Annotated in this window: 58 protein-coding genes and 2 pseudogenes (1 of these 60 only partly in view); 27 read left to right on the plus strand and 33 right to left on the minus strand. The window is 75.3% G+C overall.

All coding sequences use genetic code 11. The features are described 5' to 3' along the window. The 10 genes from ACI790_RS06210 to ACI790_RS06255 all read right to left on the minus strand — a co-directional run. A partial coding sequence (locus tag ACI790_RS06210) for a hypothetical protein (protein ID WP_456568920.1) occupies nt 1-196 on the minus strand: 196 nt, incomplete at its 3' end. 225 nt (nt 197-421) lie between these two features. Then, a complete protein-coding gene (locus ACI790_RS06215; RefSeq protein WP_456568921.1) occupies nt 422-1,528 on the minus strand; it encodes an SRPBCC domain-containing protein in 1,107 nt (368 codons plus the stop codon). 79 nt (nt 1,529-1,607) lie between these two features. Continuing rightward, nucleotides 1,608-2,465 (minus strand): FAD binding domain-containing protein, encoded by an 858-nt coding sequence (locus tag ACI790_RS06220; protein ID WP_456568922.1) that lies wholly within the window; start codon nt 2,463-2,465, stop codon nt 1,608-1,610. 28 nt (nt 2,466-2,493) lie between these two features. Then, entirely contained in the window at nt 2,494-4,968 is a 2,475-nt protein-coding gene (locus ACI790_RS06225; RefSeq protein ID WP_456568923.1) for a xanthine dehydrogenase family protein molybdopterin-binding subunit, read from the minus strand. After that, a complete protein-coding gene (locus tag ACI790_RS06230; RefSeq protein WP_456568924.1) occupies nt 4,965-5,513 on the minus strand; it encodes a (2Fe-2S)-binding protein in 549 nt (182 codons plus the stop codon). The genes ACI790_RS06225 and ACI790_RS06230 overlap by 4 nt, the downstream gene beginning before the upstream one ends. Before the next feature lie 213 nt (nt 5,514-5,726). Next, the gene (locus ACI790_RS06235) at nt 5,727-6,992 is read right to left on the minus strand and encodes an MFS transporter (protein ID WP_456568925.1); all 1,266 of its coding nucleotides are present in this window, start codon (nt 6,990-6,992) and stop codon (nt 5,727-5,729) included. Between the two features lie 48 nt (nt 6,993-7,040). Beyond that, the gene (locus tag ACI790_RS06240) at nt 7,041-8,357 is read right to left on the minus strand and encodes a GAF domain-containing protein (protein ID WP_456568926.1); all 1,317 of its coding nucleotides are present in this window, start codon (nt 8,355-8,357) and stop codon (nt 7,041-7,043) included. A gap of 89 nt (nt 8,358-8,446) precedes the next feature. After that, complete coding sequence (locus ACI790_RS06245; protein WP_456568927.1) at nt 8,447-9,748, minus strand: multidrug effflux MFS transporter; 1,302 nt, start codon at nt 9,746-9,748, stop codon at nt 8,447-8,449. 115 nt (nt 9,749-9,863) lie between these two features. Beyond that, the gene (gene mftF / locus ACI790_RS06250) at nt 9,864-11,264 is read right to left on the minus strand and encodes a mycofactocin biosynthesis glycosyltransferase MftF (protein WP_456568928.1); all 1,401 of its coding nucleotides are present in this window, start codon (nt 11,262-11,264) and stop codon (nt 9,864-9,866) included. Further along, nucleotides 11,261-11,815: a cysteine hydrolase family protein gene (locus ACI790_RS06255; protein WP_456568929.1), complete on the minus strand. Its 555-nt coding sequence runs from the start codon at nt 11,813-11,815 to the stop codon at nt 11,261-11,263. Before ACI790_RS06255 ends, mftF begins: the two co-directional genes overlap by 4 nt. A gap of 167 nt (nt 11,816-11,982) precedes the next feature. Here ACI790_RS06255 and ACI790_RS06260 point away from each other — a divergent pair, with 167 nt between their 5' ends. Next, entirely contained in the window at nt 11,983-12,981 is a 999-nt protein-coding gene (locus tag ACI790_RS06260; protein ID WP_456568930.1) for an iron-siderophore ABC transporter substrate-binding protein, read from the plus strand. 42 nt (nt 12,982-13,023) lie between these two features. Here ACI790_RS06260 and mftE read toward each other — a convergent pair whose 3' ends face one another. Continuing rightward, nucleotides 13,024-13,719, minus strand: coding sequence for a mycofactocin biosynthesis peptidyl-dipeptidase MftE (gene mftE, locus ACI790_RS06265; protein ID WP_456568931.1), 696 nt, complete (start codon nt 13,717-13,719; stop codon nt 13,024-13,026). Nucleotides 13,720-13,764: 45 nt separating this feature from the next. Between mftE and ACI790_RS06270 the strand changes: the two genes are divergently transcribed. Together ACI790_RS06270 and ACI790_RS06275 are read left to right on the plus strand one after the other, a co-directional pair. Further along, nucleotides 13,765-14,154 carry a YchJ family protein gene (locus ACI790_RS06270; protein WP_456568932.1) on the plus strand — a complete coding sequence of 130 codons (390 nt, stop codon included), beginning with the start codon at nt 13,765-13,767 and terminating at the stop codon, nt 14,152-14,154. Nucleotides 14,155-14,191: 37 nt separating this feature from the next. Further along, nucleotides 14,192-14,671 carry a pyridoxamine 5'-phosphate oxidase family protein gene (locus ACI790_RS06275; protein ID WP_456568933.1) on the plus strand — a complete coding sequence of 160 codons (480 nt, stop codon included), beginning with the start codon at nt 14,192-14,194 and terminating at the stop codon, nt 14,669-14,671. Between the two features lie 45 nt (nt 14,672-14,716). Here the strand turns inward: ACI790_RS06275 and mftC are convergent, their stop codons facing one another. Genes mftC through mftA form a run of 3 tightly spaced genes read right to left on the minus strand, consistent with a single transcriptional unit; the run spans nt 14,717 to nt 16,391 of the window. After that, nucleotides 14,717-15,952 carry a mycofactocin radical SAM maturase gene (mftC, locus tag ACI790_RS06280; protein WP_456568934.1) on the minus strand — a complete coding sequence of 412 codons (1,236 nt, stop codon included), beginning with the start codon at nt 15,950-15,952 and terminating at the stop codon, nt 14,717-14,719. After that, nucleotides 15,949-16,275, minus strand: coding sequence for a mycofactocin biosynthesis chaperone MftB (gene mftB, locus ACI790_RS06285; protein WP_456568935.1), 327 nt, complete (start codon nt 16,273-16,275; stop codon nt 15,949-15,951). The genes mftC and mftB overlap by 4 nt, the downstream gene beginning before the upstream one ends. Further along, complete coding sequence (gene mftA / locus ACI790_RS06290; protein ID WP_456568936.1) at nt 16,260-16,391, minus strand: mycofactocin precursor MftA; 132 nt, start codon at nt 16,389-16,391, stop codon at nt 16,260-16,262. Before mftA ends, mftB begins: the two co-directional genes overlap by 16 nt. A 127-nt stretch (nt 16,392-16,518) precedes the next feature. On the opposite strand from mftA, the gene ACI790_RS06295 reads away from it, so the two are divergent. Continuing rightward, complete coding sequence (locus tag ACI790_RS06295; protein ID WP_456568937.1) at nt 16,519-17,115, plus strand: acyl-CoA-like ligand-binding transcription factor; 597 nt, start codon at nt 16,519-16,521, stop codon at nt 17,113-17,115. Nucleotides 17,116-17,227: 112 nt separating this feature from the next. Next, nucleotides 17,228-18,463, plus strand: coding sequence for a pre-mycofactocin synthase MftD (mftD, locus tag ACI790_RS06300; protein WP_456568938.1), 1,236 nt, complete (start codon nt 17,228-17,230; stop codon nt 18,461-18,463). 40 nt (nt 18,464-18,503) lie between these two features. On the opposite strand, the gene ACI790_RS06305 is transcribed toward mftD, so the two are convergent. After that, on the minus strand, nt 18,504-19,946 hold the full coding sequence (locus tag ACI790_RS06305; protein ID WP_456568939.1) for a bifunctional 3-(3-hydroxy-phenyl)propionate/3-hydroxycinnamic acid hydroxylase: 1,443 nt from the start codon (nt 19,944-19,946) through the stop codon (nt 18,504-18,506). 147 nt (nt 19,947-20,093) lie between these two features. On the opposite strand from ACI790_RS06305, the gene ACI790_RS06310 reads away from it, so the two are divergent. The 3 genes from ACI790_RS06310 to ACI790_RS06320 all read left to right on the plus strand — a co-directional run bounded on the left by ACI790_RS06310 (nt 20,094) and on the right by ACI790_RS06320 (nt 23,198). Beyond that, nucleotides 20,094-21,221: an NDMA-dependent alcohol dehydrogenase gene (locus ACI790_RS06310; RefSeq protein ID WP_456568940.1), complete on the plus strand. Its 1,128-nt coding sequence runs from the start codon at nt 20,094-20,096 to the stop codon at nt 21,219-21,221. Nucleotides 21,222-21,294: 73 nt separating this feature from the next. Further along, entirely contained in the window at nt 21,295-22,185 is an 891-nt protein-coding gene (locus ACI790_RS06315) for an AAA family ATPase (protein ID WP_456568941.1), read from the plus strand. A 74-nt stretch (nt 22,186-22,259) separates the two neighbouring features. Then, nucleotides 22,260-23,198 carry a vWA domain-containing protein gene (locus tag ACI790_RS06320; protein WP_456568942.1) on the plus strand — a complete coding sequence of 313 codons (939 nt, stop codon included), beginning with the start codon at nt 22,260-22,262 and terminating at the stop codon, nt 23,196-23,198. 59 nt (nt 23,199-23,257) lie between these two features. On the opposite strand, the gene ACI790_RS06325 is transcribed toward ACI790_RS06320, so the two are convergent. From ACI790_RS06325 to ACI790_RS06340, 4 genes are read right to left on the minus strand one after another with little or no spacing between them, the layout of a single operon-like run. Further along, nucleotides 23,258-23,842, minus strand: coding sequence for an MOSC domain-containing protein (locus tag ACI790_RS06325; RefSeq protein WP_456568943.1), 585 nt, complete (start codon nt 23,840-23,842; stop codon nt 23,258-23,260). Next, nucleotides 23,839-24,960, minus strand: a complete 1,122-nt coding sequence (locus ACI790_RS06330) for an XdhC family protein (RefSeq protein WP_456568944.1) — start codon at nt 24,958-24,960, stop codon at nt 23,839-23,841. Before ACI790_RS06330 ends, ACI790_RS06325 begins: the two co-directional genes overlap by 4 nt. Further along, entirely contained in the window at nt 24,953-26,080 is a 1,128-nt protein-coding gene (locus ACI790_RS06335) for a vWA domain-containing protein (RefSeq protein WP_456568945.1), read from the minus strand. Before ACI790_RS06335 ends, ACI790_RS06330 begins: the two co-directional genes overlap by 8 nt. Beyond that, nucleotides 26,073-26,960 (minus strand): AAA family ATPase, encoded by an 888-nt coding sequence (locus ACI790_RS06340; protein WP_456568946.1) that lies wholly within the window; start codon nt 26,958-26,960, stop codon nt 26,073-26,075. The genes ACI790_RS06335 and ACI790_RS06340 overlap by 8 nt, the downstream gene beginning before the upstream one ends. A gap of 74 nt (nt 26,961-27,034) precedes the next feature. Here ACI790_RS06340 and ACI790_RS06345 point away from each other — a divergent pair, with 74 nt between their 5' ends. Then, a complete protein-coding gene (locus ACI790_RS06345) occupies nt 27,035-28,330 on the plus strand; it encodes a M18 family aminopeptidase (protein ID WP_456568947.1) in 1,296 nt (431 codons plus the stop codon). 91 nt (nt 28,331-28,421) lie between these two features. On the opposite strand, the gene ACI790_RS06350 is transcribed toward ACI790_RS06345, so the two are convergent. Next, a complete protein-coding gene (locus tag ACI790_RS06350) occupies nt 28,422-29,219 on the minus strand; it encodes a PRC and DUF2382 domain-containing protein (protein WP_456568948.1) in 798 nt (265 codons plus the stop codon). 360 nt (nt 29,220-29,579) lie between these two features. Between ACI790_RS06350 and ACI790_RS06355 the strand changes: the two genes are divergently transcribed. From ACI790_RS06355 to ACI790_RS06365, 3 genes are all read left to right on the plus strand, one after another. Continuing rightward, on the plus strand, nt 29,580-30,392 hold the full coding sequence (locus ACI790_RS06355; RefSeq protein WP_456568949.1) for a DUF3097 domain-containing protein: 813 nt from the start codon (nt 29,580-29,582) through the stop codon (nt 30,390-30,392). A 212-nt stretch (nt 30,393-30,604) separates the two neighbouring features. Next, complete coding sequence (locus tag ACI790_RS06360; protein WP_456568950.1) at nt 30,605-31,477, plus strand: hypothetical protein; 873 nt, start codon at nt 30,605-30,607, stop codon at nt 31,475-31,477. Then, entirely contained in the window at nt 31,474-31,857 is a 384-nt protein-coding gene (locus ACI790_RS06365; protein ID WP_347058530.1) for a GntR family transcriptional regulator, read from the plus strand. The genes ACI790_RS06360 and ACI790_RS06365 overlap by 4 nt, the downstream gene beginning before the upstream one ends. Before the next feature lie 92 nt (nt 31,858-31,949). On the opposite strand, the gene ACI790_RS06370 is transcribed toward ACI790_RS06365, so the two are convergent. Both ACI790_RS06370 and ACI790_RS06375 read right to left on the minus strand, forming a co-directional pair. After that, nucleotides 31,950-32,807: an aldo/keto reductase gene (locus ACI790_RS06370; RefSeq protein WP_456568951.1), complete on the minus strand. Its 858-nt coding sequence runs from the start codon at nt 32,805-32,807 to the stop codon at nt 31,950-31,952. Between the two features lie 56 nt (nt 32,808-32,863). Continuing rightward, nucleotides 32,864-34,114, minus strand: a complete 1,251-nt coding sequence (locus ACI790_RS06375) for an MFS transporter (RefSeq protein ID WP_456568952.1) — start codon at nt 34,112-34,114, stop codon at nt 32,864-32,866. A gap of 148 nt (nt 34,115-34,262) precedes the next feature. On the opposite strand from ACI790_RS06375, the gene moaA reads away from it, so the two are divergent. Genes moaA through ACI790_RS06405 form a run of 6 tightly spaced genes read left to right on the plus strand, consistent with a single transcriptional unit; the run spans nt 34,263 to nt 37,958 of the window. Next, nucleotides 34,263-35,318 (plus strand): GTP 3',8-cyclase MoaA, encoded by a 1,056-nt coding sequence (moaA, locus tag ACI790_RS06380; protein WP_456568953.1) that lies wholly within the window; start codon nt 34,263-34,265, stop codon nt 35,316-35,318. Nucleotides 35,319-35,323: 5 nt separating this feature from the next. Further along, nucleotides 35,324-35,593: a MoaD/ThiS family protein gene (locus tag ACI790_RS06385; RefSeq protein ID WP_456568954.1), complete on the plus strand. Its 270-nt coding sequence runs from the start codon at nt 35,324-35,326 to the stop codon at nt 35,591-35,593. A gap of 41 nt (nt 35,594-35,634) precedes the next feature. Next, on the plus strand, nt 35,635-35,829 hold the full coding sequence (locus ACI790_RS06390; protein ID WP_456568955.1) for a hypothetical protein: 195 nt from the start codon (nt 35,635-35,637) through the stop codon (nt 35,827-35,829). A 51-nt stretch (nt 35,830-35,880) separates the two neighbouring features. Then, nucleotides 35,881-36,390, plus strand: a complete 510-nt coding sequence (locus ACI790_RS06395; protein WP_456568956.1) for a GAF domain-containing protein — start codon at nt 35,881-35,883, stop codon at nt 36,388-36,390. A gap of 4 nt (nt 36,391-36,394) precedes the next feature. Next, complete coding sequence (locus ACI790_RS06400; protein WP_456568957.1) at nt 36,395-37,240, plus strand: SMP-30/gluconolactonase/LRE family protein; 846 nt, start codon at nt 36,395-36,397, stop codon at nt 37,238-37,240. 37 nt (nt 37,241-37,277) lie between these two features. Beyond that, nucleotides 37,278-37,958 carry a CPBP family intramembrane glutamic endopeptidase gene (locus tag ACI790_RS06405; protein ID WP_456568958.1) on the plus strand — a complete coding sequence of 227 codons (681 nt, stop codon included), beginning with the start codon at nt 37,278-37,280 and terminating at the stop codon, nt 37,956-37,958. A gap of 12 nt (nt 37,959-37,970) precedes the next feature. On the opposite strand, the pseudogene ACI790_RS06410 reads toward ACI790_RS06405, so the two are convergent. Beyond that, nucleotides 37,971-38,114: pseudogene (locus ACI790_RS06410) on the minus strand (alpha/beta-hydrolase family protein); the annotation flags it as partial. Between ACI790_RS06410 and ACI790_RS06415 the strand changes: the two are divergent. Next, a pseudogene (locus ACI790_RS06415) lies at nt 38,093-38,221 on the plus strand (hypothetical protein); the annotation flags it as partial. The pseudogenes ACI790_RS06410 and ACI790_RS06415 overlap by 22 nt on opposite strands. A gap of 6 nt (nt 38,222-38,227) precedes the next feature. On the opposite strand, the gene ACI790_RS06420 reads toward ACI790_RS06415, so the two are convergent. Genes ACI790_RS06420 through ACI790_RS06450 form a run of 7 tightly spaced genes read right to left on the minus strand, consistent with a single transcriptional unit; the run spans nt 38,228 to nt 43,141 of the window. Then, nucleotides 38,228-38,968: an alpha/beta-hydrolase N-terminal domain-containing protein gene (locus ACI790_RS06420; protein ID WP_456568959.1), complete on the minus strand. Its 741-nt coding sequence runs from the start codon at nt 38,966-38,968 to the stop codon at nt 38,228-38,230. Beyond that, nucleotides 38,965-39,435, minus strand: a complete 471-nt coding sequence (locus ACI790_RS06425; RefSeq protein WP_456568960.1) for a molybdenum cofactor biosynthesis protein MoaE — start codon at nt 39,433-39,435, stop codon at nt 38,965-38,967. The genes ACI790_RS06420 and ACI790_RS06425 overlap by 4 nt, the downstream gene beginning before the upstream one ends. A gap of 24 nt (nt 39,436-39,459) precedes the next feature. Then, nucleotides 39,460-40,029: a nucleotidyltransferase family protein gene (locus tag ACI790_RS06430; protein WP_456568961.1), complete on the minus strand. Its 570-nt coding sequence runs from the start codon at nt 40,027-40,029 to the stop codon at nt 39,460-39,462. A gap of 49 nt (nt 40,030-40,078) precedes the next feature. Beyond that, nucleotides 40,079-41,125, minus strand: coding sequence for an ABC transporter ATP-binding protein (locus tag ACI790_RS06435; RefSeq protein ID WP_456568962.1), 1,047 nt, complete (start codon nt 41,123-41,125; stop codon nt 40,079-40,081). Then, nucleotides 41,122-41,925, minus strand: coding sequence for an ABC transporter permease (locus tag ACI790_RS06440; protein ID WP_456568963.1), 804 nt, complete (start codon nt 41,923-41,925; stop codon nt 41,122-41,124). The genes ACI790_RS06435 and ACI790_RS06440 overlap by 4 nt, the downstream gene beginning before the upstream one ends. Further along, nucleotides 41,922-42,752 carry a molybdate ABC transporter substrate-binding protein gene (gene modA / locus ACI790_RS06445; RefSeq protein ID WP_456568964.1) on the minus strand — a complete coding sequence of 277 codons (831 nt, stop codon included), beginning with the start codon at nt 42,750-42,752 and terminating at the stop codon, nt 41,922-41,924. The genes ACI790_RS06440 and modA overlap by 4 nt, the downstream gene beginning before the upstream one ends. After that, on the minus strand, nt 42,749-43,141 hold the full coding sequence (locus tag ACI790_RS06450; RefSeq protein WP_456568965.1) for a TOBE domain-containing protein: 393 nt from the start codon (nt 43,139-43,141) through the stop codon (nt 42,749-42,751). The genes modA and ACI790_RS06450 overlap by 4 nt, the downstream gene beginning before the upstream one ends. A gap of 245 nt (nt 43,142-43,386) precedes the next feature. On the opposite strand from ACI790_RS06450, the gene ACI790_RS06455 reads away from it, so the two are divergent. Beyond that, nucleotides 43,387-43,650 (plus strand): hypothetical protein, encoded by a 264-nt coding sequence (locus ACI790_RS06455; protein WP_456568966.1) that lies wholly within the window; start codon nt 43,387-43,389, stop codon nt 43,648-43,650. Between the two features lie 4 nt (nt 43,651-43,654). After that, on the plus strand, nt 43,655-45,079 hold the full coding sequence (locus ACI790_RS06460; RefSeq protein WP_456568967.1) for a phospholipid carrier-dependent glycosyltransferase: 1,425 nt from the start codon (nt 43,655-43,657) through the stop codon (nt 45,077-45,079). Here the strand turns inward: ACI790_RS06460 and ACI790_RS06465 are convergent. Next, the gene (locus ACI790_RS06465; protein WP_456568968.1) at nt 45,017-46,261 is read right to left on the minus strand and encodes a glycosyltransferase 87 family protein; all 1,245 of its coding nucleotides are present in this window, start codon (nt 46,259-46,261) and stop codon (nt 45,017-45,019) included. The two genes, ACI790_RS06460 and ACI790_RS06465, sit on opposite strands and share 63 nt — an antisense overlap. A 128-nt stretch (nt 46,262-46,389) precedes the next feature. On the opposite strand from ACI790_RS06465, the gene ACI790_RS06470 reads away from it, so the two are divergent. The 5 genes from ACI790_RS06470 (at nt 46,390) to ACI790_RS06490 (ending at nt 53,155) form a co-directional block, all read left to right on the plus strand. Beyond that, a complete protein-coding gene (locus ACI790_RS06470; protein WP_456568969.1) occupies nt 46,390-47,616 on the plus strand; it encodes a DUF2786 domain-containing protein in 1,227 nt (408 codons plus the stop codon). An 84-nt stretch (nt 47,617-47,700) separates the two neighbouring features. After that, nucleotides 47,701-49,407, plus strand: coding sequence for a RecQ family ATP-dependent DNA helicase (locus ACI790_RS06475; RefSeq protein WP_456568970.1), 1,707 nt, complete (start codon nt 47,701-47,703; stop codon nt 49,405-49,407). Between the two features lie 107 nt (nt 49,408-49,514). Next, on the plus strand, nt 49,515-51,170 hold the full coding sequence (locus tag ACI790_RS06480; protein ID WP_456568971.1) for a carbamoyltransferase family protein: 1,656 nt from the start codon (nt 49,515-49,517) through the stop codon (nt 51,168-51,170). A 197-nt stretch (nt 51,171-51,367) separates the two neighbouring features. Next, nucleotides 51,368-51,772, plus strand: coding sequence for a DUF4383 domain-containing protein (locus ACI790_RS06485; RefSeq protein WP_456568972.1), 405 nt, complete (start codon nt 51,368-51,370; stop codon nt 51,770-51,772). A 171-nt stretch (nt 51,773-51,943) separates the two neighbouring features. Then, nucleotides 51,944-53,155 (plus strand): acyl-CoA dehydrogenase family protein, encoded by a 1,212-nt coding sequence (locus ACI790_RS06490; RefSeq protein ID WP_456568973.1) that lies wholly within the window; start codon nt 51,944-51,946, stop codon nt 53,153-53,155. Between the two features lie 63 nt (nt 53,156-53,218). Here the strand turns inward: ACI790_RS06490 and ACI790_RS06495 are convergent, their stop codons facing one another. Then, the gene (locus ACI790_RS06495) at nt 53,219-53,419 is read right to left on the minus strand and encodes a hypothetical protein (RefSeq protein WP_456568974.1); all 201 of its coding nucleotides are present in this window, start codon (nt 53,417-53,419) and stop codon (nt 53,219-53,221) included. A gap of 93 nt (nt 53,420-53,512) precedes the next feature. Continuing rightward, a complete protein-coding gene (locus ACI790_RS06500; protein ID WP_456568975.1) occupies nt 53,513-53,728 on the minus strand; it encodes a hypothetical protein in 216 nt (71 codons plus the stop codon). A 206-nt stretch (nt 53,729-53,934) separates the two neighbouring features. Between ACI790_RS06500 and ACI790_RS06505 the strand changes: the two genes are divergently transcribed. Further along, nucleotides 53,935-54,786, plus strand: the 5' portion of a protein-coding gene (locus tag ACI790_RS06505; RefSeq protein WP_456568976.1) for an acyl-ACP desaturase. Its footprint extends 99 nt past the window's final position; 852 of the gene's 951 nt are visible here — the first part of the coding sequence; the start codon lies at nt 53,935-53,937; its stop codon lies off the right edge, out of view.

The raw sequence follows: 54,786 nt of genomic DNA on the forward strand, positions 1-54,786 counted from the left end.
GCTCGCAGATCAGCTCGGCCCGGTAGGCGGCCAGCGCCGACTCCGCCTGCTGGATCCGCCGCAGCTCCAGCGCGATCTCGGCATCGGTGCGGGCCGCGACCGGCATCGCCTCACCCAGCCGGGTCGGCCGCACCGAGACCCCCGGCGGGGTCAGCTCGGCCGGCCACGGCGGCACGTCCAGGACATCGACCGTCAAGCCGACCCCGAACCCACCACCTTCGAACACATGAGCGAACCTACCGGTGGGGTCCGACAGTTTCCCGAGGTCAGGCCCCGATCAGGAGCTCCGGTGCCACCGCTACCGGTGACCCGCGGGACGCCACTGCCGGCAGATCCGACCGCCACCGGGTGCCTGCCTGGAGGGCGGACTCGAGGGTGGTGGTCACGGGCACCCACCGGACCGGCGGGCTTCGTGGCGGACTCAGCGGCGGCGGCGCCGGACGAGCAGCATGACGATCAGGACGACGGCGGCGACCCCCGCGGCCGGGCCCGCGTAGCGCGCCATCGCGGCGCCGCCGGCCACCTCGAGCAGGTCGATCGGCTCGGGCTCGGCCTGCGCCGGCCGGGCCGACGGCCCGGTGCGGGGGACGCTCCGCAACGGAGCACCGGTGGCGGGCCGGTTCGGCGGGGCGGTGGTGCCCTTCGGCGGCGCGCTCGGCGCCTTCCCGGCGGGCGCGGTGTCGGCGTGCTCCGCCTTGGCCGCGGTCACGTTCGCCGCGGTCTCCTTCGCCGGCGTCTCGGTGGTCGCCGTCTCCTTCCCGGCCGCGGCCGGCGGAGCGGTGGCGGGGCCGGACGCGGCCTCGGACGCAGCCGGCTTCGCCGCCGCCTTCTTCGCCGGGGCCGCCTGCTCCGCCGCGGCGTCCTCCGTCGAGGCCGAGACCTTGTCGGTGGCCGAGGCGGCGGCCTTCTTCGTCGCGGCCGCGGCCTTCTTCGCCGCCGTACCCTCGCCGGCGGCCTGCTCCGCCGACGCGGCGACCTCCTCGACGGCGCCGGTGGTGGTCGCCGCCGCCTTCGCCGCCGCCGCCTTCGGTGCCGCACCCTCGTCCGCCGCGGCGCTCGCCCGCTCGGCGTCGCCCTGCGCATCGCCCTCGCCGAGCTGGGCGGCCAGCTTGTCCGCGAACTGCCCGAGCAGCTTGTTGCCGACGTCGGTCATCACCCCGCGGCCGAACTGGGCCGGCCGGCCGGTGATGTTGAGGTCGGTGAGGACGTCGACCCGCGTGATCGACCCCTCGGCGGCCAGCTTCGCGGTGACCACGGCGGCCGCGGTCCCGTTGCCCCGCTGGTCCTTGCCGCGGGCGTCGATGACCGCCCGGTGCGCCGCCTCGTCCTTCTCGATGAAGGAGGCCTTGCCCTGGTAGGTCAGGTTGATCGGGCCGAGCTTGACCTTCACCCGGCCGGTGAAGTCGTCGCCGTCGACGGAGTCCAGCGCCGCGCCCGGCATGCAGGGCGCGATCCGCTCGATGTCGAGCAGCACCCGCCAGGCCTCGTCGACGGGCACCGGGACGGTGAACGAGTTCTCCAGCTGCACTGCAGGACCTCCTGGAAGGGAGCGACCGGGCGGCGGGACGCCGCGACGGACGGTTGTTCTGACCGGCGGGAGCTCGACGCTACAGCCCGGCGGCGGCGCTCACCGCCCGGCGCGTCAGCACCGTGGCCAGATGCTGCCGGTAATCGGCCTGCGCGTTGAGGTCGCTGCTCGGATCGGTCCCGGCAGCGGCGTGCTGGGCAGCGGCCGCCACCGCGTCGGGGGTCGCCTCCGCGCCGGCCAGCGCCTCCTCGACCTGCCGGGCCCGGAGCGGGGTCGGCCCCATGTTGGTCAGCCCGATCCGCGCCTCGACGATCCGGCCGTCCTCCCGGCGCACCGCGGCCGCCACCGCCACGATCGACCACGCCTGGGCCACCCGGTTGAACTTCTCGTAGTGCATCCCCCACGACCCGGCGAGCTTGGGCAGCCGCACCTCGACGAGCAGCTCCCCCTCCTCCACCGCGGTGGTCAGGTAGTCGACGAAGAACTCCGTGGCAGGCACGGTGCGCCGCCCGCCCGGGCCGACGATGACGAACTCGGCGTCGAGGGCCAGCGCCACCGCCGGCAGGTCGCCGGCCGGGTCAGCGTGCACCAGCGCGCCACCGAACGTGCCGCGGTGGCGCACCTGCCGGTCGGCCACGGTCGCCGTCGCCTCGGCGACCAGCGGCGCGTACTGCCGGATCAGCGGATCGGCGAGGACGTCGGAGTGCGTCGTCATCGCGCCGACGACGATCGCGTCGTCCTCCTCCCGCACGCCCCGCAGCTCGGCGACCCGGGCCAGGTCGACGACGGTCTCCGGCGCGGCCAGGCGCAGCCGCATCACCGGGATGAGCGACTGCCCACCGGCGAGGACCTTCACGTCCTCGCCGCCCTCGGCGATGGCCTGCAGCGCCTCGTCGACGGAGGTGGGGCGGGCGTAGGCGAACGGGGCGGGGATCATGGCTCGACTCCTTCGTCGCTCTCGCGGATCACAGGGCACCTCCGGTGGTGGACGGGGCGTCGGAGGAGTCGACGGCCTGGGCGTTGGTGCGGGCCGTGGCGCGCTCGCCGCCGTCGCCGCCGTCGTGGATGGCCCGCCAGACGCGTTCGGGGGTCAGCGGCATGCGGATGTCGGTGACCCCCAGGTGCCGGACGGCGTCGAGCGCGGCGTTGACCACCGCCGGCGTGCTGGCGATGCAGCCCGCCTCGCCCACGCCCTTGGCGCCGATCGGGTTGCCGGGCGCGCTGTGCACGGTGTTGCCGGTGTCGAAGTGCGGCAGGTCGGAGGCAGCCGGCACCAGGTAGTCGACGAAGGTGCCGGTGGTGAGGTTGCCGTCGGCGTCGTAGACGGCCTCCTCGTACAGCGCCTGCGCGATGCCCTGGGCCAGGCCGCCGTGCACCTGCCCCTCGACGATCAGCGGGTTCACGATCGTGCCGACGTCGTCGACGCAGGCGTACTTGCGGATCTTCACGAACCCGGTCTCGGTGTCGACCTCCATCGCGCACAGGTGCGTCCCGTGCGGGAAGGAGAAGTTCTCCGGGTCGAAGGTCGCCTCGGCGTCGATCGAGGGCTCGACGCCCTCGGGGTAGTTGTGCGCGGCGAAGATCGCCAGCGCGATCTCCTGGATGCCCAGGCCGGTGCCCGGCGTCCCGCGCACGGAGAACTTCCCGGCCTCGAAGTCGAGGTCGTCCTCGCTGGCCTCGAGCAGGTGCGCGGCGATCTTCCGCGCCTTGGCGATCACCTTGTCCGCCGCCTTGACCACGGCGGACCCGCCGACCACCAGGGACCGCGAGCCGTAGGTGTCCAGGCCGCGGGAGGAGATCGCGGTGTCGCCGTGCAGCACCTCGACGTCCTCGAACGGCACCCCGAGGGAGTCCGCGACCAGCTGGCTCCACGCCGTCTCGTGGCCCTGGCCGTGCGGCGTCGAGCCGGTGACCACCTCGACCTTGCCGGTGGGCAGCATGCGGATGGACGCGTGCTCCCACCCGCCGGCGCCGAAGGAGAGCGAGCCCAGCACCCGGGAGGGGGCCAGCCCGCACATCTCGGTGAAGGTGGAGATGCCGATGCCCAGCTGGACCCGGTCGCCGGACTCCCGCCGCCGCTGCTGCTCGGCGCGCAGCTCGTCGTAGCCGAGCAGCTCCAGCGCCTGCTGCGTCGCGGCCTCGTAGTCACCGCTGTCGTAGGCGAGCCCGGCCACCGTGGTGAACGGGAACTCGTCGGCGTTGATCCAGTTCTTGCGCCGCAGCTCCAGCGGGTCCATGCCCAGCTCGACGGCGAGCTCGTCCATGATCCGCTCGATGGCGAAGGTGGCCTCCGGGCGCCCGGCGCCGCGGTAGGCGTCGGTGGGCACCTTGTTGGTGAACACCCCGTCGCACTCGAAGCGGTAGGCCGGGAACTTGTAGATGCCCGGGTACATGAACGCGCCCAGCGCGGGGACGCCTGGCGTGATCAGCCGCAGGTAGGCGCCCATGTCGGCCAGCAGCCGCACGCGCAGGCCCTTGAGGTTCCCCTCGCGGTCGGCCGCGATGTCCACGTACTGGATCTGGTCCCGCCCGTGGTGGGCGGTCATCAGCGACTCGCTGCGGGTCTCGGTCCACTTGACCGGCTTGCCCAGCCGCCGCGCGATCAGGAGGCAGAGGATCTCCTCCGGGTTGACCTGCAGCTTCCCGCCGAACCCGCCGCCGACGTCGGGGGCGACGACGCGCAGCTTGTGCTCGGGGATGCCGGTGACCATCGCCGCCATCACCCGCAGGATGTGCGGGATCTGGGTGGCCGACCACATCGTGTAGTTGTCGCCCTGCGGCTGGACGACGACCGAGCGCGGCTCCATGAAGGCCGGGATCAGCCGCTGCTGGATCAGCCGCCGGCTGACGACGACGTCGGCCTCGGCGAACGCCTGGTCGGTGTCCGAGCCGGTGCCCATCTCGCCGGCGTCGAAGACGAAGTGGTAGCTGGTGTTGGACTCGGTGTGGTCGTGGACGAGGTCGGCGCCGTCGGCGACCGCGGCCTCCATGTCCAGCACCACGGGCAGCGGCTCGTAGTCGATGTCGGCGAGCTCGACGGCGTCCTGGGCCGCGGTCTTGCTGCGGGCCACGATCACCGCGACCGCCTCGCCGACGTGGTTGACCTGGTCGACGGCGATCGACGGGTGCCCGGGGTTGACCATCTCCGGCGTGACCGGCCAGGCGCAGGGCAGCGAGCCCTGCTCCTCGGCGAGGTCCCGGCCGGTGAAGACGGCGATGACGCCGGGGGCCTCCCGCACGGCGCTGACGTCGACGTTCGTGATCCGCGCGTGGGCCACGGGTGAGCGGACGACCGCCAGGTGCAGCATCCCGGGCAGCACCATGTTGTCGGTCCAGGTGGTCTTGCCGGTGATCAGCCGGGCGTCCTCCTTGCGGCGGCGCGCCTTGCCGATCTCCTTCTCGGGCGCCGGGGTGCCGGTGCGCTCCTCGACGGCGGTCATGCCTGCCCCACCACGTGCGGCGCGGCGGCGGTGTCGACCTCGGCCGGCGCGACGGAGCCGTTGCCGCCCCCGCGCATCTCGGCGGCCGCCTGCTGCACGGCGCGGACGATGTTCTGGTAGCCGGTGCAGCGGCAGAGGTTGCCCTCGATGCCCTCCCGCACCTCGTCCTCGCTGGGGTCGGGGTTCTCCTTCACCAGGTCGAGGGACGCCATGATCATGCCGGGGGTGCAGTAGCCGCACTGGAGCCCGTGCATCTCGTGGAACGCCTTCTGCATGGGGTGCAACGTGCCGTTGCCGCTGCCGGCGCCGGCGACGCCCTCGATGGTCGTCACCTCGGCACCGTCGGCCTGGACGGCCAGCACGGTGCAGCTCTTCACCGCCTCGCCGTCGAGGTGCACGGTGCAGGCGCCGCAGTTGCTGGTGTCGCAGCCGACCACGGTGCCGACCTTGCCGAGCTGCTCGCGCAGGTAGTGCACGAGAAGGGTCCGGGGCTCGACGTCGTCGTCGTACGACGCCCCGTCCACCCGCACGCTGATCCGGGTCATCCGTCCTCCGCCTCGTTGCAGGGGGTCGATGCGCCCACGGTCGACCGTGGACCTGCCGCGGAGTCTGACCCGAAAGGAGTGACTTAGGCCACGCTTATCTGCACGGGAGGTCGAAGGACGGCGTGATCAGCGCGGTGCACCGGCCGCCGGCGACGTTGCAGCGGCGTTGCACCACCCCTCCGCGGCGGCGGTTCGTGCACATCTCGCCGGTGGTCAGCGGACGGCGGCCGGCTCCTCCGTCGCGGGCGCGGCGACCGGGGCCGCCGGGGCGGGCCCGGCGGCGGCCCGCTCCCGGCGCAGCAGGACGGCGGAGACCGCGAGCGGGACCAGCCCGGCGGCCGCCAGCGCGGCGCCGACGGCGCTGGGCGCCCGGTAGCCGAGGCCCGCGGCGATGACCAGCCCGCCGACCCAGGCGCCGAGGGCGTTGGCCAGGTTGAGGGCCGAGTGGTTGAGCGCGGCCCCGAGCATCTGGGCCTCCCCCGCCGTCTCCATCAACCGCAGCTGCAGCAGGATCGCCAGGGTCGAGCCGCTGACCGAGACCAGGAAGACCCCGGCCACCAGGCCGGGCACCCAGGACGCCACCACGGCGACCGCGGCGAGCAGCACCATGAGCGCCACCAGCGCGCCGACCAGCGAGCGGAACAGGGACCAGTCGCCCAGCCGCCCGGCCAGCGCCGTCCCGATGATCCCGCCGATCCCGTAGACGAACAGGACCACCGGCAGGGTGCCCCGGGAGAGCTCCGCGACGTCGGTGACGACGGGGGCGATGTAGCTGTAGAGCGCGAACATGCCGCCGAAGCCGACGACGCCGACCGCCAGGGTGAGCAGCACCTGCGGCCGGCGCAGCGCGCTCAGCTCCCCGCGGACCGTGGCGTCGGCCCGGCCCGGTGACGGCGGGACGACGACGAGCACGGCCGCCACGGTGGCCACGGCCAGGACGACGACCAGCCAGTACGCCGAGCGCCAGCCGGCCGCCTGACCCAGCCAGGTCGCGGCCGGGACGCCGGCGACCAGCGCGACGGCCAGCCCGAGCATCACAGAGCTGACCGCGCGGCCCCGGAGCCGAGGCGCGACCAGCGACGCGGCGACCAGCGAGGCCACGCCGAAGTAGGCGCCGTGCGGCAGGCCGGCGAGGAACCGGGCGCCCAGCAGCGTCGGGTAGCCCGGCGCCAGGGCGGTGAGCACGTTGCCGACCAGCAAGGCGCCCATCAGACCGACCAGCAGGGCGCGCCGGGGCAGGCGGGCGCTCATCGCCGCGATCACCGGGGCGCCGACCACGACGCCGAGGGCGTAGGCCGAGATGACGTGGCCGGCCGAGGGGATGTCGACCCCCATGCCCTCGGCGATGTCGGGCAGCAGGCCCATGGTCACGAACTCGGTGGTGCCGATCGCGAACCCGCCGAGCGCCAGCGCCACGATGGCCACGACGACCCGGAGCGGGCTCGCGGGTGGTCGGTCGGCGAGGGGTGCGGCGGTCACTCAGCAGCGAAGTCGTGAGCCGCCCTCAGCATTCCCGTCCCGGGCGGGTCAGCGTGCGCGGCCGGCCAGGCGCAGCCGGTGCAGGTGGGCGGCGACCGCCGTCCGCCGCGGCGAGCCGGCCGGCAGGATCCCCAGCAGCGCGTGCCACACACCGGGGTCGTCCCGGCCCTCGGGGAGCTGGCCGAACCGGAGCAGCAGCTCGGGGCGGTGGCCGGTCAGCACGGCCCGCCGGAGCTGCGCGGCGAGGCGGTCGCGGGCCGAGCGGACGCCCGGCGCGTGCGAGCCGGGGAGCACCGGGCCCGCGTAGCGCTCGAGCGCGGCCGCGACGTCGCCGCGGGCGAGGAGCCGGCGGACCTGCTCGGCGTCGGTGCGCAGCCGGCCGACCAGGCGGTACGGGCGGGAGGCGAGGAGGTCGGCGCCGACCAGCCGGCGCAGCCGGGACAGCTCGGCCCGCACGGTGACGGTGGCGGCGTCGCCGGCGTGGCACTCCGCGGCGAGCTGGGCGGCGTTGCGGCCCTGGCCGGAGGCCGCCGCCTCGGCCAGCAGGAACAGCAGCTCGGAGTGCCGGACCGACAGCTCCAGGGGTCCGGCGGGCAGCGTGAGCCGGGCACGCTCCCGGCCGAGGACCTCCAGGCGTGCCTCGGCCGGCGCCGGCGGAGCCGCTGCCGGACCGGCGGTCAGCCGCTCGCGGTGCAGCCAGCGCAGCTCCGACTCGACGGCGGCGACGGTCGCGCGGACCAGGGTGAGCACGTGCGGGCTGGCCACGGTGTCGCCGCCGGTGACGTCGATGGCCCCCAGCACCGCGCCGGTCACCGGGTCGTGCACCGGCGCGGCCGCGCAGCTCCAGGCCTGCACCGGAAGCCGGAAGTGCTCGCTGCCGTAGATCTGCACCGCGGAGTCGACCGCCAGCGCCGTCCCGGGGGCGTTGGTGCCGGCCACGTCCTCCGACCAGCGGGCGCCCTCGACGAAGTTCACGCCCTCCGCCTGCGCCCGCAGCTGCCGGTCGCCCTCCACCCAGAGCATGCGCCCCGCGGCGTCGGTGACCGCCACGATCATCTTGTCCGCCTCGGCGTCCTGGACCAGCAGCCGGCGGATCACCGGCAGCACCGGGGCGAGGGGGTGGGCCGCCCGGTAGGCGAGCAGCTCCGCGTCGAGCAGCTCCACCGGCGGCAGCCCGCCGCCGGGGTCCACCCCGCTGCCGAGGGAGCGGCGCCAGGAGTCGCGGACGACGGAGCGGACGACGTCGTCGGGGGGCAGCTCGCTGCCGCTCACCAGAAGCTCGTGCGCGGCCCGCAGCCGCCGGGTGCGGGCGGCGGAGGGCGCCCCGTCCGGCAGCGCCAGCCACGGGTTGACGGCGGTGGTCACCGGGTGGCCCGCGGGAGGTGGCTCATGGCACGGCCATCGTGACCTGTCCGCGCCCGTTCCACCAGTGATCCGCTTCCCGGGCTGCGGTGTCACCCCGCCGGGACGGGCTCCTCCTGGACGGCGGGCAGCTGCCACGGCCGGACGACGGCGGCCAGGACGACGAGCGCCAGGGCCAGCGCGGTGACGACGACGATCCCGATCGCGACCGCGTCGTTGCCGAGCAGGCCGACGACCGGGGAGACCGCCGCGCCGACGCCGAACTGGATCGCGCCGAGCAGGGCCGCCGCGCTCCCGGCGGCCTCGCCGTGCCGGGACAGCGCCAGCGCCGGGGCGTTGGGCAGCGCGAGCCCGCAGGCGAACAGCACCGCCCACAGCGACCCGGTGACGCCGACCAGGCCTCCGGTCCCGGTGCCGGCCAGCACGACCAGCGCGGTACCGGCGAGCGCGCCGGCCACCGTCCCGGCGACGAGCAGCTGCTGGGGCGACCAGCGGCGCAGCAGCAGCGGGTTGAGCTGGGTGGCGGCGATCAGCCAGAAGGCGCCGGCGCCGAACAGCAGCCCGAACTGCTGCTCGTCCAGCCCGAAGTCACGCTGGTAGACGAACGAGGAGCCCGACACGTAGCTGAACAACCCGGCCATGGTGAGCCCGGCGACGAGGACCAGCCCGACGTAGGTGCGGTCGCGCAGCAGGCCGCGGTAGATCCGCAGTGTGCCGCCGACCCCGGCGCTGCGCCGCCGCTCCGGGGGCAGGGTCTCGCGCAGCGTCGCCCAGCCGACGACCAGGAGCAGCAGGCCGTAGCCGGCCAGCACCGCGAACACCCCGCGCCAGGTGGTGAACCGGAGGATCTCCCCGCCGATGGTGGGCGCCAGGACCGGCGCCGCGCCGAGCACGAGGAACAGCCGGGAGAGCATCGTCGCCGCGGCCCGCCCCTCGTACAGGTCGCGCACCACGGCGAGGGCGATGACCGCACCGGAGGCGGCGCCGACGCCCTGCAGCACCCGCAGCCCGCCGAGGACGGCGATGGTCGGCGCGACGAGCACGAGCAGCGAGGCGATCACGTGCAGCGCGGTGCCGGCGAGCAGCGGCCCGCGCCGGCCGTACGCGTCCGACAGCGGCCCGAGCACCAGCTGGCCGAGAGCCAGCCCGATCAGCGTGCCGGTGAGGGTCAGCTGGACCGTCGCCGAGGTGGTGAGCAGGTCGCTGGTGATGCTGGGCAGCGCCGGCAGGTACATGTCGATCGTCAGCGGTCCGAGCGCGACGAACGCGCCCAGCGTCAGGGCGGTGCGCGCGGCGCCCGGCCGCGCGGGTGCCCCGGCGGCCGCCGGCGCGGTCATCGGCTCCTGGCCGGCGGTCCGGTCCTGGGTGGCGGTCTGGTCCTGGGTGGCGGTCACGGTGTCCCCGTCGATCGATGTGGCGCGGGACCCACGCTGGTCGGACCGCAGTACGGCGACGACAAGGCGCGCGGCCCGGCGGGCATTCCGCCGTCCGGCGAATTCCCCCGACGGGTCAGCGGGGCGGGCGCACCGGCAGCAGGGCGCACGGATCCCGGGCGCGCAGCGCCCCGGCCCACAGCCCGGCTCCGTAGCCGAGGTCGTCCAGCCGCCGGGCCAGCCCGTGACGGACCGGTCCGATCCGGTCCCGGTGCGGCCACCAGGCGACCAGCGCATCCGCGGCGGCGGCGGCCAGCAGCCACCGCCGCGCCCGCCGCGACGCGACGGCGGCGACCGCGGCCACCGGCCAGTGGTGCCGGGTGGCGGCCCGGGCCAGCGACTGCCCCGATGCGGCCAGCCCCCGCACCGCCAGGCCCGCGGCGAGGCCGACGGGCACCGGCTCCCCCGGCAGGGCCAGGCGGCGGGCCAGCCGGACGCCGGTGGCCCCGAGCAGGGCGAGACCGGCCGGCCTCCCCCACCGGCCGCCGCCGAGCAGCAGCGCCCAGGTCAGCGCCGTCTCCGGAGCGATCACCAGCGGCGACACCGCGCCTCCGTGCCGGGCGGCGAGCAGCGCCGCCCCGGTGCCGTAGAAGGCCCGGCGGCGCAGCCAGTCGGCCAGGCGCGCGGGGTGCTGGTGCGCGACCTCCGCGGCCGGCTCGTAGCGCACCCGCCAGCCGGCTGCGGTCAGCCGCCAGACGAGGTCGACGTCCTCGGCGACCCGCAGGCCCTCGTCGAACCCGGCGCCCAGGGCCGCCCGGCGGACCAGCAGCGCGGCGCTCGGCACGTAGGACACCCCGGACAGCGGCCGGACCGCCGCCGGCCGCGGCCCCATGTCCAGGGCGCCGGCGACGTCCTCGTAGGCGCTCACCGGACCCCGGGGACCGCCGGGCAGCGGCCCGATCCGCGGGGCGACGACGGCCAGCCGCGGATCGGCCAGGTGCGGGCGCAGCCGGGCCAGCCAGCCGGGCCGGGGGACGCAGTCGGAGTCGAGGAACGCGACCAGGTCGGTGCCGGCCGCGGCCAGGCCGGCGTTCCGGGCGGCGGCGGGCCCCCGGGAGACCTCGGCGCGCAGCACGCGGACCCCGTCGGCGGCCACCGGCACCCTCGACCCGTCGTCCACCACGACCACCGGCAGACCGGCGGTGCCGGGGTCGGCGCGCAGCGCCGCGAGCAGCCGGGCCAGCGCCGCCGGCCGGTCCCGGACGGGGACGACGACGGTGACGCCCGCCCCGTCGGGGTCCGGCGTCAGGTCCGGGTGCGCCAGGCCGGCGTCGAGCAGCCGGGCGGCCAGCGCGGCGCTCGTCGCGTCCCGCACCTCGAGCCGGTCGCCGGGCAGCAGCGCGGCCGCGCGCGGGGCCAGGCGCAGCAGCCGCAGCGGCGAGCCGCCGAGCAGGGTGGCTCCGCCGTCCCGACGGCGGACACGGGGGTCGAGCCGGACGGCGAACCCGTCGGGCAACCGGTCGCCGGGCGGGATCACGCCCGCGCCAGGACCTCGTCGGTGGTGGCCAGCGACACCAGCGGCGCGTAGCCGGCCATCACCTGCAGGGCGCGCTGGTGCTCGTCGTCGCCGGCTCCGGCGCAGGCGTCGGTGACCACGCGCACGTGCACCCCGGCGTCGGCGGCCGGCAGCACGGTGGAGATGACGCAGCAGTCGGTGGCCACGCCGGCGACGGTGAGCGGGCCCTCCCCGACGACCGCGGCCAGCTCCGGGCCCCACTTGCCGAAGGTGGTGGCATCCACCACCGGGGCGCCGCCCGGGTCCTCGACCATCTGGTAGCAGGGCGCATCCGGTGGCTGCAGCGCGAAGTCGTACTGCGCGTAGTACTCCTTCCACCCGCCGGCCGGCTCGGCCGGCGCGAGGAAGCGGGTCCACACCACCCGGTCGCCGAAGGCCTCGACCAGCCGGCGGACCCGCGGCCGGATCTCCTCGAACCGCGGCGCCGTCCAGGGCGACGACTCGTCGCCGAAGACGTGCTGCAGGTCGACGACGACCAGCCAGCCCTCCTGGCCCGCGGTTGCCCCGCTCATCCCGTCCGCCCCCGTGCTCGCGATCGAAGTCCGGACCCGGCCCGGTTCCGCCCATGGACCCTAACCGCGGCGGCCGGACCGCGCGGACGGACGGCGGGGCGCCCGCCCGAGCCAGACCCCGGACCCATGTGGTTAGGTCACCCTTACCTGGTCCTCGAGGAGTTCGCATGCTCGTCCGTCCCGCCCTCCGCGGCGCCGCCACGCTCGCGGCCGCCGCCCTCGTCGTCACCGGCTGCGGCTCCGGCGACGAAGCCGCCCCCTCCGGTGGCGAGACGACCGGCACCCCGTCGTCGTCGGCGTTCCCGGCCACCGTGGAGACCGCCTTCGGCGACGTCACCGTCGAGGAGGAGCCGACCCGCGTCGTCGCGCTCGGCTGGGGCGACGCCGAGACGGCGCTCGCGCTCGGCGTGCAGCCGATCGGCGCCAGCGACTGGCTCGGTTTCGGCGGCGAGGGCGTCGGCCCGTGGGCCGAGGGGCGCTACGACGAGGCGCCCGAGATCATCGAGACGATCGAGCCGAGCTACGAGGCGATCGCCGCACTGGAGCCCGACCTGATCCTCGACACCAAGTCCGCCGCCACCGAGGACCGGTACGAGGCGCTGAGCGCCATCGCCCCGACCATCGGCCAGCCCGAGGGCGTCGGCCCGTACCAGACCGGCTGGGAGCGGCAGCTGGAGATGATCGGCCAGGCCCTCGGCAGGAGCGAGGAGGCCGAGGAGCTGCAGGCCGAGGTCGACCAGGCCTTCGCCGACGCCGCCGCCGAGCACCCCGAGTTCGAGGGCACCGAGGTCGCCGTCGGCGCCTTCACCTCCGAGGGCTTCGGCGCCTACGTGCGCGGCGACGCCCGCGTCGACTTCATGGAGCAGCTCGGCTTCGAGAACAAGGCCGCGATCGAGGAGCTGGCGACGGAGAACTTCTTCGTCCCGGTCAGCGAGGAGCAGCTCTCGCTGCTCGACGCCGAGCTCACGGTCGCCTTCCCGATCTTCGTCGAGGCGTCGGAGTTCACCTCCAGCCCGCTGTGGCAGACGCTGGACTCGGTGCAGGACGGCCGCGCCGTCGTCCTCGAGGACCCGGACCTGATCAGCGCCTTCTCCAGCGGCTCGCCGCTGGGCATCCAGTACGCGCTGGAGAACGCCGTGCCGCAGTTCGCCGAGGCGCTCGGCTGACCGGCGCACTCCGCCCTCCGGCGCGGCGGCTCCGGGGCACTCCTACCCCTGGAGCCGCCCCGCGTCGTCGATCCGCCAGGACCGCGCAGCGGCGGCCAGCCGGTCGACCAGCCCCTCGAGCAGCCGGGCACCCTCCGTCGCGCCGGCACCGGCCGGATCCCCCAGGACCCCGTTCGGGCTGACCGCCCGGACGCCCTCGGCCCGCAGCCGTGGGAGCAGCTCCCCGATCGGCGCAGTCTCGCCCGCCGCGGCCCGGTCCCGCCGCACCCCGTCCGGTTCCACGTGCAACATCAGCGACGTCTCGGTCCGGCCGGCGTGCGCGTCGGCGCCGGCGAAGGCGCACGGGAACCAGGCCACGTCCCGCCCCTCCGACCGCACCCGCGGCACCGCCGACCGCAGCGCGTCGAGGTTGCCGCCGTGGCCGTTCACGAGGAGCACCCGCCCCGCCCAGCGGCAGGCCGAGCGCCCGTACTCCACGAGCAGGCCGGTCAGCGCCTCGGTGCCGAGCGAGATCGTGCCGGGGAAGTCCTCGTGCTCGCCGCTGGCCCCGTACGCCAGCGCGGGGGCCAGCAGCGCACCGTCCAGCAGGTCGGCGGCCGCCTCGGCGGCCGCCGTGGCGAGGACGGTGTCCGTGGCCAGCGGCAGGTGCGGGCCGTGCTGCTCGACCGCGCCCAGCGGGACCACCAGCAGCGGCCGCTCGGGCAGCTCCGGCCACACGGCGCCGGCCAGGGAGGGCATCGCCGCAGCGTAGCCAGGACGGGACGGTTGGCAGACTCGCCGGGCATGAGCACCCGACCCACGCCCCGCCGGTGCCCGTGCGGAACCGGCCTGCCCTACGCCGAGTGCTGCGGGCCGCGGCACGACGGATCCGCCCCGGCGGCGACCGCCGAGCAGCTGATGCGCTCGCGCTACAGCGCCTTCGCCGTCGGCGACGCGGCCTACCTGCTGGCCAGCTGGCACTCCACCACCCGCCCGCCGTCGGTGGAGCTGGACCCGGGGGTGCGCTGGACCGGCCTCGACGTCCTCGCCACCACCGGCGGGGGGCTGCTCGCCGCGGAGGGCACGGTGAAGTTCCGGGCGCACTGGCGGTCCGGCGGGGAGTCCGGCGACCAGCACGAGGTCAGCCGGTTCGCGCGGGAGGACGGCGCCTGGCGCTACCTCGACGCGGGGTGAGGGTGTCGGGCCGCCCCCCGGTGGGCACGAGCCGGGCATGAGCGCAGAGGACACCCGCAAGGTCGCCGAGCTGATCAAGGGGGAGCGCTTCGGCTTCCTCACCACCATCGCACTGGACGGCAAGCTGACCAGCCGGCCGATGACGCTGCAGGAGGTCGAGTTCGACGGGGACCTGTGGTTCTTCGCCGAGCGCGGCTCGCACCCGGTGGCGCACGTCGCGGCGTCCCCGCAGGTCAACGTCGGCGTCGGCTCCGGCGGCACCTGGGTGTCGCTGACCGGGCACGCCCGCGTGGTGGAGGACACCGCCAAGAAGAAGGAGCTGTGGAACGGCGCCGTCGAGGCGTGGTTCCCGAACGGCCCCGAGGACCCCGACGTCGTGCTGATCAAGGTCGAGGGCGACTCGGCGGAGTACTGGGACAGCCCCGGCGGTCGCCTGGCCACGGCGTTCAGCTTCGTGAAGGCCAAGGCCACCGGTGAGCGCATCGACTCCGGCGACAACAAGAAGGTCGACCTCTAGTCGGAGGCCGCCCCGCGCCGGCCCCGGAGGGCCGGCGCGAGGGGATCAGCGCAGGTCCAGGCCCGCCAGGGGGGACTCGTCGCAGATCTTGGCGGGGGGCAGCGCGGGCATCCCGAGCAGCGTGGGCTGGCCGCGGACCGGGCCCGTGTGCGAGTGGTCCACGGAGCTCCGGGGGGCCACCAGCTCGACGTCGCGGGCGGCCAGCGCCGTCTCCCCGTAGCCCTGCACGCACTCGGGATCGGGGCCGTCCAGCGGCAGGCCGGTGAAGAACTTCGCCGCCATGCAGCCGCCCCGGCAGGCGTCGAAGTGCGCGCACTTGGTGCACGCGCCGCCGGTCTGCGGGCTGCGCAGGTCGGCGAACAGCTCCGAGGACTGCCACACCCGCTGGAAGCCACCTTCGTCGCGGACGTTGCCGGCGAGGAAGTTCTCGTGGATGGCGAACGGGCAGGCGTAGACGTCGCCGACCGGGTCGATCAGGCAGACCACCCGCCCCGCACCGCACAGGTTCAGCCCCGGCAGCGCCTCGCCGAACGCGGACAGGTGGAAGAACGAGTCGCCGGTGAGCACGTCGTCGCCGTTGGCCAGCAGCCACTGGTAGAGGTCGCGCTGCTGGGCCTGGGTGGGGTGCAGCTGGTCCCAGACGTCGGCCCCGCGGCCCGAGGGGCGCAGCCGGGTGATCCGCAGCTGGGCGCCGAAGGAGTCGGTGAGCGCCTTGAACGCGTCGAGCTGCCCGGCGTTCTCCCGGGTGACGACGACGGAGACCTTGAAGTCCTTCATCCCGGCCTCGGCCAGGTTCTCCAGCGCCCGGATGGCGGTGGCGTACGAGCCGGTGCCGCGGACGCGGTCGTTGACCTCGGCGGTGGCGCCGTCCAGGGAGATCTGCACGTCGACGTAGTCGGTGCGCGCCAGCTGCGCGGCCCGCGTCTTGTCCAGCTTGATGCCGTTGGTGGAGAACTTGACGCCGACGTCGTGGCCGATGGCGTAGTCGAGCAGGTGCCAGAAGTCCGGCCGCACCGTGGGCTCGCCGCCGCCGACGTTGACGTAGAAGACCTGCATCCGCTGCAGCTCGTCGATGACCGCCTCGGCCTCGGCGGTGGAGAGCTCGCGCGGGTCGCGCCGTCCCGACGAGGACAGGCAGTGCGCGCACGCCAGGTTGCAGGCGTAGGTGAGCTCCCAGGTGAGGCAGATGGGGGCGTCCAGGCCGTACTCGAACTGGTCGATCAGGCGGCCGCCGACCGGGCGCTCCGGTACGGCGGGACGGGACGGCAGGACGGCGGTCACGGGGTCTCCCGGGGTTCGATCATCTGCGAGCGGGCGAGGTCGGCCAGGGCCTTCTCGTAGGCGGGGCGCTGCGCCTCGCTCACGCCGCAGGCGGTCAGCGTGGCGGTCGCGCTCGGATGCTCCGCGAGCGCCTCGACGACGGCGACCAGGGTCTTCGACTTCAGGAAGGACAGCTTCCGGTTGCCGAAGTGGTAGACGAGCGCGCCGAACGGCTCGGGCCGCAGCGCGACGGATCGGGCCCGGCGCCAGGGCAGCTCCGCGTCGAACGCGCAGCTCCCCCGGGTCGCCGGGCCGGCCGGGGCGTCGATCAGTACACCCCGCACATGCCGTCGATGGAGACCTCCTCGACGAGCGACTCCTCGACGAGGGCCTCCTCGGTGGCAGGCGCCTCGGGGGCGGCCTCGACGTGGGCCAGGTCGGTCTGGGTGGACTCGGGCATGGGGGCCTCCGTGAACGCGGTCACATGGTCGTGGCGGACGTTAGTGACACCCGGTGCCAGGAGCAACAGCGGGACTCCGCGTGTCCGCCCGCCGGTCCCTGCCCGCCCCCCGGGCAGAATCGCGGACGTGGCGGATGCGAGGACGGCGCCGGCCGCGCTGCCGGCGGGGCGCGCCCGCGTCGAGCGCGCGGCCCTGGACCTGTTCACCGTCCGCGGTTTCGAGGACGTCACCAGCGACGAGGTCGCCGACTCCGCCGGCATCAGCCGCCGGACCTTCTTCCGGTACTTCCCGACCAAGGCCGACGCCGTGTGGGGCGACTTCCCCGGGCACGTCGCCCGGCTCGCGGGCCTGCTGGCCGCCGCCGACCCCGCCCAGCCGGTGCTCACCTCGGTCTGCGCCGCCTACGTCGAGGTCAACGACTACCCGGACGCCGAGCTGCCGCTGCTGCGCGAGCGCATGCGGCTGATCCTCACCGAGCCGGCGCTCCTGGCGCACAGCCAGCTGCGGTTCGCCGAGGTCGACCGCGTGGTCGCCGGGCACGTGGCGGCCCGGACCGGGACCTCGCCGGCCGGGCTGCTCCCCCGGCTGGTCGCCGCGAGCACCCGGGCGGCGGCCACCACCGCGTTCGAGGCGTGGCTGGCCGACGAGGACTCCAGCCTCGCCGCGCACCTGCGCCTGGCCCTCGACGAGATGGCGGCCGGCTTCCCGAGCCTCCGCTCCTGAGGCGCCCGGTGTGGCCACGGTCTCACCTCCGGCAGTAGCCTGGCACTCAGTGCCACCGGCCGTCGGGCCGGCCCGCCAGCCCGGTCGACCGGGCGCCGACTAGGAGGTCACGATGGCCAACGCATGGTTCGAATCGGTCGCCGAGGCGCAGCGGCGCGCGAAGAAGCGGCTGCCCAAGGGCGTGTACGGCGCGCTGGTCGCCGGCTCGGAGCGGGGGCTGACGCTGGAGGACAACCTCGCCGCCTTCGCCGAGCTCGGCTTCGCGCCGCACACCGCGGGGCTGGCCAACGAGCGGAACATGGGCGTGACCGTCATGGGCCAGTCCATGTCGATGCCGATCATGATCAGCCCCACCGGCGTGCAGGCCGTCCACCCCGACGGCGAGGTCGCCGTCGCCCGCGCCGCCGCCGCCCGCGGGGTGGCGATGGGCCTGTCCTCGTTCGCCAGCAAGCCGATCGAGGAGGTCGTCGCGGCCAACCCGCAGACGTTCTTCCAGATGTACTGGGTGGGCACCCGCGAGGAGATGCTCGGCCGCATGGAGCGCGCCAAGCGGGCCGGCGCGGTCGGCATGATCGCCACCCTCGACTGGTCCTTCGCCTACGGCCGCGACTGGGGCAGCCCGTTCATCCCGGAGAAGATCGACTTCGAGGCCGCCCGGAAGTACGCGCCGCAGGTGCTGGTCAAGCCGCGCTGGCTGCTCGACTTCGCGCGGACCGGGAAGATCCCGGACCTCAAGGTGCCGAACATGGTGGCGAACCCCGGCGACGACGCCCCCACCTTCTTCGGCGCCTACGGCATGTGGAACGCCTCCCCCATGCCCACCTGGGAGGACGTCGCCTGGCTGCGCGCGCAGTGGGACGGTCCGTTCATGCTCAAGGGCGTCATGCGGGTCGACGACGCCAAGCGCGCCGTCGACGCCGGCGTCACCGCCATCTCGGTGTCCAACCACGGCGGCAACAACCTCGACGGCACCCCGGCCTCGATCCGCGCGCTGCCGGCGGTGGCCGAGGCGGTGGGCGACCAGATCGAGGTGCTGCTCGACGGCGGCATCCGGCGCGGCGGCGACGTCGCCAAGGCCCTCGCCCTCGGCGCGAAGGCCGTCATGATCGGCCGCGCCTACCTGTGGGGCCTCGGCGCGAACGGGCAGGCCGGCGTGGAGAACGTCCTGGACCTGCTGCGTGACGGGCTCGGCTCGGCGATGGTCGGGCTCGGCCGGCCGAACGTCTCGGACCTGTCCCGGGACGACCTGGTCGTCCCGCCCGGCTTCGAGCGCCAGCTCGGTGACGTCGCCGTGGCCAACGCCACGCTGGGCACCTCGCCGGCCCGCACCCGCCACCGCGAGGCCTGACCGGCCGGCCCCGCCGGGGTTCAGCGGCCGGGCCGGCCGCTCACACCCGGACGGACCGGACGATGCGGTCGGGGCGGACGCGGACCAGCGAGACGCCGTCCAGCCAGCGCCGGAGGACGCCGGTCGGGTCCTCGATCCGGAACGCCGTCCCGTCGGGCCGCCGGACCCGCAGGTCCGCGGTGATCTCGACGTAGCCGTCCCCGAGGACGTCGTCCAGCCGGCGGGGACGGCCGTCGACCACGACCTCCGGCTGGGGGAGCAGCGTCCCGGCCAGCCGGCGGCCGGCTCGGCCCCGGCGCGCCACCAGCGGGCCGCGGGGCAGCGGCGGCGTCCGGCTGTCGGTCGCCAGCCGGGCCACCGCCGGGATCCGCCGGACGGCGGCCAGCACGGCCCGACGGGCGACGGCGCCGCCGCGGCCGCCACCGGTCATCAGCGCGCCCAGCAGCAGCGCGACCCGGATCAGCGCGCGGGCGTGCTGCTCGCGCTCGGCCTGGTAGGTGGCCAGCAGCGTGTCGGACGCTTCTCCGCGCAGCACGGCGGCCAGCTTCCAGGCCAGCTGGTGGACGTCGCGCAGCCCGAGCCCCAGCCCCTGACCGACGAACGGCGGCGTGAGGTGCGCGGCGTCGCCGGCGAGCAGGATCCGCCCGTCGCGCCAGCGATCGGCGACCTGCGCCCGGAACGTGTACGCGACCGCGCGCAGCACCTCGACGTCGGCCGCGCCGGCGACGGGCGCCAGCAGCGACGCCAGCCGGGCCGGGTCGGCCAGCGCCTCGGCGGTCTCCCCCCGCGCCAGCCGGAACTCCCAGCGGTAGCGGTCGCCGGTGACCGGCATGAACGTCGCCGCCCGGCGCGGGTCGCACACCTGGTGCACCCCCGGCCAGACCGGCAGCGGCTCGGCCGACCGCGCATCCACCACGAGCCAGCGGTCGGCCGGGCCGAGGTCCTCCATCCGGGCGCCGATCAGCTCCCGCACGGTGCTGTTGGCGCCGTCGCACCCCAGCACGGCCGCCGCGCGGACGGACCGTTCCGCTCCGGTCGCCCGGTCGGCCACCCGCACGGTGACCCCCGTGCCGTACTGCTGCAGCCCGATCACCTCGGCGCCGCGGCGCACCTCGATCCCGGGCGTCGACGCCGCCGCCCCGTCCAGCACCGCCTCGAGGTCGGGCTGGTGGACGAACGACCCCTGCGGCCAGCCGTGCATCCCGGCGTCCGGGGCGCGGCGGAACTCCGCGAGCACCCGGTGCCCGCCGTCCAGCAGCCGCAGCCCGGCCATCGGCCGGCAGAGCGCGGCGACGTCGTCGGCCACCCCGGCGGCCTGCAGCACCCGGAAGACCTCGTCGTCGAGGTGCACCGCACGCGGCAGCGGGTAGGGCGCCGCGTGCCGCTCCAGGACGACGACGGCGAGCCCCCGGCGGGCCAGCAGCAGGGCCGCGGTCAGCCCCACCGGGCCGGCGCCGACCACGACCACCGGGGCGCCCGACACCTCGCCATCATCCCCGACTCCCGCTGCCCGTTGCACCACGACGGGACAACGTTGCATCCTCTGTGCCCGATGTGACGCAGGGCATAGCGTAGGCGCCGGACGTGCGCGTTCGCGCATGCGTGAACAGCCCTCGACGAGGAGGTTTCTGTGCCCGTGAACACCCGCGGCGCGATCCTGCGCTCCGCCCCTGGCCAGTGGGAAGTCACCGATCTGGTCGCCGACGACCCCCGGACGGGTGAGCTGCAGGTCAAGCTGGCCGCATCCGGGATGTGCCACTCCGACGACCACATCGCCACCGGCGACATGCCCGTCGGCCACTACCCGTTCCTCGGCGGCCACGAGGGCGCGGGCGTGGTCACCGCCGTCGGCCCCGGCACCAAGGACTTCAAGGAGGGCGACCACGTGGTCTTCTCCTTCCTCCCCGGTTGCGGCCGCTGCCGGTACTGCGCCAACGGCCAGCAGTACATCTGCGACTCGGGCGCCAATCTCCTGATCGGCTCCCGCTGGGACGACGCCGAGAGCTTCCGCTTCCAGACCTCCGACGGCACCCCGGTCGGCCAGATGTGCGGGCTGGGCACGTTCGCCGAGGTGACCACCGTCGACGTCCGCTCCACGGTCAAGATCCCCGACGACATCCCCCTCGACGTCGCCTGCCTCGTCGGCTGCGGCGTCGGCACCGGCTGGGGCACGGCCGTGCAGGCCGGCGAGGTCAAGGCCGGCGACACGGTGATCGTCATGGGCGTCGGCGGCATCGGCATCAACGCGGTCCAGGGTGCGGCGCACGCCGGCGCCAGCCACGTCGTCGCCGTCGACCCCGTCCCCTTCAAGCGCGAGAAGGCGATGGAGCTGGGCGCCACCCACGCCTTCGCGAGCATCGAGGAAGCCGCCGAGTTCGGCCGCAGCGTCACGAACGGGCAGGGCGCGGACAAGGTGCTGATCACCGTCGGCGTGCTCAAGGGCGAGCACGTCGCCCAGGGGGTCGAGGCGCTCGGCAAGGGCGGTCGGGTCGTCATCACCGGCCTCGGCGACCTCACCGACGTCGGGATCCCGATCAACCCGAGCATGCTGGCGCTGTTTACCAAGGAGATCCGCGGCGCCCTGTTCGGGGACCAGAACCCCAGCGCCGACATGCTGAAGATGCTCCGCCTCTACCAGGAGGGGAACCTCAAGCTCGACGAGCTGATCACCAAGCGCTACAAGCTCGACGACATCAACCAGGGCTACGAGGACCTGCACGCCGGCAAGAACCTCCGCGGAGTGATCGTCTACGACTGATCGAGCACCCGACCGGGGTGTCGCTCCGCGAGGAGCGGCACCCCGGTCGCTGTCTGCAGGAGGAGGAGATCGGATGGGCACGACGACGGCGGCGCGGCTGAACGTCGGGGGCATGGTCGGCGTGGCGCGCGACCGGGTCGTGGCCCGCATCCGCGAGGCCGAGGTGGTCGCGGCCGCCTTGTCCGCCGGGCGGAACGTCGTCCTGGAGGGGCCGCCGGGGACGGGGAAGACGACGCTGCTGCGCTCGCTGGCCGACGGCGCCGGTGTCCCGCTGGTGCTGGTCGAGGGGAACGCCGAGCTGACCCCCACCCGGCTGGTCGGCCACCACGACGCGTCGCGGGTGCTCACCGAGGACTACCGCCCGGAGAACTTCGTGCCCGGCCCGCTCACCCGGGCCATGACCGAGGGTGCGCTGCTCTACGTCGAAGAGTTCAACCGCGTGCCCGAGGAGACCATGAACGTCCTGCTCGGGGTGCTCTCCGAGCGCGAGATGCACGTACCGCGCTTCGGCCGGGTCGCGGCACGTCCCACCTTCCGGCTGGTCGCGGCGATGAACCCGTTCGACGCCGTCGGCACCGCCCGCGTCACCCCGGCGCTGTACGACCGGTCCTGCCGGGTGTCCATGGGATACCAGGACGAGGCGGCCGAGCTCGCCGTCGTCACCTCGGTCACCGACGGGCCGCCCGAGCTCGTCGCAAGGGCTGTGCGCGCGGTCCGGATCACCCGCGACCACCCGGAGCTGCGCATCGGCGCCTCCGTGCGCGGGGCGATCGACACCGTGCTGATCGCCCTCGAGCTGGCGGCGGTCCGGGGCGCGGGCTCCGTCGAGGAGGACACCGGCCTGGACGCCGCTCTCGCCGCGATGACCGGCAAGGTCACCCTCGGCGACGGGGTCTCCCGCGCGGTCGAGGGGGTCGTGACCGACATCTGGCGGCGGGCGGGGGACGAGCTGGGAAAAGGCTGACGCCCGAGGCTCCCGATGCCGAGCCCGGGCCGCCGGAGCCCGGGGTCGAGCGACCGGGCGGGTCGCCGCCGAAGGTGGTCAGCGACCCCGCCGAGGTCGAGGAGCTCCTGCGCGCCCAGGCCGCCCGGCGCGCCAGCCGCGACCAGCTCTCCCGCAGCAACCCGGACTTCGATGCGGTCTCCCCGCAGGCCGGGGAGCTGGACGCCGCGGCCGTCGCCGAGCTCGCCGCCCGTGATCCGGACGCCGCGGCCCGGGTCCTGGCAGCGGCCGCCCGCGCCTTCGACCCGGCCCTGCGGTCGGCGGCGCGCGCCCTGGCGGCGCGGCTGCCCGTCGGGCGCCCGAGGAGCGGCGTCGCCGACCGGCCGGGCACCAGCCGGCTGGTGACCCGCCGGGACTCCACCGGGTCCGACGTCGACCTGGACGCCTCGCTGGCCGCGCGGGGCGCCGAGCCGCACTGGCGCGCCGAGCACCTGCGCACCCGCGGCTGGCGGTCCACCGGGCGGGCCGTCGTCCTGCTGGTCGACGCCTCCGGCTCGGTCGCCGGCGACGAGCTGGCCACCGCGGTCCTGACCGCCTCGGCGCTGGTGCAGCGGATGCGGCCGGGGGACGAGCTGGCCGTCGTCGCGTTCTGGTCGCGCGCCGTCGTCCTGCGCCCGATGTCCGCCGACCCCCGGGTGGACCTCGTCGTGGACCGGCTCTGCGACCTGCGCGGCGGGGGCACGACCGACCTGGAGCTGGCGCTGCGGACCGCGGCCGGCCAGCTGGTCCGCTCCCGCGCCGCCGACCGGCAGGTGCTCCTGCTCTCCGACGGCCTCGCCACCGAGAGCCCCGACCCGGTCGATGCCGCGCGGGCGTTGGCCCGCATCCCCGCCCGGCTGCAGGTCATGGCGCTCTCCGCCGAGGAGGAGGCGAGCGCGTCCTGCGCCGCCCTGGCCGCGGCCGGCGGTGGCGGGGTCGCCCGGCTGGACCGCCCCTCCCGGGCACCGGCGGCCGTGCGCGAGCTGCTGGCCTGACGGGTGGCACCGCGGAGGAGGCCGCGGTTGCCCCGATGCGGTCGGGAACCCCCCCCTCGTCAGCCGCGGTGCCGGAGGTCCGGGCGCCGGACCCGGCCGGCCGCCGCGGGATCCAGCCGGACGGCGCTGCGCAGCACCGCCGATCCGGGGAGCAGCGCCCCATCGGACAGGGCGGCGCACCGCACCCCGCCGCGCCCCCGCAGGCCGCGGTGGGCACCGGGCGCCAGCACGGTGTCCATCCAGGCGCACGGGTTGGCCGGGCGCCCGCCGCGCAGGAGCACCGCCCCCTCGCCGCAGTCGAGCGAGAACTCCGCCCCGCGCAGCGCCTCCACCTCGGCCCCCCGCAGCACCACGTTCCGCCGGGCCGGCAACGGGTCGAACGGCGCGACCCCCAGCTCCGCGGCGAGCGCCTCGAGCGACTCCACCGCCAGCACCGTCACCTGGGCGTCCCGGTGCGCGGGCCGGCCGGCGTAGCGATCGCCGACGACGCCGATCCCGGCCCGGACCTCCAGCCGCTCCCGCCGGTCCTCCGCCTGCTCGGGCACCGCCGTCCCGGGCCGGCCGTCGTAGCGGTGCACCGGCGAGGCCAGCAGCCCCACGACCTCGACGTCGTAGCGGTACGGGAGGATGGGGCTCCCGCTCACCGCTCGGCGGTGCGGTGGATCGGGCCGGCGGTCTCGGCCAGCCGCTCCCCCGTGCCACCCCAGCGCCCGGCGATGATCTCGGCGGCGATCGACACCGCGGTCTCCTCCGGGGTGCGGGCGCCCAGGTCCAGCCCGATCGGCGAGGAGAGCCGGCCCAGCTCCTCGGCGGTGAGCCCCGCCTCGGCCAGCCGCACCAGCCGCTCGTCGTGGGTGCGCCGCGAGCCCATCGCGCCCACGTAGGCGACGGGCGCGCGCAGGGCCACCTCGAGCAGCGGGACGTCGAACTTCGGGTCGTGGGTGAGGACGCACAGCACCGTGCGCTCGTCGATCCGCCCGGCCTCGAGCTCGGCCTGCAGGTAGCGGTGCGGCCACTCGACCACCACCTCGTGCGCCTCCGGGAACCGCTTCGGCGTGGCGAACACCGGCCGGGCGTCGCAGACGGTCACCCGGTAGCCGAGGAACGCCCCCACCCGGGCCACGGCGGCGGCGAAGTCGATCGCGCCGAACACGACCATCCGGGCCGCCGGGGCGAAGGAGTTCACGAACAGGGTCAGGTCGTCGCCGCGCCGCTCGCCGTCGTGGCCCACGTGCAGCAGGGCGGTGCGCCCGGCGGCCAGCATCCCGCGGGCGTCGGCGGCGACGGCGTCGTCGAGCCGTCCGGAGCCCAGCGTCCCCGAGGCGCGGTCGGGCCAGAGCACCAGGCGGCGACCCAGCCGGTCGTCCGGGCCGGCGACCACGGTGACGACGGCGACCGGCTCGTGCTGCCCCACCGACTCCGCGACCTCCCCGAGCTCGGGGAACGACTCCCGCGACACCGGCTCCACGAACACGTCGAGGATCCCGCCGCAGGTCAGACCCACGGAGAAGGCGTCGTCGTCGCTGACGCCGTAGCGGCGCAGCACGGGCTCGCCGGTCTCGACGGCGTCCTTCGCCTCCTCGTAGACCGCGCCCTCGACGCAGCCGCCGGAGACGCTGCCCACCGCCGTCCCGTCCGGCCCCACGAGCATCGACGCGCCGGCGGGCCGCGGCGCCGAACGCCACGTGCCCACCACCGTCCCCACGCCGACGGTCTCCCCCGCCTGCCACCAGCCCACCAGGTCGTCCAACACGTCACGCACGCGCGATCACTCCTGACAGCTCCTCGAAGGCGGCCATGCTGTGCCCGGCCACGAAGTGGTCCACCGACGGCAGCGCCGCCTGCATCCCACCGGTGAGCGGTTCGTACCCGTCCCGGCCCTTGTGCGGGTTGACCCAGACCACGGCGTGCGCCAGCCGCCGCAGCCTCGCCATCTGCTCCCCCAGCAGCGCGGCGTCCCCGCGCTCCCAGCCGTCGCTGCAGACGACGACCACCGCTCCGCGCGCGGTGCCCCGCTGGCCCCACCGGTCCAGGAAGGCCTTGAGCACCTCGCCGAGCCGGGTGCCGCCGGACCAGTCGGGGATCGCCTGACCGCCCGCGGCCAGCGCCCGGTCGGGGTCGCGCAGCCGCAGCTCGCGGGTGACCCGGGTCAGCCGGGTGCCGATGGTGAACACCTCGGTCGACGCCGGCCGGGCCCGCACCGCGACGTGGGCGAACCGCAGCAGGGCGTCCGCGTACGGGGTCATCGACCCGGAGACGTCGATCAGCAGCACGACGCGGCGGACGCGCGGCCGCGCCCGGCGGTGCATCAGCCGGCTGACCTCCCCGCCGTCGCGCAGCGCCCGCCGCACCGTCCGGGCGGGGTGCACCCCGCCGTGGGCGGCCGGCCGCCGCCGCCGGGCCGGCCGCATCGGCGAGGCGGGCACGAGCAGGGCGAACAGCCGGCGCAGGTGCGCGCGCTCGGCGTCCGTCAGCCCGGCGACGTCGCGGTGCCGCAGCACCTCGTCGGCGCTCGCCCGCGCGGCGAGGTCGGGGGTGTCGGTGTCGTCGCCCTCCCCGGTGCCGGCGTCCAGCGGCGCGCTCACGGCCAGCCGGGGTGGCACCTGGGCACTGGGCGGGGCCGGCCGCGGCCGCTGCCCGGAGAACCAAGCGAGGAAGGCGGCGTCGTAGCGGTCCAGGTCGTCGGGGCCCGAGCAGAGCGTCAGCCGGCCGGCCCAGTAGACGGCAGGGGGCGCGAGGACGTCGAGGTGGGCGAGCGCGCCGAGCATCGCCTCCACCCGGTCCGGCGAGGCGGCCACGCCGGCGTGCCGCAGCGTGCGGGCGAACCCCAGCACGGTGTCGACGACGTCGCGCGCCACCTGCGTCCCCGGACCGTCAGCCACCGAAGAGGGCCTCCGGCGCGAGCGACCGCACCCGCTCGGTGTCCTCCCGGTACTTCAGCACCGCGCCGAGCGTGCGGGCGGCGAGATCGGGATCGAGGTCGCGGGCCCCCAGCGTGTGCAGCGCCGTCGCCCAGTCCATGGCCTCGGCGACCCCGGGCGGCTTGAGCAGGTCGAGGGTGCGCAGCGTCGCCGTCGCCCGGGCCACCTGCTGGGCCAGCCGGTCGGTGACCTGCGGCAGCCGGCGGCGGAGGATCGCCACCTCGCGGTCGAAGTCCGGGTGCGCCAGCCAGTGGTAGAGGCAGCGCCGCTTGAGCGCGTCGTGCACCTCGCGGGTGCGGTTCGAGGTGAGCACGACGAGCGGCGGCGTCTCGGCCCGGACCGTGCCGAGCTCGGGGATGGAGATGGTGAAGTCGCTCAGCACCTCGAGCAGGAACGCCTCGAACTCGTCGTCGGCGCGGTCCACCTCGTCGACGAGCAGCACGCTCGGCGAGTCCTCCAGCGCCTGGAGCAGCGGCCGGGCCAGGAGGAACCGGCGGTCGTACAGGGAGGCCTCCAGCCGCGCGGGGTCGTCGGCGGCCTGCGCGGCCTCGGCGGCCCGCAGGTGCAGCAGCTGGCGGCCGAAGTCCCAGTCGTAGAGCGCCTGGCTGGCCTCCAGCCCCTCGTAGCACTGGAGCCGGTAGAGCGGCCGGCCGGTGATCTGCGCCAGGGCCTGGGCCAGCGCGGTCTTCCCGACGCCGGCCTCCCCCTCCAGGAACAGCGGGCGGTGCATGGCCAGCGCCAGGTAGGCGGCGGTGGTCAGCCCCTCGTCGGGCAGGTAGCCGGTGCCCTCAAGCGCGGCGGACAGCTCGGCAGGACTCCCGGGGACGGTGGGCTGGCTCACCCCGCGAGCATCCCACCCGCGCGGTCCCTCCCGCGCCCCCGGTCGTCGTCCGGGCGTCGGGCACGATGGCGGGCATGCCGACGACGGATGCCGCCCCGACCGACGAGCTCGCCCTCGGCGACGACCTGCGGGCGTTCGTCGACGCCTCGCCGTCCCCCGCCCACGCCGTCGCCGAGCTGGCGCGCCGGCTCCGGGCCGCCGGGTTCACCGAGCTCGCCGAGGGCGACTCCTGGGCGCCGGCGCCCGGGGGACAGCACTTCGTGTTCCGGCACGGCAGCCTGATCGCCTTCCGGATGGGCAGCGGCCCGCTGGCGGAGACCGGCCTGCGGCTGGTCGGCGCGCACACCGACTCGCCGACGTTCAAGGTGCGCCCGCGCACCGACGTCCGGCAGTCGGGGTACCGGTTGGTGGGCGTCGAGCCCTACGGCGGCGGCCTCTGGCACACCTGGCTGGACCGGGAGCTGACCGTCGCCGGGCGGCTGGTCCTGCGGGGCGGCGACACGAGACTGGTCCGGCTGCCCGGCGCGCCGCTGCGGCTGCCCTCCCTCGCGATCCACCTGGACCGCAGCGTCCGCGAGGGGCTGACCCTCGACCCGCAGCAGCACCTGGTGCCGGTCTGGGACCGCGACCTCGGAACCGGGCCGGGGCTCACCGAGGCGCTCGCCGCCGCGGCCGGGGTCGGCGTCGGCGACGTCGTCGGGACCGATCTGGTGCTGGCCGACACGCAGCCCTCGTCGCGGGCCGGGGCGGACGGTTCCTGGGTGGCCGCGCCCCGGCTGGACGACCTGGCCTGCTGCCACTCCGGGCTGCTGGCGCTGCTCGCGGCGCCGGCGGGGCCGCGCACCCAGCTGCTGGTCTGCAACGACCACGAGGAGGTGGGCAGCGGCTCGATGTCCGGCGCGCGCGGCAGCTTCCTCGAGGACGTCGTCCGGCGGCTGGCCGCGGCGACCGATCCGGCGGACGCGCAGGCGGCGCAGCGCGCGCTGGCCCGCTCCGTGCTGGTGTCGGCAGACATGGCGCACGCCGTCCACCCGACCCGGTCGGAGCGGCACGAGCCGGCGCACCGGCCGGAGCTCGGCGGGGGGCCGGTGCTGAAGGTGAACGCCAACCAGGCCTACGCCACCGACGCCGCCTCCGGCGGCTGGTTCACCGAGCGCTGCGACGAGGCCGGCGTCCCGGTGCAGACCTTCGTCACCCGGGCCGACCTCCCGTGCGGGAGCACCATCGGCCCGCTGACGGCGACCCGGCTGGGCGTCGCCACGGTCGACATCGGCGCCCCGATGCTCGCCATGCACTCGTGCCGGGAGCTCGCCTCGGCCCGCGACGTCCCGCTGATGGTGGGGGCCCTCGCCACCTGCCTGCGGAGCTGAGCCGCCCCGCGCACGACGACGGCGGCCGACCGGAGTCTGGTCTCGGTCGGCCGCCGTGCGTCAGTGCCCCGGCGCGTACGCCGGGAGAGGGTCACACGCGACGGTTCTCGTCGCCACCCTCGACCTCGACCTCTTCCTTGCGGAGGGTCTCGTTCACCTGGGTCTGCTCGGTGACCGTCTCCTTGTCCATGCGGATGCGCTCCACCGGGACGGCCTCCTTCTCGACGACCGGGCGCTCGCCGTGGAGCACGACCTCGTGCTCCTCCTCGCTGATCGCGGGCCCGTCCATCGCGTTGCCGACGTTGGCGTCGGTGATGGGCTCGCGCTCGAGGCGGACCTCCTCGTGGGTCACGGGGACGGTCTCGGTCACGTTCTCGCTGACCACGTACTTGCGCAGGCGGGCCCGGCCGGTCTCCTCGGTGCGGGTGCCCACGTTGAGGTGCTCCTCGGACCGCGTCATCGCGTTGTCCGTGGTGGGCCCGGAGGTGTCGTGGCCGACGGTGCCGGCGGTGTCGGTCCGGCCGGTGGTGCCGGCGACGCCCGTGGTCTCGGTCCGGCCCGTGGTCTCGGTCGTGCCGGTGCCCAGCCCGTAGTACCGGTACAGCTCCTGCTCCTCCTGCGGGGAGAGGTGACCGTCGGTGTCGATCTTCGGCGCGTCCTTGACGCGGTCCTTGCTGACCGCTACGCGGACGCCGTCGTTGGTGAGGTCGGCGTCACGGATGGGGACGAAGGACTCCTTCGTCCCGAACAGTCCGGTCTTCACCGTGACCCACTCCGGCTGACCCGTCTCGTCGTCGAGGTACACCTCGGAGGCCGACCCGATCTTCTGACCCTCGGTGTCGTAGACGTCCTGGCCGATCACTCGGCTGATGGTCTCGGTTCCGATCATCGTCTTGTCGCTCCTATCCAGGCTCGGGATTCGTTCGTCGCAGAGATGGGTGACCGGGATGATCGCCGCGAAACGAGACCAGCGAGATCGACTGCGCACCGGGCGGGGCGCCCACCCCGCCCGGCCGGCCCGCTCCGGGCTGCTCCGACGCCCGATCGACGGCATCGACGCAGGTCAGGCGGGGGATGGTGGGGCACAACCGGGTCGGGCGTTGCGCGCGGCAACGGCCGTATCAGTCGTCACCTTGCGTAAATCTCCACTGCCCGGGCGTGTCGCCCGCGCGGGGGCCGGCAGATCGGGTGCGCGGCCGATCGGCGCGCCGCCCGCGACGGGGCGCCGGGCGTGCTCAGCATGGGGGACGTGCCTCCCCGTTCGCCGTACGACGACCTCGTCCACCCGCGCACCCAGAAGAAGCCGACCCCCGAGGTCGAAGCCCTGAAGGACGTCGTCGTCGAGGACCCCAGCAGCGGGTTCGTCGGCGCCGTGGTGCGCTGCGAGAAGGACGTCGTCCACCTGGAGGACCGGTTCGGGAAGGTCCGCGCCTACCCCCTGGGGCCCGGCTTCTGGGTCGACGGCCGGCCGGTCCGGCTCGTGCGGCCGAAGCAGCACGCCCCCTCCGGCCCGCAGCGCAGCGCCTCGGGCTCGACCTACGTCGTGGGCGCCCGGGCGCGCGTCGCCCGCGAGGGCCGGATCTACGTCGAGGGCAAGCACGACGCCGAGCTGGTCGAGAAGGTCTGGGGCCACGACCTGCGGATCGAGGGCGTCGTCGTCGAGCCGCTGCACGGCGTCGACGACCTGCCGGGCATCGTCCGCGACTTCCGCCCGTCGTCGGGACGGCGGCTCGGCGTGCTCGTCGACCACCTGGTGACCGGCTCCAAGGAGTCGCGCATCGCCGCGCAGGTCACCGGCGACCACGCGCTCGTCGTCGGCCACCCGTTCATCGACATCTGGCAGGCGGTCAAGCCGTCCGTCGTCGGCATCGCGGCGTGGCCGACCGTGCCGAAGGGCGAGGACTGGAAGGCCGGCGTCTGCAAGCGGCTGGGGTGGGAGGACGACACCGGCTACGTGTGGGCGCAGCGCATCCTCGCCCGCGTGAAGGTCTGGACCGACCTCGAGCCCACCCTGATCGGCCGCGTCGAGGAGCTCATCGACTTCGTCACCACCGATCGATGATCAGGTGACCTGATCGTTCCGGGTCCTGGCTCACTGTGGACGGTGAGCCAGGACCCCGGACGGTGAGCCAGGACGCCTCCCCTTCCCCCTGCAGGCGGGAGACAGCCGGCAAGCAGCACCAGCACGTCGGGACACCGCCCGGCCCCTTGACACCGGCCGACCACTCAACCAATGTCTCAATTCCTTGAGCCATTGATTGTGTGGAGGTCGACATGGCCGGCGTGCCGCTCCTGCTGCTCCTCGTCCTCGCCGCGGTCGTCGGTGCAGGGGCGGCGCGCCGGTCGCCACCCAGCCGGGAGCACGCCGTCGCCGCCGCCCGCCGGCACGCCACCCGGACCGCCGCCGCCGCGTACGTCCTCGGTGCAGCCGCGGCCCTGGTCGTCCTCGAGGCCGAGGTCGGCAACACCGCGCCGGGCGGGCTGGGCGTGACCATCCTGCTCACGCTCCTGACGTTCGGGGTCGTGCACGTCGTCGTCCTGGCACTCGGCGAGCTGACCTGGCCGCGGCCGGCCGGGGACGTGCGGCGGGCCCGGCTGGTGCGGCGGGGGCCGCTCCACGCCGCGCCGCGGTGGCTGGTGCGCACCGGCGCGTTCGCCGCCGGCCTCGCCGTGCTCACCATCGTGGGCGGAGCGCTCCTCGCCGCACCCGACGGGCGCAGCGTCAGCTACGCGGCCGACGCCTTCTCCTCCGCCTCCGCGAGCCCCTTCCCCGGGCTCTTCTACGGGCGGCCGGCCGCCGCCGGGCTGCTGGTGCTCGCGGTCGCTGCCGCGCTGGCCCTCCGGGTGGTCGCCCTGCGCCCGGCGGTGGCGACCGAGGACGAGCGGATCGAGGACGCCCTGCGCCGCGCCTCCGCGCACCGCGTGCTGCGCATCGCCGCCGGCGTCACCCTGCTCGTCGCCGGAGGACTCCTGTTCGTGGGCGGGACCGCGCTGCACGGCCTGCACACGGGCTCGGCCGGCCCATGGCACGACGGCGCCCCCGCGACGGCGACCCTGGCCGGCCTGGCGGGCATGCTCGGCGGCGCGGTCGTCGCGTGCTGGCGCGCACCCGGGGTCCCGGCCGACCGCGTGCCGGCCGCGGCATGACCCCGGAACCACCGGCGCTCACCGTCGACGTCGGCAGCCCGACGCCGCCGTACGAGCAGATCCGCGGCCAGATCGCCGCTGCCGTGCACGGTGGCCTACTCCCCTCCGGCAGCCGGTTGCCGACGATGCGGGCGCTGGCCGCCGACCTGGGGGTGGCCGTCGGAACCGTGGCCAGGGCCTACGCGGAGCTGGAGGCGGCCGGGCTGGTGGCCAGCCGCCGGCGCACCGGCACCGTCGTCACCGGCGGCGTCCGGGTCCAGCAGGACCGGGTGCGCGCCGCCGCGGAGGCGCTGGCCCGGGCGGCGCGGGAGGACGGCGTGGACGACGCCACCGTGGTGGCCGTCGTCCGCGCCGCCCTCCTGCGCACCGCGACCAGCTGAGCCCCCTGATGATCAGGTGACCTGGTCATCAGGAGTCCTGGCTCACGGTCGACGCCGAGCCAGGACCCCATGAGGTGAGCCAGGACGTCGAGTCAGCTCGGGATCCAGTTGAACTGGTCCGGGTCCGGACCACCGCGCTCGCCGCGGTCGAGCGCGGTGATGGCGTTCATCTGCTGGGTGTCGAGCTCGAAGTCGAAGATCGCGAAGTTCTCCTCCACCCGGCTGCGGGTGACCGACTTCGGGAATACCACGTCCCCGCGCTGGATGTGCCAGCGCAGCGTCACCTGGGCCGGGGTCCGCTCCAGCTGCTCGGCGATCCGGCCGAGCACCGGGTCCCCGAGCACCTTCCCCTGGCCGATCGGCGCCCACGCCTCGGTGACGATCTCGTGGTCGGCGTCGAAGGCGCGCAGCTCGTCCTGAACGAGGTAGGGGTGGATCTCCACCTGGTTCACGGCCGGCCGGACCTCCGACGCGGCGAACAGGTTCCGCAGGTGGTGCGGCTGGAAGTTGGAGACACCGATCGCCTTCGCGCGGCCGCCGGCGTAGATCTCCTCGAGCGCCTTCCAGCGGGCCACGTAGTCGCTCGCGGCGGGCAGCGGCCAGTGGATGAGGAAGAGGTCCAGGTAGTCGAAGCCCAAGGCCTCCAGGCTCTGGTCGAACGAGCGCAGGATGTCGTCGCGCTCCAGCCGGTTGTTGTTCAGCTTGCTGGTCACGAAGACCTCGGCCCGGTCGATCCCGGACTCGCGCACGGCCTGGCCGACCTCGGCCTCGTTGCCGTACATCTGCGCGGTGTCGATGTGCCGGTAGCCGATCTCGAGCGCCGTGCGGGTCGCCTCGGCGGTCTGGTCCGGCGGGATCTGGTAGACGCCGAAGCCCAGCTGCGGGATCTCGACGCCGTTGTTCAGGGCGATGGTGGGCACTCCGGGGGCGGGCGTGGCAGCCACAGGCATTCCTTCCGGTCGGGGAGGCCGCGCGATCGGTTGCGCGCGATCGGCCTCGTCCCCGGCTACCCGCCGACCGGTCGCTCAACCCGGACGTGGCCGACCCCACCTGCCGCCGTCCCGTTTCGCACCGCCCGGGCGCCGGCCAGCGCGAGCAGCGCGGCGGCCGCGGCCGCGCCGGCGGGCACCGCGAACGCGGCCTCGGCGCCCCAGGCGTCCACCGCCGCGCCGGCCAGCGCCGATCCGACGGTGACCCCGAGGGTGAGGCCGGAGATGGTCCAGGCGAGCGACTCGGTGAGCACGCCCGGGACCACCCGGGACTCCACCAGGGACGTGCCCGAGACCAGGACGGGTGCGATGGTCAGGCCGGCGAGGAACCCGCAGCCCACCAGCACGGGCAGGGAGCCGACGCCCCACAGCAGCTGGGCGGCCAGGCCGAAGGCGACCGCCGTCGCGACGAACCGGGCGGCCAGCGTGCCGGGCAGCGGCGCCAGGCCGTAGGCCAGCCCGGCCAGCAGGCTCCCCGCCGCGAAGACGGCCAGGACCGCGCCGGACAGCGCGGGCGCCCCCTGGGCCTCGGCGAAGGCGACCACCACGACGTCGATCGCGCCGAACACCGTGCCCACCGCGAGATAGGTGACGACGACGACCAGCAGCGTCGGCGTCAGCACCGCCCACCAGGGCACCCGCGACCCGGCGACGACGGGGTGCGCCGGCGGGTCGGTGCCCCGCAGCGCGGCCAGCCAGAGCCCGCCGACGGCGCCCAGGACCACGCCGGTGAGGAAGCCGACGGACGGGGCGATCAGCGTGGCGAGCAGCGTCACCAGCGGCGGGCCGACGACGAACACCACCTCGTCGGCGACCGCCTCGAAGGCGAACGCGGTCTGCCGCCCGGCGGGGTCGAGCACCGCCGACCACCGGGCGCGCACCAGCGAGCCGATGTTCGGGCTGCTGCCCCCGGCCGCCGCGGCCAGCAGGAACCAGCTCCACAGCGGCCCGCCGGCGACGACGGTGGCGACGAAGCCGACGCCGGCGAGCAGGAACGCGGCCATCGCCCAGCGCAGCACCGCGCCCTGCCCGCGCCGGTCCATCGCGCGGGCCCACTGCGGACCCGCGATGCCGTAGCTGAGCGCCAGGCTGCCGGACACCGCGCCGGCCAGCCCGTAGCTGCCGGTCTCCTGCTCCACCAGGAGCACCGCGCCCAGGCCGAGCATGGGCGCCGGGAGGCGCCCCACCCAGCCGGCGAGGGAGAACGGCAGGGCTCCCGGGACGGCGAACAGACGACGGTAGGGACTGAAGACGGTGCGGGCCGACACGGTTCTCTCGCGCTTCCTGGCCACAGGCGAGTGCGGGACGTCCTCCGCCGGTCTCTCGGGTGGCTGTGCGACCGTAGCAACGCTCCCCCGGCGGGGTCGCCGTGATCTCCGGCCCACATCCGTCGGCGGTCGCGGCTACATTCGGCCCATGACCAGCGCCTCGCTCCCCGATCCCACGGTGCGGCTTGCCGTGGGCGCGGGAGCCGCGGGTTCCGGCGGCCTGGTCGACCGGTACGGCCGCACCGCCACCGACCTGCGGGTCTCGCTCACCGACCGCTGCAACCTGCGCTGCACGTACTGCATGCCGCCCGAGGGGCTGGACTGGCTGCCCAAGGTCGAGGTGCTCACCGACGAGGAGATCGTCCGGCTGGTGCGCATCGGGGTCGAGCAGCTGGGCATCCGCGAGGTGCGCTTCACCGGCGGAGAGCCGCTGCTGCGCCCGGGCCTGGTGGGCATCGTCGCCGCGGTCACGGCGTTGCAGCCGCGCCCGGAGGTCAGCCTCACCACCAACGCCATCGGCCTGGCGCGGGTGGCCCCGGCGCTGGCCGCCTCGGGGCTGGACCGGATCAACGTCAGCCTGGACACCGTCGACCGGGACCGGTTCAAGCAGCTCACCCACCGGGACCGGCTGGACGACGTCCTCGCCGGGCTGGCCGCCGCGCAGTCGGCGGGGCTGACCCCGGTGAAGGTCAACGCGGTGCTCATGCGCGGGCTGAACGAGGCCGACGCGCTGCCGCTGCTGGACTACTGCCTGGCGCACGGCTACCAGCTGCGGTTCATCGAGCAGATGCCGCTGGACGCCCACCACGCCTGGACCCGCGGGGAGATGGTCACCGCCGAGGACATCCTCGAGCAGCTCAGCGCCGCCCACACCCTCACCCCCGACACCCAGGAGCGCGGCTCCGCGCCGGCCGAGCGGTGGCTCGTCGACGGCGGCCCGGCGACCGTGGGCGTCATCGCCTCGGTGACCCGCTCGTTCTGCGGCTCCTGCGACCGCACCCGGCTGACCGCCGACGGGCAGATCCGCAACTGCCTGTTCGCCCGGGACGAGTCCGACCTGCGGACGGCGCTGCGTGCGGGGGCCACCGACCAGGAGATCGCCGACCGGTGGCGGATCGCCACCCTCGGCAAGCTGCCCGGCCACGGCATCGACGACCCCTCGTTCCTCCAGCCCGTCCGCCCGATGTCCGCGATCGGGGGCTGAGGCCGGTGTCCTCCGCCCACCCCTCGGCCGCGGCGACCGTGACGGTGCGGTACTTCGCCGGGGCCCGCGCGGCCGCCGGCGTCGAGACCGAGGCCCGGGAGGCCGGCAGCCTCGACGAGCTGGTCGGGCAGATCGTGGCCGACCACGGCGAGCGGCTGGAGCGGGTGCTCACCGCCTGCTCGTTCCTGGTCGACGGCACCCAGACCCGCGACCGGGCGGCCACGCTGGCGCCGGGGTCGGTGGTCGACGTCCTCCCGCCGTTCGCCGGGGGCTGACGCCTGCGCCGGGGCTTGCCGGGTCCAGGAGAATGCGACCCATGAGCATCTTTGACAAGGCGAAGGCGAAGGTCGAGGAACTGTACGGCCGGGCCGAGGAGCTGTACGGCGAGTCGCACGGCGACGCCGCCGCGAAGATCGACGGCGAGGCGCACCGGCTCGAGGCCGAGGCCGAGGAGGCCGAGGCCGAGCGCGACGAGAATCGCGACGACGACGGGCTCGCCGGCGCCCGCTGATCCCGCCCCGCTGGCGGTTGGCCGCCGCCGTTCCGGGGAATAACGGACGGCATGGTTCCGGCGGGCATCGCGGACGTCGCGCCGTGGCCGGACTGGTGTTCGGCCGCGGAGGGCGTGCTCGCGTTCCTGGCCGACCACGTCGGGTGGGACGTCTGGCTGGTCACCCAGGTGGTCGACGACCGCCAGATCGTGCTCCTGGCCCATCCCGACCGGGCCGTGCGCCCCGGCATGGAACTGCCGTGGGAGCGCAGCTTCTGCCGGCAGATGATCGAGGGCAACGCTCCCCGGCTGGCCACGGTCACGGCCGCCGTGCCGCAGTACGCCTCGCGCACGTCGGGGCCCCTGCGCGACGTCGCCGCCTACGTCGGCATCCCGCTGGTCACCCGGGACCTGCAGCTGTTCGGGACGCTGTGCGGCGTCGCCTACCGGGCCAAGCCGCGCAGCGCCGCCCGAGAGCTCGCCGTCGTGGAGACCGCCGCGCGCATGCTCAGCACGCTGATGGCCGCGGGCTGGGATCCGCCCGGGCTGCCGGGCGAGCCCGGCGCGGAGATGGTGTGCTGACCGGGTGCGCGCACAGCAGCTGACCGGTCCGGTCTGCCACCACGGCGAAGGGCCGGTCTGGTCCGCCTCCTGGGGTGGTCTGCGGTGGGTCGACATGCTCGCCGGCGACGTCCTGGCGCTGGACCCGGACGGAACGGCCCGCCGCACCCACGTGGGCGACGTCGCGGCGGCGCTGCGGCCCCGCCGCGGGGGCGGAGCGGTCGTCGCCGTCGAGCGGGGCTTCGCGCTGCTGGACGCCGACGGCACGCAGACCACGCTCGACCCGGTGTGGGACGACCGCTCGATCCGGATGAACGACGGGGGCTGCGACCCCGACGGCCGGTTCTGGTGCGGATCGATGGCCTACGACCAGCGGCCGGGCGACGCCGCGCTGTACCGGCTGGACCCCGACGGCACCGTCTCCCGGGTGCTGGGCGACCTCACCGTCTCCAACGGCCTGGACTGGAGCCCGGACGGGTCACGGGCCTACTACGCCGACACCGCCACCCACCGCATCGACGTCTTCGACTACGACCGGGACACCGGCCTCACCGGCCGCCGCCCGTTCGTGCGCTTCCCCGACGACGGCAACCCCGACGGCCTCACCGTCGACAGCGCCGGCGGCGTCTGGGTGGCCCTGTACGGCAGCGGGGCCGTGCACCGCTACGACGCCGACGGCCGGCGTGACGCGGTGGTCGAGATCCCGACGCCCAAGGTGACGGCCTGCACGCTCGGCGGCCCGGCGCTCGACCAGCTGTTCGTCACCACCTCGCGGGAGGACCTGGGCCCGGACGACGACCCGCGCGCCGGCTCGCTGTTCCGCGTCGACGTCGACGTGCCCGGCGTCCCGGTCCGCGAGTTCGCCGGGTGAGCCGCGGACCGGGGTGCCCCGTGCTGCCCGGCCCGCGATGACGGTGGGCCGTCGCTGGTGGCCGCTGGCCACCACCTCCGCCGGGCTGCTCGCCTGGAGCGCCGTCGTCGTCCCCGCCCTGCCCACGGCTCCCGCGGTACGGACGCTGGCCAACGTCGCCGCGACCGTCGCCCTGGTGTCGGTCGCGCGCCGGGCCGGGCTGACGTCCCGCGAGCTGGGGGTCGACCGCGCGACCTGGCGCGCAGGTGCCCGCTGGGGCGGCGCGGCGCTCGCCGTCGCGACGGCCGGGTACCTCGTGGCCCTGGCGACGCCCGCCGGGCGCGCCGCCCTCGCCGGGTCCGCGGCCGCCGGGATGACCACCGGCGAGGTCGTCGCGCGCGCCGTGGTGCTGATCCCGGTCGGCACCGTGCTGTGCGAGGAGATCGCCTTCCGCGGCGTCCTGCTGGCGCTGGCCCGGCGGCAGTTGCCGGCCCGACCGGCGGGGGCGGTCACCGCACTCGCCTTCGGGCTCTGGCACCTCGGCCCGGCCCTGCGCGCGGGGGCGGAGGTGGCGCCGCTGCTGCGCAGCGCCTCCGCTGCCGGAACCGTGCTGGTGACCGGCCTCGGCGGACTGGTCTTCGCCTGGCTCAGGTTCCGCAGCGGCAGCCTGCTGGCCCCCGTCGGGCTGCACCTGGGCACCAACAGCCTCGGGCTGCTGGCCGCGGCCGCCGCGCGGTGAGCCGGCCCGGCGTCAGTCGAGGAAGACGGCGCGGGCGCGCTCGGTGTCGGCCGCCGTCCAGCCCGGCGGTGGCGCGATGATCGTCCACGCATCGACCAGCTGGGCGCCGTAGTTGTGCCCGTACCCCATCGGTGGTGACGCCGCGTTGGTCAGGTCCGCGGAGACCTGGCCGCCGTCGCCATGCGTTCCCGGGACGGGCCGCCGCCAACGACACGACGCCCGAAGGGGTCGAGCAGCCGCAGCTCCCGGAGCGGTCGGGCTCGCCGTCGTCACTGTCCCCGTGGGAGACGCTCGGCACCTACGGCCAGGAGTTCGTGGCCGACGCTGAAGCTGGTGTCCGCCGCGGTGAGCGCCCACCGCAGCACCACGCCGTCGACGATCCCGACCGTCAGCAGCACCACCGCCACCGCGGCGACGCCCTGGGCGACACCCCGCGGCAGCCTGATCCAGCGGCGCAGCAGCGCGGAGATCCCGCGCGCGACGAGGCGCAGGCCGCGGACGGCGGCGACGATGGTCGCGGCGAGCACGACGATCAGCGGTGCGGCGCGCAACCAGCCGGCGCTGGTCTCCGGCTCCATCCCCACGCGCGCGGCGGTCTGCCGCTGCCAGTCCGACGCCACCACCAGCACGACGACCAGGCTGGTGGGGACCGCGACGAGCCGCGCCGCCCACGCCCGGCGGGGGAGGCGGGGTGCCCGGCGCCGGATGGGCGCCGCGGTCCTCCGGTACACGCCGGTGCGCCGGAGCAGCCAGCCCAGGCCGACCCCGACGCCGTAGCCCGCGGCGGCGGACACCCCGCTGACGACGGGCTGGAACACCCAGTTCCGCGGCAGGATCGACGGCGTCATCGCCAGGAGGGCGAACAGCGTCGCCACCACCAGCCCGGTCGCGTCGGCCCGCAGGGCCCGCCAGCCGGGCCGGTCCAGCAACGGCACCGGGCCGGAGGTCCCCGCGCCGAGCCGTTCGTCCGACCACGCCCAGGCGGCGAGCGGCCCGCGCGCGGCCGTCACGGGCAGGCGACCCACTCCTCCTCGCCGTCGGTAAATACCTGCCGCTTCCAGATCGGCAGCCGCTTCTTCACCTCGTCGACGAGCTCGGCGCAGGCGCTGAACGCCTCGCCGCGGTGTGACGTGCTGACCGCGCAGGCCAGCGCGACGTCGCCGATGCCGAGCAGGCCGACTCGGTGGCTGACGGCGACGGCGTGCACGCCGGGACGGGCGGCGAACTCCTCGGCTAGCTCGGTGAGTACGTCGGCCGCGCTCGGGTGCCCGACGTACTCCAGCTCGGTCACCGACCGGCCGCCGTCGTGGTCGCGGACCACGCCGGCGAAGGAGACGACCGCGCCGGCCGCCTTGTCCGCGACGGCGTCCTCGTGCTCGGCGACGGACAGCGGCGCATCGACGACCCGGGCGATCACGGGGCCGAAGGTACTCCCGCCGTCGACCGGGCAGTCGTGGTCGCCGGCGCGCGCGGACACGCCGTCAGGAACGACCGCGACTGCTCACCCGGCCCCGGGCGGGGGCACGTCGAGGTCGGCCGGATCGGCCAGCCCGGTGCAGTCGACCTCGACGACGTCCCGGCCGGCCAGGTACCGGCGGGCCCCCTCGTCACCGGTGGCCGTCTCCGCGACGCCCGCCCAGTGGTCACGCCCGAGCAGCACCGGATGGGCCCGCACGCCGTCGTAGGTGGCGACGGCGAGCGCGTCCGGCGCCGCGTGCGCTGCGACGGCGGCGAGCGCCCCGGCCGTCATGCCGGGCATGTCCACCAGGGTGATCAGCGCCGCGTCGATCCGCCCGGGCCAGCCGCGCAGGCCGTCGAGGCCGGTGCGCAGCGAGGAGGCCATCCCGGTCTCCCAGTCCTTGTTGGCGAGCACGACGGCGCTCTCCAGCCGGGCGCTGCGCCAGACGTCGACCGCGCGCGCCCCGAGCACCACCAGCACCGGGTCGCACACGGCCACCGCCGTCGCCACGGCCCGCTCCACCAGCAGGCTGCCCTCGTACTCGACGAGCGCCTTCGGCATCCCGTAGCGGCGGCCGCCCCCGGCGGCGAGGACGACGGCGGCGGTGGTCATCCCGCCACTCTCCCAGCCCCTCCCGCGCGACCAAGGGTGCCGGGGTGGGTCAGCGGGCGTAGACGGCGACCTCGGAGGCCTTCACGCTCGCCCACACCTCGGCGCCCGCGGTCAGCCCCATCTCCGCGAAGGCGGTGGCGGTCACGTCGGCGATCAGCGGGACCTCGCCGGTCAGCTCGCACCGCACCGTGGCGCCGTGCGGGGTCGCCCCCGCCAGCCGGAGGGGCCAGACGTTGCGCGGGCTGCCGTCCGGGCGGGCCGCGTAGAGGGACACCGACTCGGGACGGACGGCCGCGAACACCGGGCCGGCCGCCTCCTCGGCCACCGCCACCGCTCCCCCGCCGTCGAGCCGCACCACCCGGGCCGCGGCGGTGCCCGGCAGCAGCGACAGGCCGACCAGCCGGGCCACGTAGTCGGTGCGCGGACGGCGGCTGACGTCGGCCGGCGTCCCGGCCTGCACCACCCGGCCCTCCTCGACGACGACGACGCGGTCGGCCAGCGCCATCGCGTCCACCGGGTCGTGGGTGACCAGCACGGTGCTGCCGCCGAACCCCGCCAGGTGCCGGCGCAGCTCGGCGCGCACCACCAGCCGGGTGCGCGCGTCCAGCGCCGAGAGCGGTTCGTCGAGCAGCAGCAGGGCCGGGTCGCCGACCAGCGCGCGGGCCAGCGCCGCCCGCTGCGCCTGACCGCCGGAGAGCTCGGCCGGCCGCCGGCTCCCGAGCCCCTCGAGCCCCACCCGGGCCAGCCACTCCCCGGCGGCCGCCCGCGCGGCGCCCCGGCCGGTGCCGCGGGTCCGCAGCCCGAAGGCGACGTTGTCGGCCACGCTCAGGTGCGGGAAGAGCAGCGCGTCCTGGAACACCATGCCCAGCCGCCGCCGGTGGGCGGGGACGTACGCGCCGTCGCCGTCCCAGACCTCGCCGTCGACGACGACCCGGCCGGAGTCGGGGCGCAGCAGCCCGGCCAGGATGCGCACGAGCGTGGACTTCCCGGCCCCGTTGGGTCCGAGGACGGCGAGCACCTCGCCGTCGGCGACCTCGATCCGCACGCCGAGGTGCAGCGTGCCCCGCCGCACGTCGACCGTCGCGGCCAGGCTCATGCCGGCGCCCGGCCGAGCCAGCGGTCCCGGAGCAGCAGGAGGGTGGCCAGCGAGACGGCCAGCAGGACCACCGAGAGCACGACCGCCGCGTCCGGGTCCCGCTGCAGCGCCAGGTAGACCGCCAGCGGCATCGTCTGCGTGGTGCCGGGGAAGTTGCCCGCGAAGGTGATGGTGGCGCCGAACTCGCCCAGCGCGCGGGCCCAGCACAGCACCGCGCCGGCGGCGATCCCCGGCGCGACGAGGGGCAGGGTCACGCGGCGGAAGCTGGTCCAGCGGCCGGCGCCGAGCGTGGCCGCGACCTCCTCGAAGCGGCCGTCGGCGGCGCGCAGCGCGCCCTCCACGCTGATGACGAGGAACGGCATGGCCACGAACGTCTCGGCGATCACCACGGCGGCGGTGGTGAACGGGATGGTGAGCCCGAAGGCGTCGTCGAGCCAGGCGCCGACGATCCCCTGCCGCCCGAGCACGAGGAACAGCGCCACGCCCCCGACCACCGGCGGGAGGACCAGCGGCACGGTCACCAGCGCCCGGAGCACCGACCGGCCCCGCGCTCGGGAGCGGGCGAGCACCCACGCCAGGGGGACGCCGAGCAGCAGCGAGAGGGCGGTGGCGAGCGTGGCGGAGACCAGCGACAGCCGCAGCGCCTCGCCGACCCCGGGCGCGGCCAGCTGGGTGCCGAGCTCGGACCACGGCGTGCGGACCAGCAGCCCGGCCAGCGGCAGGACGAGGAAGGCGACGGCGAGCGAGGCCGGGACCAGCAGCGGCGCCGGCACCCGGGTGGTCTCGCCGGCGCGGCTCACGACGGTGGCAGGAACCCGGCGTCGGCCAGGACCTGCTGCCCCTCCGGGGACCGGACGAGGTCGACGAACGCCTGCGCCGCCGCCGGGTCGCCCGCGCCCTCGAGGACGCCGATCGGGTAGCGGTTGACCGCGGCGGACGACTCGCGGAAGTCGAACGCGCGCACGTCGTCCCCCGCGGCGCGGACGTCGGAGAGGTAGACCAGCCCGGCGTCCACCTCTCCCAGGACGACCTTGGTGAGCACCGCACGGACGTCGTCCTCGTAGGTGTCGGGGGTGGCCCGGGCGCCCGAGGCGGTGAGCACCTGCTCGGCGGCCGCCCCGCAGGGCACCTCCGGCGCGCAGACGGCGAGCGTGAGGTCCCTGGGGAGCAGGTCGGCCAGACCGGGGATGCCGGCCCGGCCGGCCGGCTGCTCGACGCCGGCCGGGTTCTCCGCCGGCGTCACCAGCACCAGCGGGTTCTCCGCGAACACCTCCGGGTCGGCGACCAGCCCGGCGTCGACCACCCGCGCCATCTGCGCCTCGTCCGCCGTGGCGAGCACGTCGGCCGGGGCCCCCTGGAGCACCTGGGCCGCCAGCGCGGAGCTCCCGGCGGAGCTCACCCGCACCTCCAGCTGCGGGTTGGCGACCTCGAGCTGCTCCTCCAGCTCGGCGAACACGTCGGTGAGCGACGCCGCCGCGAGCACGGTGAGCGTGCCCGTCATGCCGGGATCGCCGGTTCCTCCCGGCCCGCCCTCGGCCACGCCGGGCGGCGCATCACCGCCGGTGCTCCCGCACCCGCCCAGCAGGAGCGCGCCGAGCAGGAGCAGCGCGGCCGGCCGGCGCCTCACGGCACGTCCACGCTGACCTGGGTGGCCTTGACCGTGGCGACTGCCCGCACCCCCGGCTCCAGCCCCAGCTCGTCGGCCGCCTCGCGGGACATCAGCGAGACGAGCCGGAACGGCCCGGCCTGGAGCTCGACCTGCGCCATCACGGTGTCGCGCACGACCCTGGTGACGATGCCGGTGAGCCGGTTGCGGGCCGACGACGGCGTCGTCCCCGGCTCGGGGGCGTCGCGCAGCCCGACGGCGACCCGCGCGAGCTCCGCGCCGTCGACGACGGCCGGCCCGCCACCCTCGCGGGAGGCGGTCAGCCGCTCGGAGTCGATCCAGCGGCGGACTGTGTCGTCGCTGACGCCGAGCAGCGCGGCGGCCTCGGCGATGCGGTAGCTGGCGGGCACCTCCGCAGCCTAGATCCGCAGCTGCGGATGCCGTAACCGGCTTTCCCCCGCACGCGCGGATGCATCGGGGACGAAGGGTCGCTCCAGTACCCGCGGCCCGCGCTTCTGACGCCCGATGTCGCCGGATCGTTGCGCAGGTTCTTTCGTCATCAAGTCGTTACCAGGAGATGCCGAATAGGGAGCGGCTCAGCGGACATGGAACAGGACCGACCGCAGATCCCACGCTCCGACCAAAGGGGAACGACATGAACAAGCTCACCCGCGGCATCGCCGCCGCCTCCTTCTCCGGCTTCCTGGCCCTGGGCCTCGCCGCCTGCGGCGAGGAGGAGGGCACCGTCGAGGTCACCGAGACCGAGCAGCTCACGGAGACCGAGCAGCTCGAGACCGAGGTCACCGAGACCCTCGAGCCGACCGAGACCGAGACCGCGACCGAGGAAGAGGTCGTGGAGACCGAGACCGAGGTCAACACCGAGACCGAGAGCGAGTTCGAGACCGAGACGAACAACTGACTCGGTGAGCACCGCCGCCACGTCGGCGGAGCAGCGGACCGCGGGCGGCGCCACCAGGCGCCGTCCGCGGTCGGCGTTCGTGGTGCCGCTGGTCCTGTTCTGCGTCGCCGCTGCCGTGCGGCTGTGGGACCTGGGCGATCCCGACCGGCTGTTCTTCGACGAGAAGTACTACGGCCCGGACTCCCTGGACTACGTCACCCGCGGCGTCGAGGAGGAGCGCCCGGCCCACCCCCCGTTCGGCAAGTGGGTCATCGCCCTCGGCATCCAGATCTTCGGCTACACCCCCTTCGGCTGGCGGATCGGCGTCGCCCTCGCCGGGTCGCTCACGGTCCTGCTGGTCCACCTCTGCGGCCTGCGGCTGTTCCGGCGCACCGCCCCCGCCGCCCTCGCGGCCCTGCTGGTGGCACTGGACGGGCTGACGGTGACGACCAGCCGCATGGCGATGCTCGACGCCACGCTGAGCCTGTGCGTGGTCCTCGCCTTCTGGCTGGTGCTGCTCGACCGGGACGCCCGGCGGCCCGGCCGGGGACCCGGCGAGGCCCTCCGCCGGTCCTTCCTCGGCTCCCGGTACCGGTGGCTGGCCGGCCTGGCACTCGGGCTCGCGGTCGCGACGAAGTGGTCCGGCCTGCTCGCCATCGCCGCCGCCGGTCTCCTCGTGCTCGGCACCGAGCTCGCCGGGCGCAGCGAGGGGCTCGCGCGGGGCACCCGCCGCGCGGCCGCCGTCGCCGCCGGTGGCGCGCTCAGCATGCTGGTGCTGCCGGCGGCCGTGTACGTGACCGCCCACGCCGGCTGGTTCGCCAACTACGAGGAGAGCTACGCCGGCACGCGCGCCTGCGAGGCCGGCGACTGCGCGACCGGCGCCGGTGACCGGCTGGAGACCTGGTGGCAGACCCAGGTCGACCTCGTCCAGTACCACCGCGACCTCGAGGCGACCCACCCGTACCGCTCGGACCCGCTGGGCTGGGCCTGGCTGGAGCGCCCGATCCTCGTCTACGCCGAGAGCTGCACGACCTCCCAGCAGGAGGCCGGCGAGTGCGAGGTGCCCCCCGGCACGGTCGCGCGGATCACCATGGTCGGCAGCCCCGCGCTGTGGTGGCCGGCGCTGCTGGCCTACCCGGTGCTGCTCTGGCGGGCCGTCGTCCGCCGGGACGGCGTCGCCGCCACGATCCTGGTCCCGCTGGTGCTGCTCTGGCTGCCCTGGCTGGCCGCCGGCAAGCCCGGTTACTTCTTCTACATGGCGCCCGTCGTGCCGTTCATCGCCCTGGGCCTCGTGCGCGCCGTCCAGGTGGCGCCCCGGCCGCGGCTGGTCGGGGGCGCGCTGGCCGTCCTCGCCGTGGCCTGCTTCGTCTTCTTCGCCCCGATCTGGCTAGGGATCCCGCTGGACCGGGACGCCCTCGACCTCCGGTACTGGCTGCCGTCCTGGCGGTGAGCCCGGCGGGTGGCGCACCACCTCGACGGCGACCCAGACCAGCGCGGCGGCGCGCAGGGCGACGGCGGCGCCCAGCACCGGGTAGGGCAGCCCCTCCCCGAGGCCCGCGCGCGCCGCGAGGTGCGGGAACTCCACCGCGTGCACCAGGACGTCGCTGAGCACGACGGCGACGAACGGCGCGGCCCGGCGCAGGACGAGGGCCATGAGCGGCACCAGCCAGAGCGTGTACTGCGGCGAGTAGACCTTGTTGGCCAGGACGAAGCAGACGAGCACCGGCAGCACGAGCTGCCACCACTCCTCGGGACGACGCCGGCGGGCGCCCAGGACGACGACCGCGACGGCGGTGACCGCGAAGACCCCCAGGCTCAGGACGCTCAGCGCGGCCGGCCCGGGCTCCGGGCCGCCCAGCCGCGCGAGCAGGAACCAGAGGCTGTCGACGTGCATGCCGCGTGCGCTGCTGAGCTCGTAGAACCGGTCCCAGCCGTCCGGGGCGAGCAGGTAGGCCGGCACGTGCACCGCGACGAACACCAGGCCGGCGGCGCCGCCGTGCAGCAGGGCGGCGCGGGGACGGCGACGGGCCAGCAGCGCCAGCACGACCAGCGGCACCAGGAACCCGGGGAACACCTTCGCCGCCGCGCCGAGCCCGGCGAGGACGCCCGACGCGGTGTGCCGTCCCCGTCGGTGCAGCAGGACCGCCCCGAGCAGCAGCAGGATCGGCAGCGTGTCCCAGTTGTAGAAGGCGTACAGGAACAGGGTGGGCGCCGCGGCCCACCACAGCAGCCGGGACGGCCCCAGCCCGAGGCGCCGCAGCAGGACCAGCGCGCCCAGCACCTCGGCCACCACGAACAGCCCGTTGGTGGCGGCGAAGGTGACGACGGTCGCCGTGCCCGGCAGCGCGTGCGCGAGAACGGCGGCCAGCCAGATCCGCACCGCGAGCACCGGCGGGTACTCCAGCGGCTCGGCCCCGTAGGGCCCCGCTCCCTCGGCCAGCCCGCGACGGGACCACAGCGGGGCGACGTCGGAGTAGCAGTAGCCGTAGTACTGCTCGCCGCCCGCCCAGCCACCGCCCAGGCAGCGCGCCCGGGCCCACCAGCCGCCGGCCAGCACGACCAGGGCGACGGCGACCACCGCCAGCTCCCCGGCCCGCCGGCCGCGTACGCCCGGCACCCCGCCGCCGGTCATGCGGTCCCCTTCCGTCGATGCGTTCCGCGCCCGGTCGGCGGCAGCACCCGGACACTGCCCAGACCGCCTGTGGACGACGCCCCGGTGTCCACAGGCGCCGCCCGCCCTCGTCGGCGGGAACGGGAAGCATGCCCGACGTGATCGACGACGCCTGGCTCACGGACCTGCTGCAGCACCGCAGCGCGATGCTGACCGACCCGGCGGTGGCCAGGGAACTGGCGGCCACGCTAGCCGCCCGAGCCCTCCCGGTCGACGGCGGCGGCCGCACCACGCGGAGCCTGCTCGCTGCCCTGGACCGGACGTGGGAGCGGGGCTGGCAGCCGGCCGACGTCGTGCACGCCGCCCGCCGGCAGGCGACCGCCGGGGCCGCGTCGCTGGCCGCGGCGCTCATCGGGGCGCACGCGCGGCGGACCGATGCGCTGGCGCGCGCGCCGGAGACCTGGGTCGACCAGCTCCGCGAGCTCGGCGCCACGGGCAGCGGGGACGACGCGGTGGTCGCCGCCTGGCACCGGGCGGAGGGACGGTCGCTCGCGGAGAGCTGGCGCACCGTGCTGCTGCTGTCCGGGATGCTGGCCACGACGGCGCGGCTGGAGGCGCTGGTGCCGCCGCCGTCGAGCTGGGGGACCGCCCGCCCGCGCCCCGCCCGCCCCGTCGGGGACGACGACCGTGCGTTGCGGCGCGTCCGCGGCCTGCTGGCCAAGGCGGAGGGGACCGACTACCCCGACGAGGCCGAGGCGCTGACCGCCAAGGCGCAGGAACTCATGGCCCGGCACGCGCTGGACGTGGCGCTGCTCGGCGCCGGGTCCGCGCCGGGCGCCGCGCGGGTCGCGGTGGGCGCCCGTCGCGTGCACGTCGCCGATCCCTACGTGCGCGCCAAGATGCAGTTGCTGGCCGCGGTCGCCGACGCGAACGACGTCCGGCTGGTCTGGTACCAGGGCCTGGGCATCGCCAACCTGGTCGGCGTCCGGCCGGACCTCGACGCGGTGGAGCTGCTGTTCACGTCGCTGCTGCTCCAGGTGTCGCAGGCGCTCGCCACCGCCGAGCGGCAGCACGGCCGCCGGCCGGCGTCCCGGTCGTTCCGCCGGGCCTTCCTGCTGGGCTACGCCCACCGGGTCGGGGAGCGGTTGCGGACCGCTCGCCGGGAGGCCACCGCCGACGCCGCCGCGGACCGGGGCGTGGACCTGCTGCCCGTGCTGCGGTCCCGGCAGGAGGCCGTCGAGACGGCCGTGGCGGAGCTCTTCCCGCACGTCCGGGCCGGCCGCGGCCGCGCCTCGGTCGACGCAGGCGGCTGGTACGCCGGCCGGGCGGCGGCCGAGCGCGCCGACGTCGGCCCGGACCACCCGGCGCTCGGCTGACGGAGCCTCGGGGGCGTTCCCGCGGGCACGCCGAGTGGGCCTGCACACCGTTTGTCCCGGACCCGTGCCGGAAAGAGGCAGCCGGTGCCTCCCTCCTCCGAGCGGGACAACCCCGCCGGCGCCACCGCAGCTGTCCGCACCCGCCGCATCCGCGAGTTCGCCCGCGACGTCCTCGGCTACGCGGACTTCCGCCCCGGGCAGGAGCGTGCGATGCAGGCCGTGGTCGGCGGGCGGGACACCCTCGCCGTCCTCCCCTCGGGAGCCGGGAAGACGGCGGTCTACCAGGTCGCCGGGCAGCTGCTGGACGGTCCGGTCGTCGTCGTCTCGCCGCTCATCGCGCTGCAGCGCGACCAGGTCGAGCGCCTCACCGAGCTCCCCGGCGAGGCGGGGCGCGCCGCGCAGCTGAACTCCAGCCTGTCGGCCGCCGACCAGCGGAACGCCCTGGAGGGAGTCGGTGACGGAACGGTCCGCTTCCTCTTCCTCGCGCCCGAGCAGCTGACCAAGCCCGAGGTGGTCGAGGCGATCGCGGCGGCGGACCCGGCGCTGGTCGTCGTCGACGAGGCGCACTGCGTCTCCGCCTGGGGTCACGACTTCCGCCCCGACTACCTGCGCCTCGGTGGCGTGATCGAGCAGCTGGGCCACCCGACCGTGCTGGCGCTCACCGCCACCGCCGCGCCGCCGGTCCGCGCCGAGATCGTCGAGCAGCTCGGCATGCGCGGGCCCGAGGTCGTCGTCGCCGGCTTCGACCGCCCGGAGATCCGGCTGGAGGTCGACCACTACGCCGACGCGCACGCCAAGGAGCAGGGCGTGCTCGACCGGGTGCTCGCCGAGATCGGCGAGGGCCGGGGGCCGGGGATCGTCTACAGCGCCACCCGCCGGGGCACCGAGGAGGTCGCCGCCGCGCTGACCGACCGCGGGCTGCGCGCGCAGGCCTACCACGCGGGGCAGAAGAAGACCGACCGCGAGGAGACCCAGCGCGCCTGGATGGCGGACGAGCTCGACGTCGTCGTCGCCACCACCGCCTTCGGCATGGGCATCGACAAGCCCGGCACCCGCTTCGTGATCCACGCCGAGCCGGCCGACTCCGTGGACAGCTACTACCAGGAGATCGGGCGGGCCGGCCGCGACGGGAAGGACGCGCTCGCCGTCCTGGTCTACCGGCAGGAGGACCTGGGCCTGCGCCGCTTCTTCGCCGCCGGCACCCCCGCCGAGGAGGAGTTGCAGCAGGTGGCGGGCCTGGTCGCCGCCGCGCCGGCCGCGGGCCTGGCCGACGGCGTGGACGTGGCGACCCTGCGCGAGGAGACCGGCCGAGCCGCCACCCCCCTGGCCCGCGCCCTCAACCTGCTCGAGCAGGTCTCCGCCGTCGTCGTGGACGAGGACGGCGCCGCCTCCCTGGCCGAGGGGGCCCCCGCGCCCGGGGAGGCGGCCGCCGCCGCCCGGGAGCTCGCCGAGCACCACGAGAGGGTCGACCAGAGCCGGGTGGAGATGATGCGCGGCTACGCCGAGACCACGGAGTGCCGCCGGCAGTTCCTGCTGGGCTACTTCGGCGAGCAGCTCGACCAGCCGTGCGGCAACTGCGACAACTGCTCGGCGGGCACCGCCCACGAACTCCCGGAGGGCGACGCCGACACCCCGTTCCCGGCCGAGACGGCGGTGGAGCACAGCGAGTGGGGCGCCGGGATCGTGATGCGCGTCGAGGACGACCGGATCACGGTTCTCTTCGACGACGTCGGCTACAAGACCCTCGCCCTGGCCGCCGTCCAGGAGCACGATCTGCTCCGCCGGCGCTGACCGGCGACTCGTCGCCCCGACCTGCGGGACGGCGGGACCGGGTTCATGATCACCACAGGTTTCCGGGCGCCACACCCGTCGCGCGCCCGGTCGGGAGGAGCAGCAGCGTGAAGGTCCTGGGCATCAACGCGATCTACCACGACCCGGCGGCGGCGCTGGTCGTCGACGGCAGGGTCGTGGCCGCGGCGGAGGAGGAGCGCTTCAGCCGGCGCAAGCACGGCAAGCGGCCCCTGCCCTGGAGCGCCTGGGAGCTGCCCGAGCTGTCCGCGGCCTGGTGCCTGAAGGAGGCCGGCATCCGGCCCGAGGAGCTCGACGCGGTCGCCTACTCCTTCGACCCCGGCCTGATGACGACCCCGGAGGAGACCGGCCTGTTCGACGACGGCGACGTCATGCGCAAGAAGTACGCCGAGATGGCGCCGGACTTCCTGGCGCACGCCCTCCCCGGGCTCGACCCGGCGAAGGTCCGGTTCGTGAAGCACCACGTCGCGCACGCGGCCTCGGCCGGGCTGGCCGCCCCGCAGCGGCAGAACGCGGTGCTCGTGCTCGACGGCCGCGGCGAGGCGCACAGCCACCTGGCCGGGCGCTACGTCGACGGCCGGCTGGAGATCCTGGCCGGGCAGGCGCTGCCGCACTCCCTCGGCCTGATGTACGAGGACCTCACCGACCACCTGGGCTTCCTGCGCAGCAGCGACGAGTTCAAGGTCATGGCGATGGCCAGCTACGGCAAGCCGCGCTTCGTCGGCGACCTCACCGAGCTGATCCGCGCCACCGACGACGGCGGCTTCCGCACCGAGAAGATCGACTTCACCGAGTTCGCCCCCCGCCTGGGCAAGGGCGACCAGTGGACCTCCGACCACGCCGACCTGGCCGCCAGCGTCCAGCAGCGGCTGGAGGAGGTGCTGATCGACCTGGCCCGCTGGGTGCACGAGCAGACCGGCGAGAAGACGCTCACCCTGGCCGGTGGCACCGCGCTGAACTGCGTCGCCAACACCCGCATCCTGGCCGAGAGCCCGTTCGAGCAGGTCTGGGTCCAGCCGGCTGCCGGCGACGCCGGGACGGCGCTGGGCGCCGCCCTGCACGTGGCCCGCGAGCTCGGCGAGGACACCCGGCCCATGCCGGGGGCGGCCCTCGGCCGCGGCTGGAGCGACGACGAGATCGAGCAGGTCCTGCAGACGGCGGCGATCGACTACGAGCGCCCGGACGACGTCGCCGAGGCGGTGGCCGAGGTGCTGGCCGACAACGGCATCGTCGCCTGGTTCCAGGGCCGCAGCGAGTACGGCCCGCGCGCACTGGGCCACCGCTCGCTCATGGCCCACCCCGGCTTCGAGGCCAACCTCGAGCGGATGAACGACGTCAAGGGCCGCGAGCAGTTCCGCCCGGTGGCGCCGATGGTGCTGCTGGAGAAGGCGCCGGAGATCTTCAGCCGCGGGCCGATCCCCTCGCCGTACATGCTCTTCGTGCACGACGTGGCGCCCGAGTGGCGCGACCGCATCCCCACGGTCACCCACGTCGACGGGACCGCGCGGATCCAGACCATCGACCCGGAGGCCCAGCCGCTGGTGCACCGGATGATCTCCGCCTTCGAGCGGCGCACCGGGCTGCCGGTGGTGGTCAACACCAGCCTGAACACCGCCGGCCGGCCGATGGTCGACGACCCGCGGGACGCGCTGGAGTGCTTCGGCTCGGCGCCGGTCGACCTGCTGGCGATCGGGCCGTTCGTCGTCCGCCGGGCGAAGGCGACGCCCCGCCCCGCGCAGGGCTGAACCGGTCCGTCCCGCGCCGGCGGGCGGCCGTCCGGTGACAGTTCGGCAACGACGGTCCTCCCGTCGGGTGATCGCCGTTAGGCCTGGTCTAGCCAGGGTAGGGCCCGGTGCAACCCGTCAGAACGCGGCGGGTCGACCACCATGGGAGGACAAAGATGTCTGCAGCAGCGGGCCGCACCGGGGCGGATCGCCCGGGGATGACCTGGCCGCAGATGCTGGCGCTCGCCATCGGCGTCATCTACCTGCTCGTCGGGATCGTCGGGTTCTTCATCACCGGGTTCGACAACTTCTTCGCGCACGACAGCGACGAGACGATCATCGGCTTCGAGATCAACCCGTTCCACAACATCGTCCACATCCTGATCGGTGCGGCGGGCATCGCCCTGTTCCGCACGCTCTCCGGCGCCCGCACGTACGGCTGGCTGCTGGCGATCGGGTACGGCGCCACGTTCGTCTACGGGCTGTTCGCCGTCGACGCCGAATGGGACTTCCTGAGCATCAACTGGGCCGACAACTGGCTGCACCTGGTCAGCGCCCTCGCCGGCCTGGCGATCGCGCTGGGTCCGGTCCGCAACGCCGTCGAGGGGCGCACGCGCGCCTGACCCCGGCCGCACCGGCCGCGCCCGCGGCCACCCCGGCGGAGCCGGGTCCCGTCGTCCACCCGGACGCCGGGGCCCGGCTCCGCCCCGGTCCGGGCCCGGCTCCACCCGCGTCCGCCGCACCGCCGGACCCCCGATGCGACGGCGATCACGTCCGGCGCTACGTTGCCCGTCATGGACTTCGCTCTCTCGCCCAAGGCCGAGGACGTCTGCGCCCGCGCATGGGACTTCATGCGCGAGCACGTGTTCCCCGCCGAGGCCGTCTACGACCAGTGGCGTGCCGAGCGCGGCCACGACAACCACGAGCACCCGCCCGTGCTGGAGGAGCTCAAGGCCGAGGCGCGCAAGCGCGGCCTGTGGAACCTCTTCCACCACGAGGTCGGCGGGCTGTCGAATCTCGAGTACGCCTCGGTCGCCGAGATCACCGGCTGGTCGCCGGTCATCGCGCCGGAGTCGATGAACGTCGGCGCCCCGGACACCGGCAACATGGAGACGCTCATGCTCTTCGGCACGCCGGAGCACAAGGAGCGCTGGCTGAACCCGCTGCTCGAGGGCGAGATCCGCTCCGGCTTCGCGATGACCGAGCCCGACGTCGCCAGCTCCGACGCGCGCAACATCCAGACCTCGATCGTGCGTGACGGCGACGAGTACGTGATCAACGGCCGCAAGTGGTGGACCTCCGGGGCCGCCGACCCGCGCTGCCAGATCTTCATCGTCATGGGCAAGACCGACCCCGACGGCCCGCCGCACCGGCAGCAGTCGATGGTCCTCGTCCCCCGGGACACCCCGGGCCTGGAGATCATCCGGCACCTGCCGGTGTTCGGGTACCAGGACCAGCACGGCCACTCCGAGCTCCGGTTCACCGACGTCCGGGTACCGGTCAGCAACATCCTCTCCGGCGAGGGTGACGGCTTCATGATCGCCCAGGCCCGGCTCGGCCCCGGCCGCATCCACCACTGCATGCGCGCCATCGGCATGGCCGAGCGCGCCCTGGCGCTGATGGTCGAGCGCAGCAAGAACCGCGTCGCCTTCGGCCGCCCGCTGGCCGAGCAGGGCACGGTGCGGGAGGCCATCGCGCTCTCCCGGATCGAGATCGACCAGGCGCGGCTCTACGTGCTGAAGACGGCCGACCTGATCGACAAGTACGGCGCCAAGGGCGCGCGCACCGAGATCTCGGCGATCAAGGTCGCCGCTCCCAAGGTGGCCCTGGACGTCATCGACCGCGCCATCCAGGTGCACGGCGGCGCCGGCGTCAGCAACGACACCGTGCTCGCCCGCTTCTACGCCAGCGCCCGCACGCTGCGCATCGTCGACGGCCCGGACGCGGTGCACATCCGCGGCGTGGCCAAGGAGGAGCTGGCGCGGGAGCGCCCCTTCACCGGCTGACCGCGCGCGCACGACCGGTGGCCCGGAACCGCACGCGGTTCCGGGCCACCGTCGTCTGCGGGCTCAGGGGCTGAGCGTGGTGCCGAAGCCGCCCCCGGCCAGCTTGCTCATCAGCTGGGTGCGGTCCAGGCCCATCTCGGCCAGGGCGTCGCCGTCCCGGTCGGTGTCGATCTTGTCGCCGAACCGCCCCTCCACCTGCTCGGCCGTGTCGTTGTCGCCCTCGGTGCGCAGCATCCGCACCAGCTCCTGCTTGTCGAGCTTCACCGGTCCTCCTTCGTCGCCACCTGTCGCCGGAGTGTGGTGCGCCTCACCTCCGGTCGCAACGGCGGCGGACGCCGCGACGGACGCGGGGCGCGCTCAGCCGCGGCCGGCGCGCCGGACCAGGAGGGCGCCGACGACCGCCAGCACGACGGCGACGGCGAGCTGGCCGATGCCCACGCCGGCCTGGTCACCGGCGAACCAGGTCGGGGTGGACACCAGCAGCACGACGGCGACCCCGAGGACGAGCAGCCCGACCAGCCGCTCGCGGCGGGCAGTGCGGGAGACGGGAGTACCGGGGGACGGGTGCGTCATGCCCCCACCCTGCCAAACCGCCCCGCGCCCCGGTCGGGGACGGCGGGCCGGGCCGATCCTGCCGGTGCCACCGGGCGTCCGGTCCCGCCGGGTTGCCCGGCGGAGGGGTAGCGGCAGGCCGGACGGGGAACTCCCGTACGAGCACGACCGGAGGTCCCGTCGGCGCAGGTTGCGACGACGCAGGTCGAGTCGACCCGGAGGTCCCGATGTCCCAGACGTCCCCGCAGGCAGCCGTGCTGACCGAGCTGGAACCGGTGGTCGCGGAGAACCTCGACCGGCACATCCGGATGGCCAAGGAGTGGCACCCGCACGACTACGTGCCCTGGGACGAGGGCCGGAACTTCGCCTTCCTCGGCGGCGAGGACTGGTCGCCCGAGCAGTCCCGGCTCGACGAGACGGCCAAGGCCGCGATGTTCGTGAACCTGCTGACCGAGGACAACCTGCCCAGCTACCACCGCGAGATCGCGACCCGGTTCGGCCGGGACGGCGCCTGGGGCCAGTGGGTGGGCCGCTGGACGGCGGAGGAGGGGCGGCACGGCGTCGCGCTGCGCGACTACCTCGTCGTCACCCGCGGCGTCGACCCGGTCGAGCTGGAGCGGGCCCGGATGGACTACATGACCACCGGCTACGACTCCGGCGACAAGACCCCGCTCGAGGCGGTCGCCTACGTGTCCTTCCAGGAGCTGGCCACCCGTGTCTCGCACCGCAACACCGGCAAGGCCACCGGCGACCCGATCGCGGACAAGCTGCTGGCCCGCATCGCCACCGACGAGAACCTGCACATGATCTTCTACCGGAACCTCGTCACGGCGGCGTTCGACATCGACCCGGACGAGACCATGAAGGCCGTCGCCACCGAGGTCATGAACTTCGAGATGCCCGGCGCCAACATGGCGAACTTCCGGAAGAACTCCACGATCATCGCCAAGGCCGGCATCTACGACCTGCGCCTGCACCACGACGAGGTCGTCAGCCCCATCCTGCGCACCTGGAAGGTCTTCGAGCGCAGCGACCTCGGGCCCGCAGGCGAGCAGGCCCGCGAGCAGCTGGCCGAGTTC

This window comes from Blastococcus sp. SYSU DS0539 (genome assembly GCF_054050855.1).

What these genes read in the sequence shown, in the direction of transcription:
- ACI790_RS06485 (WP_456568972.1), top strand. Translation starts at nt 51,368, where the DNA reads ATGACCTGGCCGCAGATGCTGGCGCTCGCCATCGGCGTCATCTACCTG.
- ACI790_RS06470 (WP_456568969.1), top strand. Translation starts at nt 46,390, where the DNA reads ATGCCCGACGTGATCGACGACGCCTGGCTCACGGACCTGCTGCAGCAC.
- mftE (WP_456568931.1), bottom strand. Translation starts at nt 13,719, where the DNA reads ATGCCCTCCCTGGCCGGCGCCGTGTGGCCGGAGCTGCCCGAGCGGCCG.
- moaA (WP_456568953.1), top strand. Translation starts at nt 34,263, where the DNA reads ATGACCAGCGCCTCGCTCCCCGATCCCACGGTGCGGCTTGCCGTGGGC.
- ACI790_RS06490 (WP_456568973.1), top strand. Translation starts at nt 51,944, where the DNA reads ATGGACTTCGCTCTCTCGCCCAAGGCCGAGGACGTCTGCGCCCGCGCA.
- ACI790_RS06230 (WP_456568924.1), bottom strand. Translation starts at nt 5,513, where the DNA reads ATGACCCGGATCAGCGTGCGGGTGGACGGGGCGTCGTACGACGACGAC.
- ACI790_RS06225 (WP_456568923.1), bottom strand. Translation starts at nt 4,968, where the DNA reads ATGACCGCCGTCGAGGAGCGCACCGGCACCCCGGCGCCCGAGAAGGAG.
- ACI790_RS06315 (WP_456568941.1), top strand. Translation starts at nt 21,295, where the DNA reads ATGGGCACGACGACGGCGGCGCGGCTGAACGTCGGGGGCATGGTCGGC.
- ACI790_RS06455 (WP_456568966.1), top strand. Translation starts at nt 43,387, where the DNA reads ATGAACAAGCTCACCCGCGGCATCGCCGCCGCCTCCTTCTCCGGCTTC.
- ACI790_RS06270 (WP_456568932.1), top strand. Translation starts at nt 13,765, where the DNA reads ATGAGCACCCGACCCACGCCCCGCCGGTGCCCGTGCGGAACCGGCCTG.
- ACI790_RS06255 (WP_456568929.1), bottom strand. Translation starts at nt 11,815, where the DNA reads ATGAGCGGGGCAACCGCGGGCCAGGAGGGCTGGCTGGTCGTCGTCGAC.
- ACI790_RS06350 (WP_456568948.1), bottom strand. Translation starts at nt 29,219, where the DNA reads ATGATCGGAACCGAGACCATCAGCCGAGTGATCGGCCAGGACGTCTAC.
- ACI790_RS06370 (WP_456568951.1), bottom strand. Translation starts at nt 32,807, where the DNA reads ATGCCTGTGGCTGCCACGCCCGCCCCCGGAGTGCCCACCATCGCCCTG.
- ACI790_RS06395 (WP_456568956.1), top strand. Translation starts at nt 35,881, where the DNA reads ATGGTTCCGGCGGGCATCGCGGACGTCGCGCCGTGGCCGGACTGGTGT.
- ACI790_RS06435 (WP_456568962.1), bottom strand. Translation starts at nt 41,125, where the DNA reads ATGAGCCTGGCCGCGACGGTCGACGTGCGGCGGGGCACGCTGCACCTC.
- ACI790_RS06275 (WP_456568933.1), top strand. Translation starts at nt 14,192, where the DNA reads ATGAGCGCAGAGGACACCCGCAAGGTCGCCGAGCTGATCAAGGGGGAG.
- ACI790_RS06465 (WP_456568968.1), bottom strand. Translation starts at nt 46,261, where the DNA reads ATGACCGGCGGCGGGGTGCCGGGCGTACGCGGCCGGCGGGCCGGGGAG.
- mftA (WP_456568936.1), bottom strand. Translation starts at nt 16,391, where the DNA reads ATGCCCGAGTCCACCCAGACCGACCTGGCCCACGTCGAGGCCGCCCCC.
- ACI790_RS06260 (WP_456568930.1), top strand. Translation starts at nt 11,983, where the DNA reads ATGCTCGTCCGTCCCGCCCTCCGCGGCGCCGCCACGCTCGCGGCCGCC.
- ACI790_RS06430 (WP_456568961.1), bottom strand. Translation starts at nt 40,029, where the DNA reads ATGACCACCGCCGCCGTCGTCCTCGCCGCCGGGGGCGGCCGCCGCTAC.
- ACI790_RS06390 (WP_456568955.1), top strand. Translation starts at nt 35,635, where the DNA reads ATGAGCATCTTTGACAAGGCGAAGGCGAAGGTCGAGGAACTGTACGGC.
- ACI790_RS06220 (WP_456568922.1), bottom strand. Translation starts at nt 2,465, where the DNA reads ATGATCCCCGCCCCGTTCGCCTACGCCCGCCCCACCTCCGTCGACGAG.
- ACI790_RS06360 (WP_456568950.1), top strand. Translation starts at nt 30,605, where the DNA reads ATGGCCGGCGTGCCGCTCCTGCTGCTCCTCGTCCTCGCCGCGGTCGTC.
- ACI790_RS06405 (WP_456568958.1), top strand. Translation starts at nt 37,278, where the DNA reads ATGACGGTGGGCCGTCGCTGGTGGCCGCTGGCCACCACCTCCGCCGGG.
- mftD (WP_456568938.1), top strand. Translation starts at nt 17,228, where the DNA reads ATGGCCAACGCATGGTTCGAATCGGTCGCCGAGGCGCAGCGGCGCGCG.
- ACI790_RS06365 (WP_347058530.1), top strand. Translation starts at nt 31,474, where the DNA reads ATGACCCCGGAACCACCGGCGCTCACCGTCGACGTCGGCAGCCCGACG.
- ACI790_RS06345 (WP_456568947.1), top strand. Translation starts at nt 27,035, where the DNA reads ATGCCGACGACGGATGCCGCCCCGACCGACGAGCTCGCCCTCGGCGAC.
- ACI790_RS06500 (WP_456568975.1), bottom strand. Translation starts at nt 53,728, where the DNA reads ATGACGCACCCGTCCCCCGGTACTCCCGTCTCCCGCACTGCCCGCCGC.